The 57,671-nt window shown below is 41.5% G+C and carries 53 protein-coding genes (1 of these 53 running past the window's edge); 26 read left to right on the top strand and 27 right to left on the bottom strand.

Annotated features, from left to right (window positions below; genetic code table 11):
• Positions 1-156, top strand: partial view of a beta strand repeat-containing protein gene (locus tag V7L07_RS14750; protein ID WP_335058965.1) — the final stretch only. 1,752 nt of this gene lie to the left of the window's left edge; 156 of the gene's 1,908 nt are visible here — the last part of the coding sequence; the start codon falls outside the window, past its left edge; the stop codon is at positions 154-156.
• Between the two features lie 325 nt (positions 157-481).
• Here V7L07_RS14750 and V7L07_RS14745 read toward each other — a convergent pair whose 3' ends face one another.
• From V7L07_RS14745 to V7L07_RS14735, 3 genes are all read right to left on the bottom strand, one after another.
• Positions 482-1,447, bottom strand: coding sequence for an acetamidase/formamidase family protein (locus tag V7L07_RS14745; protein WP_335058963.1), 966 nt, complete (start codon positions 1,445-1,447; stop codon positions 482-484).
• Between the two features lie 106 nt (positions 1,448-1,553).
• Positions 1,554-4,073 (bottom strand): phosphoenolpyruvate--protein phosphotransferase, encoded by a 2,520-nt coding sequence (gene ptsP, locus V7L07_RS14740; RefSeq protein WP_335058961.1) that lies wholly within the window; start codon positions 4,071-4,073, stop codon positions 1,554-1,556.
• A 66-nt stretch (positions 4,074-4,139) separates the two neighbouring features.
• On the bottom strand, positions 4,140-5,336 hold the full coding sequence (locus tag V7L07_RS14735) for a hypothetical protein (RefSeq protein WP_335058959.1): 1,197 nt from the start codon (positions 5,334-5,336) through the stop codon (positions 4,140-4,142).
• Between the two features lie 773 nt (positions 5,337-6,109).
• Between V7L07_RS14735 and V7L07_RS14730 the strand changes: the two genes are divergently transcribed.
• The 4 genes from V7L07_RS14730 to V7L07_RS14715 all read left to right on the top strand — a co-directional run bounded on the left by V7L07_RS14730 (position 6,110) and on the right by V7L07_RS14715 (position 12,693).
• Positions 6,110-6,865, top strand: coding sequence for a PPC domain-containing protein (locus V7L07_RS14730; RefSeq protein ID WP_335058957.1), 756 nt, complete (start codon positions 6,110-6,112; stop codon positions 6,863-6,865).
• Positions 6,866-7,233: 368 nt separating this feature from the next.
• Positions 7,234-8,028 carry a peptidylprolyl isomerase gene (locus V7L07_RS14725; RefSeq protein WP_335058955.1) on the top strand — a complete coding sequence of 265 codons (795 nt, stop codon included), beginning with the start codon at positions 7,234-7,236 and terminating at the stop codon, positions 8,026-8,028.
• Positions 8,029-8,058: 30 nt separating this feature from the next.
• On the top strand, positions 8,059-10,998 hold the full coding sequence (locus V7L07_RS14720) for a peptidase domain-containing ABC transporter (RefSeq protein WP_335058953.1): 2,940 nt from the start codon (positions 8,059-8,061) through the stop codon (positions 10,996-10,998).
• Positions 10,999-11,190: 192 nt separating this feature from the next.
• The gene (locus tag V7L07_RS14715; protein ID WP_335058951.1) at positions 11,191-12,693 is read left to right on the top strand and encodes an HlyD family efflux transporter periplasmic adaptor subunit; all 1,503 of its coding nucleotides are present in this window, start codon (positions 11,191-11,193) and stop codon (positions 12,691-12,693) included.
• A gap of 279 nt (positions 12,694-12,972) precedes the next feature.
• Here the strand turns inward: V7L07_RS14715 and V7L07_RS14710 are convergent, their stop codons facing one another.
• The 3 genes from V7L07_RS14710 to V7L07_RS14700 all read right to left on the bottom strand — a co-directional run bounded on the left by V7L07_RS14710 (position 12,973) and on the right by V7L07_RS14700 (position 16,613).
• On the bottom strand, positions 12,973-14,031 hold the full coding sequence (locus V7L07_RS14710) for a 3-deoxy-7-phosphoheptulonate synthase (RefSeq protein WP_335058949.1): 1,059 nt from the start codon (positions 14,029-14,031) through the stop codon (positions 12,973-12,975).
• Positions 14,032-14,232: 201 nt separating this feature from the next.
• Positions 14,233-15,891 carry an alpha-amylase family glycosyl hydrolase gene (locus tag V7L07_RS14705; protein ID WP_335058947.1) on the bottom strand — a complete coding sequence of 553 codons (1,659 nt, stop codon included), beginning with the start codon at positions 15,889-15,891 and terminating at the stop codon, positions 14,233-14,235.
• Between the two features lie 344 nt (positions 15,892-16,235).
• Positions 16,236-16,613: a DUF1823 family protein gene (locus V7L07_RS14700; RefSeq protein ID WP_335058945.1), complete on the bottom strand. Its 378-nt coding sequence runs from the start codon at positions 16,611-16,613 to the stop codon at positions 16,236-16,238.
• Between the two features lie 195 nt (positions 16,614-16,808).
• On the opposite strand from V7L07_RS14700, the gene V7L07_RS14695 reads away from it, so the two are divergent.
• The 3 genes from V7L07_RS14695 (at position 16,809) to V7L07_RS14685 (ending at position 19,636) form a co-directional block, all read left to right on the top strand.
• Complete coding sequence (locus V7L07_RS14695; RefSeq protein ID WP_335058943.1) at positions 16,809-17,111, top strand: acylphosphatase; 303 nt, start codon at positions 16,809-16,811, stop codon at positions 17,109-17,111.
• Positions 17,112-17,220: 109 nt separating this feature from the next.
• Positions 17,221-18,264, top strand: coding sequence for an agmatinase SpeB (speB, locus tag V7L07_RS14690; protein WP_335058941.1), 1,044 nt, complete (start codon positions 17,221-17,223; stop codon positions 18,262-18,264).
• 463 nt (positions 18,265-18,727) lie between these two features.
• On the top strand, positions 18,728-19,636 hold the full coding sequence (locus V7L07_RS14685; protein ID WP_335058939.1) for a peptidoglycan-binding protein: 909 nt from the start codon (positions 18,728-18,730) through the stop codon (positions 19,634-19,636).
• 342 nt (positions 19,637-19,978) lie between these two features.
• Here the strand turns inward: V7L07_RS14685 and hemJ are convergent, their stop codons facing one another.
• The 4 genes from hemJ to psbQ form a co-directional block, all read right to left on the bottom strand.
• A complete protein-coding gene (gene hemJ / locus V7L07_RS14680; RefSeq protein ID WP_334779782.1) occupies positions 19,979-20,560 on the bottom strand; it encodes a protoporphyrinogen oxidase HemJ in 582 nt (193 codons plus the stop codon).
• 257 nt (positions 20,561-20,817) lie between these two features.
• Positions 20,818-21,669 carry an alpha/beta fold hydrolase gene (locus tag V7L07_RS14675; protein ID WP_292844947.1) on the bottom strand — a complete coding sequence of 284 codons (852 nt, stop codon included), beginning with the start codon at positions 21,667-21,669 and terminating at the stop codon, positions 20,818-20,820.
• Positions 21,670-21,857: 188 nt separating this feature from the next.
• The gene (locus tag V7L07_RS14670) at positions 21,858-22,970 is read right to left on the bottom strand and encodes an NAD(P)/FAD-dependent oxidoreductase (RefSeq protein WP_335058936.1); all 1,113 of its coding nucleotides are present in this window, start codon (positions 22,968-22,970) and stop codon (positions 21,858-21,860) included.
• Between the two features lie 101 nt (positions 22,971-23,071).
• Complete coding sequence (gene psbQ / locus V7L07_RS14665) at positions 23,072-23,533, bottom strand: photosystem II protein PsbQ (protein ID WP_335058934.1); 462 nt, start codon at positions 23,531-23,533, stop codon at positions 23,072-23,074.
• 470 nt (positions 23,534-24,003) lie between these two features.
• Between psbQ and V7L07_RS14660 the strand changes: the two genes are divergently transcribed.
• The gene (locus tag V7L07_RS14660; protein ID WP_335058932.1) at positions 24,004-24,432 is read left to right on the top strand and encodes a hypothetical protein; all 429 of its coding nucleotides are present in this window, start codon (positions 24,004-24,006) and stop codon (positions 24,430-24,432) included.
• Between the two features lie 356 nt (positions 24,433-24,788).
• Complete coding sequence (locus V7L07_RS14655; protein WP_335058930.1) at positions 24,789-26,225, top strand: carotenoid oxygenase family protein; 1,437 nt, start codon at positions 24,789-24,791, stop codon at positions 26,223-26,225.
• 159 nt (positions 26,226-26,384) lie between these two features.
• Here the strand turns inward: V7L07_RS14655 and V7L07_RS14650 are convergent, their stop codons facing one another.
• Both V7L07_RS14650 and V7L07_RS14645 read right to left on the bottom strand, forming a co-directional pair.
• The gene (locus V7L07_RS14650) at positions 26,385-26,819 is read right to left on the bottom strand and encodes a hypothetical protein (RefSeq protein ID WP_335058928.1); all 435 of its coding nucleotides are present in this window, start codon (positions 26,817-26,819) and stop codon (positions 26,385-26,387) included.
• Positions 26,816-27,517 (bottom strand): DUF433 domain-containing protein, encoded by a 702-nt coding sequence (locus V7L07_RS14645; protein WP_335058926.1) that lies wholly within the window; start codon positions 27,515-27,517, stop codon positions 26,816-26,818. Before V7L07_RS14645 ends, V7L07_RS14650 begins: the two co-directional genes overlap by 4 nt.
• Before the next feature lie 282 nt (positions 27,518-27,799).
• On the opposite strand from V7L07_RS14645, the gene V7L07_RS14640 reads away from it, so the two are divergent.
• Both V7L07_RS14640 and V7L07_RS14635 read left to right on the top strand, forming a co-directional pair.
• Positions 27,800-28,282 (top strand): hypothetical protein, encoded by a 483-nt coding sequence (locus V7L07_RS14640; protein ID WP_335058924.1) that lies wholly within the window; start codon positions 27,800-27,802, stop codon positions 28,280-28,282.
• A 156-nt stretch (positions 28,283-28,438) separates the two neighbouring features.
• Entirely contained in the window at positions 28,439-29,296 is an 858-nt protein-coding gene (locus V7L07_RS14635) for a lysophospholipid acyltransferase family protein (protein WP_335058922.1), read from the top strand.
• 41 nt (positions 29,297-29,337) lie between these two features.
• Here V7L07_RS14635 and V7L07_RS14630 read toward each other — a convergent pair whose 3' ends face one another.
• The 4 genes from V7L07_RS14630 to V7L07_RS14615 form a co-directional block, all read right to left on the bottom strand.
• Positions 29,338-29,598, bottom strand: coding sequence for a MoaD/ThiS family protein (locus V7L07_RS14630; RefSeq protein WP_229483813.1), 261 nt, complete (start codon positions 29,596-29,598; stop codon positions 29,338-29,340).
• A 215-nt stretch (positions 29,599-29,813) separates the two neighbouring features.
• Positions 29,814-30,104 (bottom strand): Asp-tRNA(Asn)/Glu-tRNA(Gln) amidotransferase subunit GatC, encoded by a 291-nt coding sequence (gene gatC / locus V7L07_RS14625; RefSeq protein ID WP_334709367.1) that lies wholly within the window; start codon positions 30,102-30,104, stop codon positions 29,814-29,816.
• A 68-nt stretch (positions 30,105-30,172) separates the two neighbouring features.
• A complete protein-coding gene (locus V7L07_RS14620) occupies positions 30,173-30,694 on the bottom strand; it encodes a photosystem I assembly protein Ycf3 (protein WP_179064807.1) in 522 nt (173 codons plus the stop codon).
• A 205-nt stretch (positions 30,695-30,899) separates the two neighbouring features.
• Positions 30,900-31,601, bottom strand: a complete 702-nt coding sequence (locus V7L07_RS14615) for an SOS response-associated peptidase (protein WP_335058920.1) — start codon at positions 31,599-31,601, stop codon at positions 30,900-30,902.
• 198 nt (positions 31,602-31,799) lie between these two features.
• On the opposite strand from V7L07_RS14615, the gene V7L07_RS14610 reads away from it, so the two are divergent.
• On the top strand, positions 31,800-32,411 hold the full coding sequence (locus V7L07_RS14610) for a glutathione S-transferase family protein (RefSeq protein ID WP_335058918.1): 612 nt from the start codon (positions 31,800-31,802) through the stop codon (positions 32,409-32,411).
• Positions 32,412-32,534: 123 nt separating this feature from the next.
• Here V7L07_RS14610 and V7L07_RS14605 read toward each other — a convergent pair whose 3' ends face one another.
• Both V7L07_RS14605 and V7L07_RS14600 read right to left on the bottom strand, forming a co-directional pair.
• Entirely contained in the window at positions 32,535-32,762 is a 228-nt protein-coding gene (locus tag V7L07_RS14605; RefSeq protein WP_335058916.1) for a DUF167 domain-containing protein, read from the bottom strand.
• Complete coding sequence (locus V7L07_RS14600; RefSeq protein WP_335058913.1) at positions 32,740-33,156, bottom strand: ribosomal maturation YjgA family protein; 417 nt, start codon at positions 33,154-33,156, stop codon at positions 32,740-32,742. The genes V7L07_RS14605 and V7L07_RS14600 overlap by 23 nt, the downstream gene beginning before the upstream one ends.
• Before the next feature lie 497 nt (positions 33,157-33,653).
• On the opposite strand from V7L07_RS14600, the gene V7L07_RS14595 reads away from it, so the two are divergent.
• Positions 33,654-34,646: an ABC transporter substrate-binding protein gene (locus V7L07_RS14595; protein WP_335058911.1), complete on the top strand. Its 993-nt coding sequence runs from the start codon at positions 33,654-33,656 to the stop codon at positions 34,644-34,646.
• 4 nt (positions 34,647-34,650) lie between these two features.
• Positions 34,651-35,454 carry an ABC transporter ATP-binding protein gene (locus V7L07_RS14590; RefSeq protein WP_335058909.1) on the top strand — a complete coding sequence of 268 codons (804 nt, stop codon included), beginning with the start codon at positions 34,651-34,653 and terminating at the stop codon, positions 35,452-35,454.
• A gap of 144 nt (positions 35,455-35,598) precedes the next feature.
• Here the strand turns inward: V7L07_RS14590 and V7L07_RS14585 are convergent, their stop codons facing one another.
• On the bottom strand, positions 35,599-35,883 hold the full coding sequence (locus V7L07_RS14585) for an ArsR/SmtB family transcription factor (RefSeq protein WP_335058907.1): 285 nt from the start codon (positions 35,881-35,883) through the stop codon (positions 35,599-35,601).
• A 336-nt stretch (positions 35,884-36,219) separates the two neighbouring features.
• Between V7L07_RS14585 and V7L07_RS14580 the strand changes: the two genes are divergently transcribed.
• Together V7L07_RS14580 and V7L07_RS14575 are read left to right on the top strand one after the other, a co-directional pair.
• Positions 36,220-37,068, top strand: coding sequence for a CmcJ/NvfI family oxidoreductase (locus V7L07_RS14580; RefSeq protein WP_335058905.1), 849 nt, complete (start codon positions 36,220-36,222; stop codon positions 37,066-37,068).
• Positions 37,069-37,488: 420 nt separating this feature from the next.
• The gene (locus V7L07_RS14575) at positions 37,489-38,451 is read left to right on the top strand and encodes a TauD/TfdA dioxygenase family protein (protein WP_334698950.1); all 963 of its coding nucleotides are present in this window, start codon (positions 37,489-37,491) and stop codon (positions 38,449-38,451) included.
• A gap of 154 nt (positions 38,452-38,605) precedes the next feature.
• On the opposite strand, the gene V7L07_RS14570 is transcribed toward V7L07_RS14575, so the two are convergent.
• Entirely contained in the window at positions 38,606-39,157 is a 552-nt protein-coding gene (locus V7L07_RS14570; RefSeq protein WP_335058903.1) for a DUF2231 domain-containing protein, read from the bottom strand.
• Between the two features lie 585 nt (positions 39,158-39,742).
• Between V7L07_RS14570 and V7L07_RS14565 the strand changes: the two genes are divergently transcribed.
• The 4 genes from V7L07_RS14565 to V7L07_RS14550 all read left to right on the top strand — a co-directional run bounded on the left by V7L07_RS14565 (position 39,743) and on the right by V7L07_RS14550 (position 42,882).
• Positions 39,743-40,309 (top strand): HD domain-containing protein, encoded by a 567-nt coding sequence (locus tag V7L07_RS14565; RefSeq protein ID WP_335058901.1) that lies wholly within the window; start codon positions 39,743-39,745, stop codon positions 40,307-40,309.
• Positions 40,310-40,507: 198 nt separating this feature from the next.
• A complete protein-coding gene (locus V7L07_RS14560) occupies positions 40,508-41,032 on the top strand; it encodes a hypothetical protein (protein WP_335058899.1) in 525 nt (174 codons plus the stop codon).
• Between the two features lie 21 nt (positions 41,033-41,053).
• On the top strand, positions 41,054-41,890 hold the full coding sequence (locus V7L07_RS14555; RefSeq protein ID WP_335059102.1) for a CheR family methyltransferase: 837 nt from the start codon (positions 41,054-41,056) through the stop codon (positions 41,888-41,890).
• 212 nt (positions 41,891-42,102) lie between these two features.
• On the top strand, positions 42,103-42,882 hold the full coding sequence (locus V7L07_RS14550) for a hypothetical protein (RefSeq protein WP_335058897.1): 780 nt from the start codon (positions 42,103-42,105) through the stop codon (positions 42,880-42,882).
• Positions 42,883-43,051: 169 nt separating this feature from the next.
• Here V7L07_RS14550 and truB read toward each other — a convergent pair whose 3' ends face one another.
• A complete protein-coding gene (gene truB, locus V7L07_RS14545; RefSeq protein WP_335058895.1) occupies positions 43,052-43,936 on the bottom strand; it encodes a tRNA pseudouridine(55) synthase TruB in 885 nt (294 codons plus the stop codon).
• Positions 43,937-44,346: 410 nt separating this feature from the next.
• Between truB and V7L07_RS14540 the strand changes: the two genes are divergently transcribed.
• Complete coding sequence (locus V7L07_RS14540; RefSeq protein WP_335058894.1) at positions 44,347-44,862, top strand: hypothetical protein; 516 nt, start codon at positions 44,347-44,349, stop codon at positions 44,860-44,862.
• A gap of 29 nt (positions 44,863-44,891) precedes the next feature.
• Here V7L07_RS14540 and V7L07_RS14535 read toward each other — a convergent pair whose 3' ends face one another.
• The 3 genes from V7L07_RS14535 to V7L07_RS14525 all read right to left on the bottom strand — a co-directional run bounded on the left by V7L07_RS14535 (position 44,892) and on the right by V7L07_RS14525 (position 49,773).
• Complete coding sequence (locus V7L07_RS14535) at positions 44,892-46,640, bottom strand: ATP-binding protein (protein WP_335058892.1); 1,749 nt, start codon at positions 46,638-46,640, stop codon at positions 44,892-44,894.
• Positions 46,641-46,922: 282 nt separating this feature from the next.
• Positions 46,923-47,396, bottom strand: coding sequence for a response regulator (locus tag V7L07_RS14530; protein WP_335058890.1), 474 nt, complete (start codon positions 47,394-47,396; stop codon positions 46,923-46,925).
• A gap of 52 nt (positions 47,397-47,448) precedes the next feature.
• The gene (locus V7L07_RS14525) at positions 47,449-49,773 is read right to left on the bottom strand and encodes an ATP-binding protein (protein ID WP_335058888.1); all 2,325 of its coding nucleotides are present in this window, start codon (positions 49,771-49,773) and stop codon (positions 47,449-47,451) included.
• A gap of 219 nt (positions 49,774-49,992) precedes the next feature.
• Here V7L07_RS14525 and V7L07_RS14520 point away from each other — a divergent pair, with 219 nt between their 5' ends.
• A complete protein-coding gene (locus V7L07_RS14520) occupies positions 49,993-50,577 on the top strand; it encodes an Npun_F5749 family FMN-dependent PPOX-type flavoprotein (protein WP_335058886.1) in 585 nt (194 codons plus the stop codon).
• Between the two features lie 196 nt (positions 50,578-50,773).
• On the opposite strand, the gene cysE is transcribed toward V7L07_RS14520, so the two are convergent.
• The 3 genes from cysE to V7L07_RS14505 all read right to left on the bottom strand — a co-directional run bounded on the left by cysE (position 50,774) and on the right by V7L07_RS14505 (position 54,192).
• Positions 50,774-51,538: a serine O-acetyltransferase gene (cysE, locus tag V7L07_RS14515; protein WP_335058884.1), complete on the bottom strand. Its 765-nt coding sequence runs from the start codon at positions 51,536-51,538 to the stop codon at positions 50,774-50,776.
• Positions 51,539-51,700: 162 nt separating this feature from the next.
• Positions 51,701-52,192 carry a hypothetical protein gene (locus V7L07_RS14510; RefSeq protein WP_335058882.1) on the bottom strand — a complete coding sequence of 164 codons (492 nt, stop codon included), beginning with the start codon at positions 52,190-52,192 and terminating at the stop codon, positions 51,701-51,703.
• Positions 52,193-52,494: 302 nt separating this feature from the next.
• Positions 52,495-54,192: a DUF3352 domain-containing protein gene (locus tag V7L07_RS14505; protein WP_335058880.1), complete on the bottom strand. Its 1,698-nt coding sequence runs from the start codon at positions 54,190-54,192 to the stop codon at positions 52,495-52,497.
• Positions 54,193-54,350: 158 nt separating this feature from the next.
• Between V7L07_RS14505 and V7L07_RS14500 the strand changes: the two genes are divergently transcribed.
• The 3 genes from V7L07_RS14500 to V7L07_RS14490 all read left to right on the top strand — a co-directional run bounded on the left by V7L07_RS14500 (position 54,351) and on the right by V7L07_RS14490 (position 57,172).
• Complete coding sequence (locus V7L07_RS14500) at positions 54,351-54,683, top strand: rhodanese-like domain-containing protein (RefSeq protein WP_334696673.1); 333 nt, start codon at positions 54,351-54,353, stop codon at positions 54,681-54,683.
• A 454-nt stretch (positions 54,684-55,137) separates the two neighbouring features.
• A complete protein-coding gene (gene hrcA, locus V7L07_RS14495) occupies positions 55,138-56,268 on the top strand; it encodes a heat-inducible transcriptional repressor HrcA (RefSeq protein ID WP_335058878.1) in 1,131 nt (376 codons plus the stop codon).
• Positions 56,269-56,497: 229 nt separating this feature from the next.
• Complete coding sequence (locus tag V7L07_RS14490) at positions 56,498-57,172, top strand: DUF2834 domain-containing protein (RefSeq protein WP_335058876.1); 675 nt, start codon at positions 56,498-56,500, stop codon at positions 57,170-57,172.
• Positions 57,173-57,671: the final 499 nt, after the last annotated feature.

Below are 57,671 nucleotides of genomic sequence, written 5' to 3'. Positions count from 1 at the left end.
GGCGGGATTTACAACACTAGTTATGGCTCTGCCACAATAGACTACAGCACCATCGCTTGTAACTTTGACACACCCGAAGAGGATTCAAATAAGTTTATTAAGCTTGATAATCTCGTAGGTAAATTCATCACCAAAGGTTCATTAGTGAGAATTTAGAACAAACAATATTATGTTTGTCAAATAGTAATTTCGTAATTATCTATGAAAGCTTAAAATAGTCCATTAGACGTAGGTTTTGGAATTTCTTGGTTGAGGCAAGCTTTCTTAAGCAGGGGGAGAAATGGAGGCTGGCGTTGAGTTTTGCCTCCCCTGCTTATCCGAGCAGTATTGAAATTTGGTGGGAGAGGAACACAGCTCTGGTACTGGGTACTGGGGACTGGGAAAAAGTTTTTTAAAATTTGGGGGGCTTTTATCCACCACCAAATTTTAAGGGTTTGCCACCCAATCCCTAATCCCCAGTCCCCAGTCCCTTTTACTTGATTTAGATAAAGTTTAGCTTAGAAAAAATTGATTTGGGTAGCATTCCATGTACACCTTTTTGGGGACTGTTTACAACTTGAGTAATGTGAAAATTCACAGCTAAACTACATAATATATAAGCATCTTCTGGCGGCAAATTTACGAAGCGTTCCAGAAAATCAATCATGTTTTTTAAAGCCAGTTCTAAGGCTTCATCTAAGGTTTGAGCAAAGCCCATTGTGATGATATGAGTTGGAGTTTCGGCAATTGGTGTTGTTAGTTGTAAATCCTTGCGAAGTTTCAGTGTGATTCTACCATTCATGGAAGTTTCAATGGCGGTGACATTTACTTCGCCGTCTCCTTGTGCCGAGTGTCCATCACCAATGGAAAATAATGCACCTGGTACAAAAACTGGCAAAAATAAACGAGAACCAGCTTGCAGTTCTCGATTGTCGATATTACCACCGTAAGAACCTGGTGGGATAGAAGTTCGAGAGGTTTCTGGAGTAGCGACACCAAGAATTCCAAAAAACGGTTTGAGGGGAATTTTTATGCCAGCACCTAATGGAAATTCAGCGATATTGTTTACCAAATCTAGAGGGATGAATCTCAAAGCAGGCTGAGGAAACTGATGTGGTAAAGCTCCCCAACCTGTACGAATGGCATTGAAGCCGACAGGTAAACGAGGTGCGATCGCATCTAATTGTACTTCTAAAACATCCCCTGGTTCGGCATCGCGCACATAAATCGGCCCTGTGAGTAAATGCGGCCCTCCAGCAATTTTTCGTTCCGGGAGAAGATTTTGGCAGATGTCGAGAAATTCTGGTGTGAGAAACTCAGGTGGTGCTTTGTCGTAAACATAGTAGCCAGTATAAGTTTCTACGTCAACTGTATCGCCAGAGTCAATAATGAGTGCTGGTTTTAGCAGATTAGAAAAACCACCTAAATGCACAGTTTCTTTTGAGGCTTTTAAAATGTAATGAGTCACGTCGCTTCGCTCCGAATTCAAAATTCAAAATTAAAAATTAATGATTCCCATAAATAAATTTAGTTGCTCTGTAAACGGACTTCGTATTTATGAAAAAAGTGAAGGTTTAAATGCGATTCTGGCCGATTTCCGTTGAGATTAGCTCTCTGACATGAGTTGCAGAATCTTGCTGTAATGCTGATGCCACGATCGCTTCACTTGCAACTATACTTAATCGAGCGATCGCCTGCTTCACTCCAGGTATACTTTGGGGATTGACGCTCAACTCATCCAGCCCTAAACCTAATAAAATTGGTGTTGCGAAAGTATCTGCTGCCAATTCTCCACATAATCCGACTGAAATCCCCGCTGTATGAGCAGCTTGAACAGTTTGCTGCACCATTCGTAATACTGCTGGATGTAGCGCATCAACTAAATTTGCCACGCGGGGATTAGTGCGATCGCTAGCCATGACGTACTGGCTCAGGTCGTTAGTACCTATACTAAAGAAGTCTACTTCCTTGGCTAACTGATCTGCGATCGCCACTGCCGAAGGTACTTCGATCATAATTCCTACTTTCATCGCGGCATCAAAGGCAATACCAGCTTGATTTAGTTCAGCCTGCACTTCAGCCAAAATTACCTTAGCTGCACGTACCTCCGTCACCGTCGCAATCATCGGCAACATGATTTTAATTTGGTGTCCGATGCTGGCTCTCAAAATTGCCCGTAACTGAGTTTTGAACAAATCTAGATGATCTAAACAGAAACGAATTCCCCGCCAGCCCAAAAAAGGATTAGCTTCTGGAAACCCGACTCTGAGATAGGGAAGTGGCTTATCACCACCGACATCGAGGGTACGAATAATTAGCGGACGATTATCTAAAACTTGAGCGATCGCCTGATATACTGCTAATTGTTCTTCTTCAGTCGGAGCGCTTGTCCGGTCTAAATAGAGAAACTCAGTGCGGAGTAGTCCCACACCTTCTGCACCGCTAGCTACAGCAACTTGGACATCATTTATACTACCAATATTGGCGAAGATGCTAATTTGCTTACCATCACGAGTAATTGCTGGTTGATGAGCTGTAGCTTGTGCTTCCTGTTGAGCAGCTTGCCAAGCTGACTGCTTTGCTGCCAGTAAATCTAGGATGTGTGATTCTGGTTCTACCCAAGCTCTGCCACTTTCGCCATCAAGGGCCATAAGTGTACCATCTGCTAAGTGCAACACCTGGGCATCTACTCCCAGAACTGCGGGAATACCCAATGTCCGGGCGATAATTGCACTGTGGGAAGTGGCGCTACCAGAAGTAGTACAAATACCCAATACCTTTGTCGGATCTAATCCAGCGGTATCTGAGGGAGTTAAATCAGTCGCCACTAAAATCGCTGGTTCCTGAAGATTCAGATTAGCGGGGGCATTACCAGATAGTAATCGCAGTACCCTTTGTCCCACATCTACAACATCGTCAACTCGCTCTTGCAGATAAGAATCCTCAAGTATGTGGTAAGAAGCTATTACTTCATCTACTACAGCTTGCCAAACGGCTTCAGCATTTATATGGTGTTCTAAAATGCGTTCTTTAGCCGCTTCCAACAACACTGGATCTTCTAAAAATAATAGTTGGGCGTCAAAAATGGCGGCTTCAGTATCACCAATTTGCAGAGATGCTTGTGAGAAAACTGCTTGAATTTCTTGTTGGGCGGTGTGGATTGCTGTTTGTAATCTTTGCCACTCTGCTTCCACATCTTCAACGTGGTGTTGCATAACAATAATATGAGTGGGTTGATAATGAACAACAGGTGCGATCGCTACTCCTGGAGAAGCTGCAATCCCCGAAAGTTCGCCGTGAGTGGTTGGGGTAACTTCATACTGAAATGCTGGTGGAGAATTCAAAGCAACACGATCTTCTCCAAAATTATTTGCGAATAATGCCTGTAATGCCTCCAGTGCCACATCTGCATCTGAGCCAGTGGCAGTAATCAGCAGTTCGTGTCCTTGACGCACTCCTAAAGTTGTAACTTGGTTGATACTGTCACCCCTAACTAGCTGAGTATTTCTCGTTAAATTTCCTACTAGAATTTGGGATTTAAACCGAGCTGCGGTTGCCACAAACTGCGCTGCGGGACGGGAGTGTAATCCTAAGCGATTGCTTACAATCAGCTGGATTTCTCGCGTTGGTGATTCTATATTGGTTGTTATTGGGGTGATAGCAGACAACGGACTACTAACTAAACCCAACTGAGTTGCTTTTGCTAAGAGTGCGCCGCGTGCTTCCGCCATAACTTGGTGAATATCTCCACCAGCCGCCGCCGCTACCACAGCAGCGATCGCACCTTCTACTAGCGGGGCTTCACACAAATACACTTTTTGCTGTTGTGCTTCTGGTAGAAACTCAATTGCCATTTCTGCACTTAGCAAAGCACTACCCAAATCCATTAATACCAAAACACCATCATCAGAAAATACAGAAGCGATCGCCTCATAAACCTGGATGGGATCTGTACCCAATGGATTTTCAGAATCTTCAATCCCTGCTGCAACAGCAATGGAAACTTGGCCCTGAACCATCTGCGCGGCGAGTTCCCGCACACCCAGAGCCAGTTGTTTACTGTGAGAAACGATAACAATTGTGATCGCGGCCACACCGTCAACCTTGTTGAGAGGTTTGCGTTTAGCTAGTTATCCCTTGCATTTTTCCGTACCGCTAAATTACAATTGCAACTGCCCGAAAATATTCCGGTCTTTCCAGCTAGAAATGCGAACAAAATAGCCTTCTTTTAGATCAATACCTGGTATCCACTCATAAACTCCATCGCTAGCAGTACGGGAAGAAATGTTTTGGATAAGTTTGTTCCCATCGTACAACTTAATCGAGACATCGCCATCAAAATTATCCCGCCACAATATTAAATAAGGCTGATCTTTCTTTGGAAGTACTTTCTTCACTGGCTGAGTAATCAAAATCTTTGGCGCGACCTGATTTTTGCTTTTCTTACGGAATCCCAGATAATGAGGTAGATGCCGGAAAGTAGGATTTTCTTGCAGATTAGACAATTGGGGAACAATAATGTTTCCCTGTTGGGAATTGAATAGATAAGTTGATCTGCCGCCATCAACGGTAATGATATCGCCTTTAACTCCTAATTTACGTAATAAATCAGCTGCTTCGTCCAGAGTTGCCTGGTTCACCGTCATAATCGCCAACAACTCGTCACCCTTAACACCATCTTTGTTGAGAGTACCGATGAGTTGATATTTATTCACTTGGTTTTGGGCTAATACTTTCGCCGGATGATCGCTGTATTGGTAAGTAACAATCGCATTCTTTACTGCTTTTTGGTTCAGAGGCGCACCACTAACCGGATTGTAATCGGTAATGTATGCATGCTGATTATCCCATACTAAGATTTTGAGGCGAATATTACTATAATATTTATCTTTTGGTTCCTTGATTGGGCCATAAGGGCTAGTGCCACCAGTGATGACAACACCATTGAGTTTGATCGGAAAGGATAATTGGGTACTAGATTGGTATTGCTCAAAAAAAGAACAATTAATCATGGAAAAAACGTTGTTTGCGTAAAGTTTCTTATATTCGTCTGTTACTTCAGAAAACAACTTATTTTGGAAAAAAGGGCTGTAATGTCCACCTTCCCCTTTATAATATTTGCCCTCATTTAGACCCATATCATCTACCTCTCCGGTAATTTGGTCTATGTGCATTTTGCGGAGATCGATAACTTGTAAATATGCTTCGTTACCATTGGTTAATTGTTTTTTATATAACGCAGCCCCATCTATAATCTGGAGAGGCTGATAAGAAGATAGAGGGTTGAAAGTTTGAGTAATCCAAAGGCTACTCAGAATCGGCAGCAAAAAAAGTAATAAATTGATTACAGCATTCATCGTCTCTTGACCGCAATTCCACAATAATTTGTCGTTACTACTTTAAGGCTAATGAGTTACGTAGACATAGCCCGTCGTAGACATCGTATCCACAAGACTTTAAGCAAAAAAAATGTAGGTTGGGGAGCCACTGCGTTGCGCGGGTTAAGAGCGTTGTAGCAAGTGGTGTTGGAGGCTTTGCCAAAGCCAACATCCTGATATATGTTGGGTTGCGCTCCGCTCCACCCAACCTACGTCTAGATACTTGCGGCAAGAATTTCCAGAATTAATAGACATCTCCAGAAATTAAATATGCGTCACCCATAACCCTTGTAGAGATGTAGCAGTGCTACGTCAAAACAATTCTTTTTCGGAGATGTCTATTGTTCTTTCGTTTCCATGCAGAGCATGAGAATAGCTAACTAGGGGCTAATGTTTCCAGTCAGACATTGAGTCAGCAGCCTACTAAATAATACTTTTTATGACTAAATCATACAAAGCCCTGAGAATTTTATTTCAAACACCTAACTATTGAAGTCTTTTTCATGCTGTGTTTCTTGAAACAACAGCTTATTTTATATCTATGGTTAAACAACAGGTGATGAACGCGGCAAGTACAAAAGGAAACAGCTAAGGCTTGAATGCAAAGAATAAAATTTTATTCTCTTGTTTGCATAAAACCCTCAGCCACTCCAGTTAAGTAAATGTCAGTTCAAATCTAAAGGTTTACACCTTTAAAGACCCCAAGATACCTGAATTTGACCAAAACACAATCAATATCTTAAGGACAAATAATGAGTACTCAATTTCTTGGTTCATTAGGTAGTTCTGTTCGTTCCTTCAATGGCTTCAATGTCAATGCAGGAGATCCCACAGATGTCTTTAGGTTCTCACTTGGCAGCACCAGAAACATCAACTTGTCTCTCAACAACATTACCGCTGGCGATGATGCTGATTTGACACTTTTTCGCGATGTTAACGGTAACGGTATACTAGATGCTACTGACCGAGCATTTGGATTTGTTGCTAATTCTCGTAAGGGAAGTAACGTTGATGACTCCATTAACCTTAGAGCTAACGCAGGTACTTATTTTGCCGAAGTACAGCGCTATGCTCCAGGTAGTAACGGTGCTGTTTTTTACGATTTAGACTTGTCTGCAACTACACCCACTTCGACATCTGATTACAGCAATCTTCTGCCGAAGGAATTTGTAGTTGGTAATCTGACAAGTGATGTTACCCGTTTTGGTAACATCAATAACAATAACACCGCAGATGTTTACAGCTTCTCTTTAGGACTTTTTAAAGGTGTAAATATTAGCTTGACTGGACTTAGCGCCGATGCTGATATCCGACTGATTCGGGACTCTAACAATAATCAGATTGTCGATCCTGGAGAAGAAGTTGCACGCTCTATTAGGGGTGGTAATACATCAGAATTGATTTCAAACATTACCCTATCTGGTAACTATTACTTGCAGGTCAATCAATACATTGGTAGTACTAACTACGCTGTGACTTTCGATCAGTTCAACACCCCCTTTGCTTAAGTTTAGGTATTGGCAGTGGTGATTAGAACTTGAAAGTATTGTACGGCAATGCTTTCAAGGGTATGCAAATGGTGCAAGCGGCAGAGAATCATACCTGAACTTTGCCGCTTTTATTCCACATTCTAGTTGAAGAAGAATTCAGAAGTCAGAATAAAGACGCGACGCTCGAATGTTTTTACTACTTCACCACCTCTTTTGCTTAAGTTTAAGCATCCGAAGTGGCGAGTAGTACTTGAAAGTATTGTACGGCAATGCTTTCAAGGATATGCAAATGATGCAAACGGTAGATAGTTAAAACTAAACTTACCGCTTCATGGCGAATATTATAGCTGCACTTGTCAAATATTTCAACACAATAGTATTCAATTATGACGACAGCTTTAAAAATAGGCGATGTTTACGAAGGGCAAAGTTGCAGCACCCCTTTGCCTACAGAAATTATTCCCTTTTTGGCTAGTTACAACCTGATTCCGCAATTGTTGTCTCAGAGTATTATCGAATCTGCGATCGCACCCATCATCTGCACAAGGGCAGAAATATCTCATGCACTAGAGCAATTTTATCAGCATTGGGATTTGACAACCCAGCAAAAAATCCAAGATTGGTGCTTACGTTACGGTTTTAATCAAGAACAATTAGAACTTTTTGCAACTCGCAAGCTCAGAGTAGAAAAGTTCAAACAAGCAACTTGGGGACATCAACTAGAATCTTATTTTCTCAAATACAAAAGACATTTTGATAAAGTTATTTATTCTTTGATTCGCACTGAACATCGAGGAACGGCTAACGAATTATTCTTCCGCATTAACGAAGGAGAACAGTCATTTCCTGAACTGGCACGTGAATATTCGCAAGGGCCAGAAGCTAATACAAATGGCATCGTCGGCCCAGTGGAACTTGGGGCTATCAACCCCAATTTCGCTCAGTTACTTTCCACAAGTCAAGAGGGTGTAGTCCAAGCACCTGTAGCTTTTGGTGACTCTTGGATAATTGTACGTGTGGAAAAGTTTATCGCTGCTCAGTTGGACGATTTTATGCGCCAACGATTGCTGCAAGAAAATTTTGAAAAGTGGTTTCAACAGCAACTTAGTCAACTCTCACCAGAAGAAAAAATCTGGATGGGAATCAATAGCAAACCATCACAAGTGGAAGAAGCTGCATAGAGTCAAGAGCGAATAAAACAGAGAAATTAAATGACAAATACAACGGTTGATATTCAAGATTTTCTTGCTGATTTATTTCCTTTTAGTTATCTGCCACCAAATGTTTTAGAAAATTTGCTCAACAATGTGCAATTCTTCCGCTATCGCATCGGTCAGGTAATAGTAGCACGGGAAGCTATGCCTGATAAAATTAGTATTATTTACCAAGGACAAGCACGTTTATTAAGTTATAATTCCCAAACGCCAAATCCGGCGACACTGAAGTTACTCTCATCAGGAGAGGTTTTGGGTTGGGTCAGTCATGTACGGGGTATTGCGTGTGAAACTGCGATCGCTTCTACTGAAGTTATCACCCTCAATCTACCCATTGCTAGTTTTCTGGCGTTACTCAAGCAGGAAGAGAGTTTTGTCCAAGCGTTGCAAAATAAAATTACCCTTTTAGAAGTCTACGAATTACTCACCGAAGAACTCAGCCGTCGCGCGGATGGGAGCAAGAATTTAATTAAGCTTGCCCAGACTGCAACTGAAGCTGCTATCATTCAAACAATCCCTGCACACAAAGCTTTTCAACAGCAGTTAGACTCAGAGTTTTTGTGGTTAGTCAGCAGTAATTTTGATTCTGAGTTCCCGGTAGGGAGTCGCTTAGATTTAGATGATATTAATCCCAAACTGAAATTTAATACAAATATGCGTCTGGTGGGATTACCCAAGTCAATATTTGCAGATAATCTCGCCCCCACACCAAAAACATTTTTACCTGCTGAGATTCCCTACGCCTCAGAAATTATTGTCACAGAAGAACCAGTAACTAAAGGTAAACAAAAGAAGTATCCTTATATCCGGGGTAGAGGGCCGCTAGATGCTTCCCTCGCTTGCTTCCAAATGTTGAGCCAATACTTTAATATTCCCTTGCGCCGAGATACACTGCAACGGGTGTTGACAAAGCAGCAGGAACTTAAGGGCGTTATATCTCTGCAATTTTGCGCCGCCGCTGCCGAGTTGATGGGTTTGACAACACAGCTGGTAAAAGTTCCCGCCACCGCAGTTGGCCACTTGCAACTACCAGTAATGATTGCTTGGCAAGATAGTTTTGCCATCATTTATAAAAATAGCAATCAAGAGTTACTAATTGCTGTTCCAGAGATGGGACTATTGCGCTACAAATTAAGAGACTTTGCAGAAAACTGGGGGGCTGAAGGAGAAGTCCTACTGTTACAAACCACTAAAAACACTCCCCAGGCAAGGTTTAGTTTAAATTGGTTTATACCCTCACTACGACGCTACCGCAAAGTATTAATTGAAGTCCTAATTGCTTCTATTGTTATTCAACTATTTGGGCTGGTAAATCCTCTTGCCACACAGGTAATTATTGACAAAGTATTGGTTGGCAACAGTCCTGATACTTTGGAAGTTTTCGGCATCTTTTTGGTGGTAGTCGCAATCATTGAAGCAGTACTAACCACTGTCCGCACTCATTTGTTTACAGATACTACTAACCGAATTGACCTCGCCCTTGGTTCTGAGGTGATTAATCACCTGTTGCGTCTGCCTTTATCTTATTTTGAACGCCGTCCTGTAGGGGAATTGGCGACACGAATTCACGAATTAGAAAACATCCGTTCTTTCTTGACTGGTACAGCTCTCACTGTGGTGATGGATGCGGTATTTTCTGTAGTCTACATTGTGGTGATGGCGATTTATAGCCCAGTGTTGACATTAGTTGCTTTGGCAACAGTACCACTGTTTGGCTTGCTTAACTTGATGGTATCCCCTTTGATGCGCCGACAATTGCAAGAGAAAGCAGAATGTAATGCCGAGACGCAATCTTATCTCGTGGAAGTGATGGGGGGAATCCAGACAGTCAAGGCGCAAAATTTAGAAATGCGATCGCGCTGGCAATGGCAAGAACGCTATGCTCGTTATATTAGCGCTGGTTTCAAAACAGTCTCTACTCAAACTACCGCTAGTTCTATTAGCAATTTTCTCAACAAATTTTCCAGTATGTTAGTGCTGTGGGTGGGAGCTTTTCTCGTCCTCAATCAGCAACTTACTTTAGGACAACTTATCGCTTTCCGCATCCTTGCTGGTTATGTCACCAGTCCCTTATTGCGCCTGATGCAACTTTGGCAGAACTTCCAAGAAACTGCTCTATCTCTGCAACGCCTGGCTGATATTTTAGACGCTCCCCAAGAAACAGAAATCGGCAACTCTCAAAATATCCTCATGCCCAGTATTCAAGGTCATGTCCGCTTTGAAAATCTCAGTTTCAGTTTCCGCGAAAATGGGCCGATGCAACTATGTAATATTAATTTAGATTTTCCTGCTGGCTGCTTTATCGGAATTGTTGGTCAAAGTGGTTCTGGTAAGAGTACACTACTAAAATTATTACCCCGACTTTACGAACCCAAGTCCGGCAAAATCTTGATTGATAGCTACGACATCAATAAAGTTGAACTCTATTCCTTACGCCGTCAAATTGGTATGGTATTACAAGATACTCTCCTCTTTGATGGAACAGTCCGCGAAAATATTGCCTTAGGGTATCCTGATGCTACCGATGAGGAAATTATTGCAGCTGCCAAAATAGCTTATGCCCACGACTTTATTATGTCTTTACCCAGTGGCTATAACACTCGTGTGGGTGAGCGAGGTTCAGGATTGTCTGGGGGACAACGCCAACGAGTAGCGATCGCTCGTACAGTCCTGCAAAATCCGCAATTACTGATCCTTGATGAAGCTACTAGTGCCCTAGATTACAATGCTGAAGGTCAAGTCTGCCGCAACTTGGCGACAGCTTTTCAAGGTAAAACAGTATTTTTCATTACCCACCGCCTCAGCACAATTCGTCATGCTGATGTCATTTTGATGATGGATCAAGGTGCTGTAGTAGAACAGGGTACTCATGAAGAATTGATGGCGCTCAAAGGTTATTACTACTGTCTATATCAGCAACAAGAAACACAAATTTAATGCTCAGTGCTGAATCAAGAGTGCTGAGTTCCGAGTGCTGAGTAAAACATATCACTTATTTACCCAGAACTGTTTTGCCCAACGCCCTTCAGGAGTGCTGGGTGCTGAGTAAAGAAGTGAGATTCCCCACTCAGCACTCGGAACTCGGAACTCGGAACTGTTTTGCCCAATGCCCAATTCCCCACTTAAATTATGAATATTCAATACAAATTCGATCAACCAGTACTTTTACAACAGACTCCTGGTTGGTCACGAGCGATCGCCTGGACTATTGTTGGAGTTAGCACCTTTACAGTAATTTGGGCCTCTGTGTTCCAAATTGAAGAATCAATTCATGCTACTGGCAAGTTAGAACCGCAGGGTGCGGTGAAAGAAGTTCAGGCTCCGGTTAATGGTGTTGTCAAGGAGCTTCTAATCAAAGATGGCCAGCAAGTCAAAAAAGGTGAAACACTTATTAGTCTCGAAAAAAGTACTTCTGAGGCAGAGGTAATTTCATTAAAGCAAAGTCGGGCTGCTCAGTTGCTTTCCAAAAAGGCGCTAGAACAAGAAAATGACTTCTATCGCCGTCAGCTTCAAGGGCAAATATCATTACAAGAAGTAGCACAGCAAGCGGCTCTGTTGAAAATTAAACCAGAACTAGCCTTGTTGACCAAAAGTCGAGCTGCCATTGTTGCCGAAAACCAATTGTACCGGACACAGTTAAATGGTGCGACTCCTGGAAGTACTCTCACAACAGAGCAACAGTTACGCTTGCAAAATCGCCAAATAGAATTAAAATCGCGTTTAGCCACAGCTAGTTTAGAAACGGGACAGACGCAACAGCAATTTTTTCAGACTCAAGCGCAGTTAGCTAGTGCAAAAGAGTTACTGGAAATTAATCAAAAAATCCTCCACAAGTTTGAACCTCTAGCGCAGCAGGGGGCTATCTCCGAGGTACAATACTTAAAACAACAGCAAGATGTCAGCAGTAAACAAGCTGAAGTGATTCGGTTGAATCGGGAACAGCAGCGATTACAATTAGCGATCGCTCAGTCAAATGAAAAGCTTCGCAATACTGCGGCAGTGTCTCAAGAAGAATTACTAGGCAAAATTACAGATAACGACAAAAACATTGCTGGAATTGACAGCCAATTAACCAAGGTAATTGTAGATAATCAAAAACGCATCTATGAAATTAATAGTCAGATTGGAGAGTTTGATAGTAAGTTGGTTCAAGCACAACAAACCCTGAGATATCAGAAAATTATTGCACCCGTAGATGGAACTGTCTTTGAACTCAAAGCCAAAACAGCAGGATTTGTAGTTAATGCCAGCGAACCGCTCTTAAAACTCGTTCCTAGTGATAACTTAGTTGCAAAAGTATACATCACCAACCGCGACATCGGCTTTGTCAAAGAAGGGCAAAAAGTAGATGTGAGAATTGATTCCTTTCCCTTCCAAGAGTATGGTGATATCAAAGGCGAACTAATTGAGATTGGCTCTGATGCCCTACCTCCAGACCAAGTTTATAATTTCTGGCGTTTTTCAGCAAAAGTCCGCCTAAATGGGCAGAAGTTACTGATTAATCAGCGTCAAATTCCATTACAATCAGGAATGTCTATTAATGCTAATGTGAAATTACGTAAGCGCACCATTATGAGTATCTTCACTGATTTCTTAGTGGAGAAAACTGAAAGCTTAAAGTCCCTCCGCTAAACAAAGGGTGTTAAGGTTGCGACCAGAGAGAGCAGGAGTTTACAGCTATTTTCAGGTAAATAAACCACGCGGTAGGGGCATAGTAATGCTCATTGGTGTCAACTTAAGGCGAAATGGGCGGTTAGAAACCGCGTCTACACAAACAAAAGCTACCGATCCTGGGTTTCAAAACTTTGATTTGACCTTAGTCCGCGGAGGCGGACTTTGCCTGTGTAGCCGCGAATTCCATTCGCTAAGGCTTAAGTTGACTGAGAAATCTCCCCCTATCCCCTACCTCCTTCAATTAAGTTTTTCGTGAGCAGCTAAAATAATTTCTTCGGTTTCTTCCCAGCCAATACATTTGTCAGTTACAGAAACACCATATTTTAATTCTTCTTGTTTACCGGTAATTGGTTGGCCGCCTTCATACAAATGTGATTCCAACATCATGCCAACAATTGATGTATTCCCATCCACTATTTGCTGAATAATATTTTCTAACACAGCACCTTGTAATTTATAGTCTTTATTGCTATTGCCGTGGCTACAGTCGATCACAATTCTTGGTGGTAAATTCGCCTGTTTTAATTTCTCTTCTACTAGTTTGACATTTGCTGGATCAAAATTGGGTTGACTACCACCCCTTAAAATTACATGGCCGTAGCTATTACCTTTAGTTTGAAAGACACTAACCTGTCCGTTTTGATTAATTCCCAGAAAATTATGCGGATTTCCAGCTGATTGTAGGGCATTCAAAGCTACTTGAATATTACCGTCAGTACCGTTTTTAAACCCTACAGGCATCGAAAGCCCACTTGCCATTTCGCGGTGGGTTTGTGATTCGGTCGTCCGCGCTCCAATGGCAGACCATGTAATCAGTTCACTAATATATTGAGGTATAATTGGATCTAGTGCTTCTGTGCCAGTAGGTAATCCCAACTCTGTAATTTTTAATAATAGATCCCGTGCAATTAATAAACCATTCTCTACATGAAAAGAATCATCCATATCTGGATCGTTAATTAATCCTTTCCAGCCTACGGTTGTTCTTGGTTTCTCAAAGTAAACTCGCATAATTAATAGCAGTTTATCTTGAACCCGCTCGGATAATATTTTCAACCTCTCGGAATATTCAAGCGCTGCTTTCGGGTCGTGGATAGAGCATGGGCCAACTACTATAAATTTTCGGCGATCTTGAAAATCCAGAATATCTTTTATTTCCTGCCTATATCCTAAAACTCTTTGTTCGGCTAATTGTGTTAAAGGTAATTTTGATTTAATTTCATTGGGAGTTAATAAAATGCGATCGTTCTCAATGTTAGCGTTATCGATATTGCTATTAAATAACTTGTTGTGCATGGGTATGCTCTGGCCATTCTATATACGCACTTCAACTCAAAAGTGTAACACAAACCTCTGAAATTTTAAAACAGCTTATTTTTAACTTGACAAATTTGTAATTAGACTGTAGGCAAATTAAAATAATAACTAAAAAAGGGGAAATATCTTTCCCCCTTTTATTTTGCTATTAGACTACTGACCCAGTGGTAGTGTATATCATTACTGCCATACAAACACTTTAGCTTCGTATGGGCCTAAGTCTATGATGATACCATCATCACCAGCTTCGACATCATAATTACCTGTCCACTCGTGCCATGTACCAGCACTTGGAAAGTTAGGAACATGATAGCCAGCTAGGAAGTTTTCTGAGAAATTTGCTATGACGACTACACGAGAACCTTCATCATTCCAACGAGTATAAGCTAATACTTTTGCCTCGGCATTTTCGTGGATAAAATCAATATTTTCTGTGTAAAGAGCGTGATTACTTTTACGCAGGTTGGTTAGACCTTTGTATGATTCAAATAAACTCCGATTTAAATCATTCCCTAACAGTGTCCAATCGATTTTCGATGATTCGGGTTGTTTAGGTTTATACTCACCAAATTCCTCTCCCATCCAAATCAGAGGTACGCCCACAGCAGTCATTAGGATGGCTACTCCTAATTTAGCCCGTCTAAAGGCTTCTTCGTCAAAAATCTCACGGTTCCCTAATTCAACCATGATATGGTTATGGTCGTGGTTGGTGAGGTAATTTACTACATTAGTAGCACCCAAGAAGCCTTGGCGCTTGCAGTCAATGACATCTTTTAGACGCTCTAAATCAAATGTATCACCGCAGATATGTTCTAGAATGCAATGATAAAAACTATCATGCCAGCAACCATCCATTGGCCCATCGACATTGGTAATGCTGGTAGTTTCAGGAATGTATTCAGCAACATTATAAAAAGGCTTCGCGCCAGCAGTTTTTTTGGCCTCCTGAACAATCCAGTGCATGAAATCGTAGTTAGCAATTTGCCGCGCCGCATCATAGCGAATACCATCCAGGTGATACTCTTTAATCCAAAAACGGATTGTCTCACCAATAAATTTCCAGGCTGGCTTAATATCTAATTTTTCATCATAATGTTCGTAATTAAACTCAGGCCCCCAATTATTATCAGGGTCACGAGGTTCGTGATGATACCAATAATCGTGGTCAATTTGTGTTAATGGTGCAGATGCTTCTGAGTGGTTATAAATTCCGTCAAGAATTACACGAATACCTTTAGCATGACACTCATCAATCAAATTTTTCAACTCAGCAGTCGAACCATAACTTGATTCTGTTGCGAAAAAGTGACGTGGGTTATAACCCCAACTATAATCACCAGGATATTCTTTAAGTGGCATCAACTCAAGAGCGTTGATTCCTAGTTCACACAAATAATCTAACTTTTCAACGACATGTTTATACTTACCTCGTGCATAAGGATCATCCTCACCACCAGAAAAATCACCAACGTGTAATTCATAAATTACTAATTCGTGGTCAGCAGGTAAAGGCTTATCATCATGTTGCCAAATGTATGTATCGGTAATCCTTTCGCCATCTTTGATGTGGATAACACCATCATCTTTTCCACTTAGTTCATCTATATCAGTTGCACAGGGATCAGTGACATCAACCCATTGTTCTGGTTCAAAAAACCATGAATTTGACTGAACACGGAATTTATATTTATAAACGCCATCTTCTAGTTCAACACTTGTGCGGAAATAGCCATCATCACCTCTTTCCATTGGAATTTCTTGCCAATCAGAAAAAGAACCAATTAATGCGGCTCCTTTGTTATAAGGTGCAAATAAATTAAATTCAATTGGCTTTGCCATAGAAGTATTTGTAATATCAAGAGTTGATATAAATATTCTCTGACGATCAATTGACTTTGCAAATCGCTCTAGAGAAATAATTAGATCGCGAGCGCTTCTATCTTCAGGAAGAATTACCAAATGCTTTATAAAAGTTAATTATATTTCTTTTGTTTTTGGCTTTTTTAGCATTTATTAATTGACTAATAGACAGATTTACTATATTGTAAATTTTGCCTATACAACTAATATTTTCAAATACTATTAAATACAACCGCAATAAAGCAATAGCTTTTTATTAAATTCTAATTCAGCAAATATTCAGTAAAATTAGAATATTTTTTGCCAAATATCTCCCGGTCCAATTACTCTATTTTGCCGTGAGTTTTTTGCAGATAACTTAATAACCAATTCGCTGCTGTTGCTCTGCGAGTTTGCCGAGGCCCAAATTCACCAATTTTGTAACCTTTGAAACCCAATTTTTGTTTGAGTATTTGTTTGTTTTCAGTAGGAATGGAACGAGTCAATTTAACTGTTGCAGGGCGAGATTCAATGAAATCTGGTGGTTGTGGATACTCATTCTGCCATTCTGGTGCAACTTGGCTAGTGTCCCATTGTGCAATTGAAGAATCAAAGCGATAGCCTAAATAATGCCATAGCAATTCGTTAACTGTTGCATCATCAAGTTTCTCGTCAAGAATTGCCCAAATTGTTTCTGTATTGAGTGGTGGCAGGTTAGACATAAGCAACTAAAAATTCTAAATTGAAAAACAAACTACTGATTAAATTACAGCAATTTTATGGACAACTGTTAGTAATCTTGTCGTAATCACCTGACAGATTTTCTACAGTTTAGCGATCGCACACGTAACAGGGACATTTATATATTGTGTATACACAAACTAAGTAGACTGGAAATGTAAAGATTAGACCAGTCTATGCAGAATTCCACAGCACTGCCAAAGATCATCCGCGCTCATGTATTCATTACTGGACGAGTCCAAGGTGTGGGCTATCGCTACGCCACTGTGGATACAGCTAGCCAGTTGGGATTAACTGGTTGGGTGCGAAATCTCACTGATAATCGAGTAGAGGCCGTTTTTGAAGGGGCGCGAGAGGTTGTAGATGATATGATTCGCTGGTGTCACTCTGGCCCACCTGCTGCTGTAGTCAAAGATGTTGTGGTTGAGTATGAAGTACCGGAAGGGTTGCGGGGATTTGAAGTTAAGCGAGTTAGGTGAACTGAGTTAACAGCTAACCATAGTTTACCGCCTGTGGAAAATTTTGATTAAAATGCAGATGTCCACTTGGCGGCGTGCTGTCTATCTACATAAATCCAGAAGATATCCAATGAGTAATCAATTAAAAGACTACAATCCCAGCGGCGTAGGTGAAATAAATGGCAACCTCTTAGGTTTACCCTGCGATTATGAGTCTGCAAACTTGATTGTCTTTGGTGTGCCTTGGGAAGTCACTGTTTCATACGGTGCTGGTACTGCTAATGGCCCACAGCGAATTCTAGATGCTTCGACTCAACTGGATTTGTTCGATTTTGATAACCCTGATGGTTGGAAGCAAGGAATTTTCATGGTGGAAATTCCCCAGGATATTTTAGAGAAGAATACATACTACCGCACCTTGGCAGCAAAAATTATTGAGCGATTAGCCCAAGGGAAGTCACTCTCTGATACGCCAGATTTAATACCTGTCTTGACAGAAATTAATCAGGCTGGCCAACAGGTTAATCAATGGCTGTTTGAAAATTGTCAAGAAGCAATTAGTAATGGTAAGCAAGTTGCAGTCATTGGTGGAGATCATAGTTCGCCTTTAGGTTATTTCCAAGCATTAGCCGCTAACTACGCCAACTATGGCATTTTACATATTGATGCCCACGCAGATTTACGCGATGCTTATGAGGGATTTGAGTTTTCTCATGCATCTATTATGTTTAATGCGATGAAAATACCGCAAATTTCCAAGCTGGTGCAGGTGGGTTTGCGTGATATTAGTCATGATGAAGTGCAAATGATTGACCAATCTAGCGATCGCATTATCGCTTATTACGACCCAGCTATCAAGCAAAAGCTTTACTCTGGAAAAACTTGGATTGATTTATGCCGAGAAATTATCAGTCATTTACCTGAGTATGTTTACATTAGCTTTGATGTCGATGGTTTAGATCCAAAACTCTGCCCAAGTACAGGTACTCCGGTTCCAGGTGGATTAGAATTAGAGCAAACTTTTTGTCTGTTCCGGGAATTGGTCAATAGTGGGAGAAAAATTATTGGCTTTGATATCTGCGAAGTCGGTGATGCGGAGTGGGATGGTAATGTTGGAGCGCGGATAGTTTACAAGCTGGCAAATTTGATGGATTTATCTCAGCGGAAGATTTGAAGAAGAATTCTGTTCGATCATCAAATTAAACCTAACTCTTGTAGGGTGGGCATCTTGCCCGCCCAATTGATGCAATTTCAATATGGAATAGCTTAGAGTTTTAAGGTAATAATGTTTGAATTTGTTTTCGCCCACAATTGGGTTTGGTTTTAAACCAATATTCATGATCAAATTTATTTTACAGCTATTTTCAGGTAAATAGACCACACGGTAGGGGCACAGCATTGCTCATTGGTGTCAACTTAAACCTGGCGAATAGAATTTGCGACACACTGCGTATAGCTTGCTTCTCCGCAGGAGTACGCGGCTACACTGGCATTGTCCGCCTCCGCGGACTAATGTTAAATCATAAAGTAATATAAAAATTTTAGCAGAGAATTTTGGTCAAGAGTATAATTTCAGACATCATTAATGATTGTCGTGATGTTTATACTTACCCATAAGTAGATCAAACAGGTGCAATATGAAACTACAAGATTTTTTGGGAAAAGATGATAAATGGGGATTCGAGGCGATCGCTGAAGATGCAGACTTATCTCGTCAGATTCAGCTATTGTTAATCGGTTTAGGTTTGCTAGAACCTCCAGCCGATGGGAAGTTTGGCCCTGTTTCTGTGATAGCTATCAAAAAGTTTCAAGAATTAACAAAGACTGGAGAGAGTGGCTTTTTAGGAGCAGTCACAGCCAAAGAACTGATTGAAACTAAACTAGACGATCTTCCTAAACCCCCCTTAAAACTTGGTAATGACATTGCCAGCAGGATTGTAAAATACTTGCAATCTAAAGGTTATCAGGTATTCACCAATCCCAAAGAATACAACATTGTTTATGTAGAGGGTATAAATGGAGACTGGACTCTCAACAATGATGCACCCAATGAATTTAACGACCGGCGGATTGTCATTGAAGTCGTAAATGGTGTTCCCAAAATCGTAGATCACTGGGAAGCCACTACAGAACCAGGTAAGTACTACACTGATAATCCGATGAATCCTAAAGGAGCAGCTAGGATTCAGTTTGGGCAATACAAAGCTTGGGCTGTTGGTACTCACGGCACAGCAGAGCCTCACGAAGCATTAGTGCAAGTTGGAGATATCACTGTCTGTAGAGATTTGAACAAGGATTTTAAACGGACTGGCGACAAGCTTGATATAGGTGATAATTTTTACGTAAATCAACACTACGGCTTTGATTTTCCCCGGAGTGATATTCGTCGTGCGAGTGCGGGTTGTTTAGTCGGACGTACTCGTGAGGGACATAGAGAGTTTATGGCGATTATTAAACAAGACCGTCGTTATGTCGCTAATGGCAAATATACTTTCTACACTAGCGTGATTCCTGGGGATGATTTACTGAAAACGTTTCCAGGATAGAAATAATGGGTAATTGGTAGCGGTTTTTGTTGTGATGCAATTTGTGTTCTGGGTACACAACTGTCATAGGTGTCAACTTAAGCTAAAACCCTTTTCAAATCTCGTTTCTAGCCTCTGGCTGGAAATGCAACTCAAAAGCGGCTCTGCCGCCAGTAAGAGAGGCGGAGCCTCAACGACGAGCATTCCCAGTCGGAGACTGGGAACGAGGCAAAATCAAATTAAGGATTTGAAACCCAGAATCGGTAGCTTTTGTTTGTATAGACGCGGTTTATAACCGCCCGTTTCCCGTTAAGTTGACACGTATGCACAACTGTGCACCTCTACTGTGAGAAGTAATTTTGTCTAACCTTGTTCTTGTGGTTGCCCTATTTGTGCCGTCAGTTTCTCTTTATCTTGCCTGCGTTTTTTGGCGTAAAGTTGAATAGTGACTGCCATCAAAATAATCATGGCGAAAATAGCCCAGGCAGCGATATCTGTAGGGAGATTATTTTTAAACACTGCCAGCAGGACGATCGCTACTAACATAACTGTAGGTGCTTCATTTAAAGCACGTAATTGCTGACCACTCCAACGACATTCATTTACTGCCAATTTCCTCATCAGCCGAGCGCAGTAATGATGATAGCCAATTAAAATAGCCACAAACAGCAGTTTGATGTGCAACCAACCCTCTTTTAAAACATCTGGTTCAGTGCTTACTAAACCGATAGCCATTGCGATCGTCACATACATTCCTGGGTTAGTGATGATATAGTAAAGGCGCTTTTCCATAATTTGATACTGATTTTTCAGTATCGTTTGTGCTGGTTCTGGTTCAAGGTTCGCTTCAACGTGATATATAAAAAGACGTACTAAGTAAAACAAACCAGCAAACCAAACTACAAATCCGACAATATGAAATGCTTTAAACCAGGAATAAGCCATGAATCATAATCTCCTTTACTTGCGGTTGCAATCCATTTTTAATGGTAATAAAAAGTAGTCAGGAGCCAAAATTCAGAATATTCCACGCGTTAAAGGATGGAATTTTAACAAGAAATAACATTTTAATTCTGCTATTTAACCTTTTATTTAGTGGACTAAAGTGATAATTTTGCATCCTCCACTAATTGATTCTGAATTCTGACTCCTGAATTCTGACATTCATTTTTATAATATCGATTTTTGCCAAAGCTATATTCTCAATGAGCATCTTTACGACGCACAAAGGGTAAAAGGTCTTCCAAAATCGCCTCGTGGTAGTGTTCTTGAGGATAATGTCCGACGTTATTAAGTTTTATTAATTCGGTATTTGGTACGGAATTGGCAAAGTTTTCGGCAATATCTACAGGTAGCCAAGGGTCAATCATACCCCATTGAATCAGAATTGGCTGTTGCCATTCTTTAAAGCCAGATTGTATTTCTGTCATGGCGGAATCAAGCTGTAAGTTGCGAATACTTGACAAGAGACTTCGACCAGATGAAGAACTTTTTAAAAATGGTTTTCGATAAACATCTAAATCTTTATCTCCTATGCGATAACGGCTTCCACCTTCTAGGGTTCGGTCAACTAATAGAGGGTCTTGGGTCATGACCTCACCAGCCAAAGGTAAACCCATTTGTTTAATTTTCCAGGGTAATTTAGCAGCAGTTGAAATTGGTGTATTTAAAATAGCTAAATTAGCAATTTGTTCTGGATGACGCAAGGCATATTGTAGCCCTACAGAACCTAAAAAACCTTGGACAACTAAAGAAAAATGTTCAAGTTCTAAAGCTTTAATAAATCCTTCTAAAGCTGTGATAAAAGCATCGGGAGTGTAAGCAAAATCTCGTTTTTCTGGTTTGGCAGAAAAGCCGTAACCAATCCAATCTGGGGCGATCGCTCTTGTCCCCTGATTCGCCAAAGCAGGTATAATATGACGCCAACTGTAACTTTGTGAAACTAGGCCATGTAACAGCAACACAGGCGCTAAGTCACTTCTGCCGATTGGTAAAGATTCCCGATAAAACCATTCCAGTGAATCTACATTGATTTTATGTTCTTTTATTGACACGTTATTTTCCTATATTAGGGATTGGGTACTGGGGACTGGGGATTGGGTACTGGGTATTGATAAGAAGAATTCAGTCCCTAGTCCTTAGTCCCAGTCCCTAGTCCCCAGTCTCTAGTCCCCAGTCCCTAGTCCCCAGTCCCTAGTCCCTAGTCCCTAGTCCCCAGTCCCCAGTCCCCAGTCCCTAGTCCCTAGTCCCCAATCCCCAACCCCTGAGAAATAATCATCTCACGAATCGCATAAGCTGTAGCGGGTGCTAGTAAAACGCCGTTGCGATAGTGTCCAGTAGCTAGGAGGACGTTACTAAACCCTGGCAACTTACCAATAACTGGGGCTGGTCTTCCTTCAGGACGAGGACGTAAGCCTGACCAGGTGCGGAGAATAGTTGCTGTGGCTAATTCTGGACAAAATGCGATCGCTTGTTCTCTAACAGATTCCAGCAGTTCTTGATTTGGCGGTATATCATCGCCATTGCTGGGAAATTCCACTGTTGCGCCTATCCAATAATCTCCACCGCCCACAGGAACAATATGGACATCGTTACCCGTTATCGCTGGCTGGAAGTCGGGATTACCTAATGGATGACCTACACGTACTTGCAACGCTTGTCCAAGTACGGGGCGGATATCAATTATCTGATTTAATTTTGCTGTCAGTGGTGTTGAACCTAACCCTGCTGCAATTACAAACCAATCAGCAACTATTTTTCCTTCTGTAGTTTCAAAGCAATCGCAAAGTTCAGGTATTGAGATTGGGGCATCCAAAACAGTTACGCCAAATTTGAAAGTTACACCATTTTGCTGGGCAGCCTCAACTAAAGCTAATGTCAGGGCAGTTGGATCGATCTGACGATCTTGAGGAGAATAGACAGCACCAGTAATTTTTGCGTTATTAATTTGAGGACAGATATTCTGGAGTTTAGCCGTGTCCCAAATTTCTAAATTCCAGCCTTGAGAATGGCGAATTTCTACTAGTTTTTCCCATACTGACATCTCCTCTAGGGAGGAATCAGACAAAAGCATGAGAATTCCCTGACGATTAAAAGGAATTTTGCGACCTATTAAAGCTTCTAGTTCAGGAATCAAGGTTTCATAGCGTTGGATGCTAGTTTGGCGCATCTGCCAAGCCTTACCCTTGATTTTTTGGCTGATTGCGCCCATTAAAACGCCAAGTGCAGCGCCCGTGGAAGCTTGTGCTGGTGGTTGGCGATCGCAAACTGTGATTTTCAGTCCTTTTACTAGACTCAATTCGTAAGCGATCGCAGCCCCGACTACACCACAACCGATAATAACTATATGACTCATTACTGTTTGGAAGCGGAGATGGGAGAGATGCGGGATATGAGGGAACAGGGGAGCAATTTTACTCGCACTCCCTCATCCCCTTAGATCATCTTACATTGCGCTTAACTTGCCTCTGTGCTGGTCTTAGGAAGCAGGTCGAGGAATTTGTCAATGTCTGTGAAAGCAGCCTGGGATTGGTTCAAGGCAACTAGAGGATTGCCAGCACTAGTAGCTTTATCGAGTTTAACCAGGTCTTTAAAAAAATCTCGCGTTATTTGACGTGCTGTGGGTTGGTCTTTGGGTAGAAGGTTGGGAGTGACATAAGTCAGATTCAGCTTTGCTTCTGTTATGGGCCCATGTATAAAGTTACGCACATTGATCCAATCACCTTGTTTTATTAGAGTTTTCAACTCTTCTGAGCGATCGCGCACAGCCTTAATTTCAGGAACATAGGCCTGAATTTTTTCCAGTTGTACTGCTGTGTAAGTCGGAGGTGCGATCGCAACACCAGGACTACCACAACTAATCAGAAATGTGGCTAATAATACTAGAAAAAACGAAAAAATCGAGCGTTGACGCACCATATATTCAACTTAATTGCTTTTGGTTTACCGATTCACAGTGTCATTTTAGATCGCTAGCGCAATAATTTATCGTTCTCGTCAGCCAAGGATTTTGCACAAAATCTTGATATTTTCTCTAAAGGGCAGAGTTCCAATACTGCTTGCTTCGTGGATTTTTAACTCGGAATTGGGTTTAGGGTAAAGGTTAAAGGTTTTTTCTTTCCCTTTTCCCCTTCCCCGACAAGTATTGGGCAAAGTTCCATCTGCTTTTGAAGAATTTTTAAGTACAATTACTTAATAGGTGTTAGCCAGCCCCAACCAGAAGCAATTTTTGGCTTCTGTTAGTAACGAAAATTGTTAGGAAAATATGATTTAGAGTTGCTAAATCTCAAAGCTATTGATAAGCTGAAACACCAATCATATAAGCCTTCTGGCGGTTTTTCTGTCTTCACATCCTTGAAGATGCCGACGCAATATAGGAGTGTTTTTTAGTGAACGCAGCTGAACAGGCAACGAACCTTGAACTCGCCAGCAACATAGCTACGGTAGTTAATTTGTTCAAATTCGAGTTTCCTGATGCCAAATCCGATCTCAAACCCTGGAAAAATGACCCAGAAACTAGGGAGTTAGTCGATCCAGATTCTATAGATATTGGCTTTCACTTTCCTGGTATTAGCAAATCTTGGCGAAGTCGTAGTATTTTAATTCAAATCCGATTTTATCAAGATCCGATCAACAATTCCCGCCGTGCGATCGGCGTAGAGGTAGCTGGATTTGATCATCGCGGTGAAGCGTGGCGACTTTCTACGGTAGAAAACTGGAATGTTGTTGGCGTATCTTCGCCTTCTGGTGAAATTGCGGATAAGCTCAAACAAATTTGCCGACAGATTTTAGAAGTTTTTAATAAACCAAGTGAATGAATTGGGCAATGTTGCATCTGGGTATAAAATTGCTCAGAAAGCTCTCAATCACTTCACCCGGATTTCTCACCACATCTCAATAATTAAATAAGTAATGAGTAATGAATCTTACTTTTTACTTCTTACTTCGCCTGTGAGGGGAGCAGGAGAGAGTTCAATCTGCCAAGTTCAATCCCTTCTCTCATGCGTGAGAAATGCGGGTTCAGTTTAGTTGTTTGGGGGGATTGCCAACGGTATCCGTATCCCGGCTCAATATCTAGTACTAGCTGAAACCGCTACTTTTGAAATCGAAGACAAAAGTTTGTGCGTCAGAATAAAACTATGTACATCCATAATGTATCTAGCAATATTTTAAGATGCAGACTATTACCAAAAAGTCAACAAATAAATCTTGGGCTGGTGCGATCGCAGAACCAGCAAAAGAATTTCCCCTTACCCAACTATCAATTATTTCTGGCAAAATCCCAGATGGCTTACGTGGGACACTTTACCGCAATGGCCCCGGACGGCTAGAACGTGGTGGCGATCGCGTGGGACACTGGTTTGATGGAGATGGAGCAATTCTTGGCGTTCATTTCACAGATGCAGGAGTCACTGGAGTCTATCGCTATGTGCAAACAGCAGAATATCAGGCTGAAACTCAAGCGCATAGGTTTCTTTATGGTGTCTATGGGATGCATCCGCCAGGACCCATCTGGAAGCGCTGGGGTCAACATATCAAGAATGCAGCAAATACCTCAGTGTTGGCTTTACCTGATAAATTGTTAGCTTTATGGGAAGAAACCAATCCATACAGCCTTGATTTGCAAACTTTAGAAACCAAAGGATTGGATGATTTAGGTGCTTTGGACAACGGATTACCTTATTCGGCTCATTACAAGCGTGATTCCCAAACAGGTGAAATTTTTAATTTTGGAATCAGTATCGGCAGTTCTGTACAACTGAACCTCTACAAAAGTGATGCCACAGGCAAAATTATCCAAAAAACTGCTTTTAAGCTAGATCGCTACTCGATAATACATGATTTTGTTTTGACTCAAAGGTATCTGGTGTTTTTCATGCCACCGATGCGGATGAAAACACTGTCAGTTCTCCTTGGTTTGACTACCTTCAGTGAATCTCTGTTGTGGGAACCTCAGTTAGGAACCCAGGTGTTAATCTTCGACCGAGAAAACTTATCCTTAGTGAGTCGTAGTGAAACTGATCCTTGGTTTAATTGGCATTTTGGCAATGGCTATGAAGATGAAGACGGTTCTATAATTCTGGATCTGGTGAGATATGCAGATTTTCACCAAACTAATGAATATCTCAGAGAATTTGCCAGTGGTGAGACGCACACAGTAACTAAAGGAACATTATGGCAAGTGCGCCTCAATCCTCAAACAGGTAAAGTTACAGCAATGCAGGAAGTTGTCAACCGCAAGTGTGAATTTCCCGCAGTGCAGCGATCGCAAGTTGGACAACCTTGGCGCTATACTTATGTATCATTAATGCCCCAAAGAGGGGATACAGACAAAGAATCCTTTGGTGCGATCGCTCGCTTCGACTACAAAACCGAAACCCTCACCGAAGCAGACTTAGGAGAAAACCGCTATCCTTCAGAACCCATCCACGCCCAAGATGCCCACAACCCTGAGCAAGGCTGGGTACTAACAGTTGTATACGATGGTAATACTCATAGTAGTGAAGTTTGGGTATTTGATAGCGATCGCCTGAATGCAGAACCCGTTTGCAAACTAGGATTACCTAGCGTTATTCCCCACAGTTTCCACGGCACTTGGAACCCAGCTTGACAATTCAAAATTCACAAAAAGCCAAAAAGCCCACGAAAAACCTAACCCCCTTCCTGACGCTTTAAGCTACGGTTATGGGATACTCATCTATAGCTAGCGATCAACACTAGCTATAGCAGAAATGGGGGACGGAGGGTAAGAGCAATCGCAACGATAATTTTATAAAAATCTCTTCAATTCTTCTATTAGTATCTGGTCATTTTTCCACATAGAAACCTTTCTATCTCGATAGATTTTGGCGATGAAGGGAGCAGGATGCTTGCGAATAAATCTTTGCATCGATCCGATCGCTTTTAAAAAAATCTCTGCCATCTCTTCCCCTGTAAGGTTTTGAGAGGCAAACGTAAATAACTTGATTTGAGCGCTTGCAACAGCAATTCTTTCTAAACAGTTATTAATGATTGCGCTATCTTTGGTCAGAACAACCCAGTCTCTTTTGCCAACTTCTGGCAACCAAGCTACATCTTGAGCATTATCGTCAAAGTGGTCATGATGAACTTCAATAGTAAGTCCTGCACCCTTAAGTGTTGAAATAATGACTCTACAACATAGGCATCGATCTATAAAAAAAGTGATGGACTGGGGTTGTCTCATGCAGCAACGAACTTCTCGCAACGAATAGCTTCTTCAACTGCGAGGCGATCGCAGTTGTAATCATGGGCAAGATAATCAATTGAGTCACCTGCTTGATAACGTTCTGCTAACACGCGGGTAGCAATTCCTGTCCCAGCAATAACAAGGCGACCAAAAGCGATTCGGGAGTCCATGACGACGAATCGAGGGTTATCTTCTTCTGATGAGCGAGTAAAGGGATAAAGTTTAATTGCAAGCCCAGTATCATCAGGTTCAATTCTCTGAAGATGGGCATTCAAAGCGTCTTTCATTTCTGTTTGCCCACGTTTAGAGGCATTAACGAGAGAACCATATCGCTCGATGAATAGGTCAACACCATCAGTACGAAAGCGTTCACCTGCTAAGGGGTGAGATACTTGAAACTGCTCCTCGATAAAATCAAGAGCATCTCGCACCTTGCCCAGGTCAATTTCGTGATGTTTGCGAATCGCTCTTAATACGTGAACTTCAATTAGGTTGGTAAATGAGAGAAGTCGCGGTTTGAGGTTACGAATTGGGATAAGGGGTTTGAAGAAGTTGGAACCTTTTGTGATCGGATAGTGCCGCCCAGCTGTCCAAGAGCGAATTGTGCCTGCTGGAATGTGTAAGTAACGAGCGGCATCACTAATGGAGTAGGTCGGAATACCTCTAGGGTCAATTCCTCCGTAAAGCTCGGTCATAAGCGTGCCTGCCAGAGATGTCTATTTTTATTATCGCAAATACCAATATATATCGATATTAGCAAGGCTTAACTTATTGAGAAATTCTTTTTCTTAGTGAAGCGATAGCTCTTGACTCTCCCTAATCTATTGGATAACTAGATGGGGTAAATTGATCTTTAGATTTTTACTCTCACGTCAAAACAAGCTGAGGTTTTTCATATTCCGTGAAAAGTTAGGATAATTGCTAAGTGTAAAAACGTAGTATCCTACATATTGCTATCTAAAAATAAGTCCAAAATCATGAGGAGAAACCCCATAGCATTACTACTTAGCGGAGTGATTGTCAGTTTTGGACTGTCATCATTGTTAGCTCAAGCACAACAACAGGTTTCTGATGCCCAAGTTGCGGCGATGGTAGAGGCGTTGCGACTAGCTGCACCAAAGACCGGCACTTCAAATGATGGACTTTATAGTGAATGGCAAGTTAAACCAGAAACTCTTAAAGGCTGGTCGAAATCTTGTCTCAAAAAAGAACTAACACCAACGCAGTTTGAAAACAGCCCTGTGACGGCACGCCAAGTTGTATCTTGCATCACGCGCCGGGAGTTAAACAAGCAATTTATCGCTACCAATAATAATGAAACTGCTGCTGTGCGCGGCGTTGGCTGTTGGTGGATGACTGGCAACTACACAGGTTGCAATAGCGGATTTACTGCTACATATCTTCAAAAAGTTGTGGGTTTTTACCAGCAGCAGCGCTCAAAACCAGCAACTACTCCATAGACATCACTAAATTAATTGCCCCGCGTAATTAAGGAAAACCAACTTCTACGCATCTACGTTGACTTTAATAACAGAGTTTTAGCCTTAACCCAAGGGGATTGAGTTATATCTCACAAAGGATTGTTTGAACTTTGCCAATGCTGTTAGAATGCATCGATGTCAAAAAAGCAACATTTCTTAAACAAAAAGCCCGGCTGGTCTTTGGATGAGCGAGATCCAAAGTTCATAGAATCTCTGATGCCCGTGTTTGGCTTTTTCTATCACCACTATTTTCGAGTTCAAACTAGTGGCTGGGATAATATTCCCCCCCAAGAAAAAGTTCTATTTGTCGGTTCGCACAATGGGGGACTTGCAGCACCCGACATGGCAATGGTGATGTATGACTGGTTCCGACGATTTGGTGTAGAGCAACCTGTTTATGGTTTGATGCATCCCAAGGCTTGGCAGGTTAGCACACCACTAGCGCAACTGGCCGCCAAGGCTGGAGCAATCATCGCCCATCCGAAAATGGCTTATACTGCCTTACACTCTGGAGCTAGTGTACTAGTTTATCCCGGTGGAGCCGAAGATGTCTTCCGACCGTATTATTTACGTAACAAAATCTATTTTGCAGGACGGCAAGGATTTATCAAGTTAGCATTACGGGAAAATGTGCCGATTGTGCCTGTGATTTCCTGGGGCGCTCACGATACACTGATTGTAATCGCTGACTGCTACAAAGTTATGCGGCAACTCCACGAGTGGGGGATGCCTTGGCTGTTGGGGATTGACCCAGAAGTTTTTCCGATCTATCTTGGACTACCTTGGGGATTAGCAATTGGCCCGCTGCCCAATATTCCCTTACCAGTGCCCATGTACACACAGGTTTGTCCGCCAATTGTATTTAAACGTTACGGTCGAGAGGCAGCTAGCGATCGCTATTATGTCAATGAATGTTATGAATTAGTTGTTAGTCAGATGCAGCAAGAGTTAGACCGCCTAGTGGAGCTAACTGCTAATGCCAATTCTCTTTGAGTAGTTATCAGTTAGAGAACTCATAACTCATAACTGTTTTCCTAACCACCGCTAACTGGTGGAATCAGCACAACTTCATCCCCATCTTGTAGTAGTGTATCTGGTTCGACAAATATCAGATTAATCCCAAACCGAGTTATATCGCGCCATTGGGAGAGTTCAGGGTGTTCAGCTATGAGGCGATCGCATACTGCTTTAACTGGCATACTATTAGGAAATTCCAGCACTAACTCTGAAACCCTAAAGGCTTCTTGATAAGCAGCAAACAACTTGACGGTAACGGTGATTGCAGATTTAGACATAGAACATACTTTGGCAGTACGAGCAAGTTTTTCAATACTCGACAAGCACCCTGAACTCTTGAGGTTAATTATACATTACTAACTGCATGATTTTATTTTTGAATTGTTAAATCATGTCCAGTTCAGTCCTGCTTGAGCCAAAATTAACCCACGCATAACGGCGTGGGATTGAAGCAAGACCGATAATTAATTGTTCCCCTTTTCCTCTTCCATGACTATTCAGCATTGAGGATTTTTGGTACTTTGAAAAATTCGCCTTCCTGTTCAGGCGCACCATTGAGAATACTTTGTCTGTCAGGATAAGGTTGCAATTCATCCTCTCGTGTGATGTTACTGACATCAATTGCCCTTGTTGTTGGGGCCACATCAGTGACATCAAGTTCATTCAGTTGTTCAATATAGTCCAGAATACTTCCCAACTGAGTAGTGAATTGTTCTTCTTCTTGTGGAGTCAATTCTAAACGAGCAAGATTAGCTACCTTGTGAACTTGTTCTTGGTCAATCATATTTTTTAGTGGGGAGTAGGGAGTGGAGAGTTAGGAGTGGATGATTTATAATTCCTAACTCATCACTTTTAGAAGAATACGTCAATTTGCGATCGCCCGGTGGTTTTCAGCCAGTTTTGGGCTTCGATGTAGTTATTGGGAGCCATGCGAATAGCGCGAATCCAATAGTCTGCGGCTTGGTCAAAAAGTGCTTCGCCAGCCTCGTTATCTCCAGCTTCTTTTTCTTTTTCGCCTTGGTAGTGATAAATCACGGCGATGTTATTCAAAGCTTGGGGTAGGCGTGGGTTTAATTCAATTGCCTTGTGATATAGTTCTAAAGCCTTTTCGTGGTCGCCATTGCTGGCATAGATTAGCCCCATATTGTAGAAAATATAGCCGCGATCGTTGGTATCTTCCTCTAGTGTTAGAGCTTCTTCATAGTATTCCAATGCCTCAGCATATTCCCCTTCCGCCTGGGCCGACATACCATCTCGATAATAAACAAACGCTTCTTTAGCTTTTTTGTTAGTTGGCAGGATCTTCAAAATGATATCCGCCATCACTGTAAAGGATTTGTCAACAAAATTATCGTTTTTTTGTGTTCTTGGCATATTTGTCTCTGGGTATTGCGTATTGGGGATTAGGGACTGGGTATTGGGGACTTGGGGATTAGGGATTTGAGAAGAAAGATTATTACTTCAACCTCAGAACTTCAGCCTCAGAACTCGTGAACTTCAGCTTCAGAACATAAAGTGTCAAGCCTAAAACTTCCCAATCCCCAGTCCCCAGTCCCCAATTCCATAGTTCACTCAATAGCTAATTTAACTGATTTGCGGGGGCATTCTCCTGACTGAGAGGTACGATACATTCTGAACTATTATGCCGAGAGTTGTTTACCAAGGTGCTAACTGGATATGCAGTCATTACTGGCGCTGGATAGGGACGCAATAGCTGCTGTAGGGTTTGGGGCGTTTGCACTTGGGAATCTAGCCATAAATCGTAATCTTGTGGCTCCAGAATCACTGGCATCCGCTCATGAATGGGTTGGAGTAATTCGTTAGCTGCCGTTGTCAAAATTGTACAAGAGATTATTTCTTCGTTAGCAGGGGTTTTCCATCTCTCCCACAAACCGGCAAAGCCGAAGGGTTGCCCATCTTGGAGACGAAAATAAAATGGCTGCTTCTTACCTGGTTGGCGTTGCCACTCATAAAAGCCATCAGCTAGCACTAAACAGCGTCTATGCTTAAAAGCCGAGCGAAAAGCGGGTTTTTCGGCAACAGTTTCAGCCCTCGCGTTAATCAGCTTTGCCCCCATTCCCGCATCTTTCGCCCATGACGGAATTAACCCCCAATGCAACTGCTTAAATTCCCGCTTTTCGCTTTCGGGATTTTGTAACACTGTTGCCACCATTTTCGTAGGTGCGATGTTATATTCGGCTGCTAAATCTGGAACTGACTCCACATGGAAAACTTGAGATAATCCTGCTGCCGACTGGTTTAGCGTAAATCTTCCACACATACTTTTATTCTCGACCACTGACTAAATTAAACATCTCAATCTAGAAATAAATAATACTTTTTTTATTTTCTCAAATAATTTTATGTAGTACGTTCAGATGCTAAATACAAAAAAAATATCCGGTTTTGGGAAAATCTTTTGGTAAGATATTGTATTTTGAACCTTCACTTATCAGCATTTTCCTAACTGTATTTTAACATGGAACTACTGCGTCTGTACGATTTTTTACCTTCTGGCAATGCTTACAAGATACGTCTTTTATTGACACAACTAGGTATGCCTTTTGAGAGGATAGAGCTTAATATCTTGAAAGGTGATACTCGCACACCAGAATTTTTAAGTAAAAATCCCAATGGGAAGATACCTGTTTTAGAAATCGAGCCAGGGAAATATTTGGCAGAATCAAATGCCATATTGGTGTATCTGAGTGAAGGCACAGAATTTTTACCTTATGACCGCTTTTTACGAGCGCAAGTGCTGCAATGGTTATGTTTTGAACAATATAGTCATGAGCCTTTTATTGCTACATCAAGATTTTGGATTTCTATTTTAGGTAAAACTGAAGAATATAGTGAAGCTATCAAGCAAAAACGTAAACCAGGTTATACAGCACTTAACTTGATGGACAAACACTTAAGTTCTCACACTTTTTTTGTAGGAGAGCGCTACACAATTGCTGATATTGCCTTATTCGCTTACACTCATGTAGCTGATGAAGGCGGGTTTGATTTGACACAATTTCCTGCTATCCAAGCTTGGATAGAAAGAGTCAAAGCTCAACCAAGACATATCAGTATTACACAAGCATAAAAATTCGGTTTTGCGAGTTTCTGTCTCTCGTTTCTTGGCCCTAGTAGAGGATTTACTAGGTGAGATGTAGCCTCACATTTAGGAGGAGGTAAAGTCTTCCAAAAATGTGTTATTAAGCAGCAGTTAAGTATCTGTATCAATTTCTATCAGCTTTTGCCGAGAAGACAAACCTGACTTAATTCTGATATGAGATTTAGGTATATCAAATTTATCTGCTAGTAGTTTAATTAACTCTTCATTAGCCTTACCATCGACTGGGGGCGATTTTAAATACACAGTTAGACTACCATCAGGTTGTTCTTCAATCTTTTGCTGTTTTGAATTAGGCTTAACCTTGATTCTTTTTTGCATAACCTATTTTGTATAATTGTCGCAGCCACAACCAACCTAAAACAGAACCAAGTAAATAATGAGGAAAATCCCACCAAACAAAGGTTGTACCAAGTAACAATTTACCTATCAAGGTGGCGCGAATTTCCTCTAATAGTGGCGGATGCCAAAGTTGCAAGAATTCTAGTATACAGGTGATGACAAAAACCCATATAGGAATTTGGATTACAGCCGCTCGATTTCTGAAAAACCAAAACGCGAACAGACACCAAAATATTTCGTAAAAGACAGCCGCTCCGTAGTCGTTAAACCAGTGATGAGCAGCCCCATTATAGTACTTAAACAAAAAGCCCATCGGTACAACGATGAGTACAGAAATAATAATAAATATTGTTTGGTTACGATGTCGAAGCATTTTCTATAGGCTAGAGACTAAGCAAAATTTTAACAGCCCGAACAACTAGAAGTCTCGACGACACAAACTTAGGTATACCTTTACTCTTAAGCAACGCTTAGGTGGATGTAAATTTTAGTCTATAATTCCTCTTTGTCTGTTTTCTCTGTGCCTATTATCTCTAAAAGTAATTTATTTAACCGCAGAGGTACAGAGAAGGCTGAGAAAAAACCAAATATTTTACGAACTTCTTAACACACCTTGTTTTTTGCTTCTGACTGTGTGATACTTTCGTTTAAATTCACAAAATACTGTATCCCTATTAACTTACAGTATTTATAAAAATATTATGCAGTTGGAAATAATTATAAATTGCGTATACTAGGCGCTCATGTTGCCCACCCCGCAAGAGTTATGTTTAATTAAATTATGCAAATTAGATGTTTTTTAGCTGATTACTCAGGAATGTTAAATGCAAGAACGAAGTTTATTAAAGCAGCTACAAGAGGCATAAAATAATGAAATTCAAGCAATTTCAGTCTTGGAGTTTATTAGTTGGATTAGCACTGCTAACCTTTGTATTTGTGGCTTGCACTTCTGGGAATCAAATAGCTTCAAAAGTTCCAAAAAAAGTAACAATTGCCTATCAACCAGGAATTAACTATGCAAATTTACTAATTGTCAAACAGCAACAAATTTTAGAACAGCAATTTCCACAGACAAAGTTTGAATGGAAAGAATTATCGAATGGTGCAGCGATTCGGGATGGAATTCTTGCAAATCAACTACAAGTTGGTGCAGGTGGCGTTGGGCCATTTCTTGTTGGTTGGGATAAAGGTGTAGGATGGAAAATTTTAGCTTCACTTAATCATAGTGAGTTTTGGTTAGTCGTCAAGAACTCGAACATAAAAAGTTTAAAAGATTTTAAGCCAGGAATGAAAATTGGCTTACCATCTCCTGATTCTCTTCAAGCAATTGTACTACGTCGGGCAGCGCAAAAAGAATTAGGTAATGCTACAGCCCTAGATCAGAATATACAATCTATCGCTCACCCGTTAGGGTTGCAATCTCTATTGAATGGTCAAATTGATGCACACTTTACAACGCCACCTTTCCAATTTCAAGAAGTTGAAAAAGGTGGTAGAGTGATTCTCAAGAGTTCTGATGTTTTTGGTAAGATTAGTGCTGCCAGCATCTTTACTACGGAGAAATTCTACAATCAATATCCTGAATTTGGGAAAGCTTTGTACACTGCGATCGCAGATGCTACTAAACTCTTGAATGACAAACCTGATGAAGCGGCAAAAATTCTCTCACAGATAGATGGTGCTAAAATCTCAGCAGAGCAATATAAAAAGTGGATTACCGATCAGGCTGTAGAATACGGTCTTGAGCCAAGAGCCTTCCTAAAATATGGAGAATTTATGCATGAAATAGGTATGCTAAATCAGCAGCCTAAATCAATTGATGAATTAATTTTACCGACGCTTAAAGGCGTTGGAGGAGATTGAATTCATGGCGAGATTAGAACCGTTAATTACAGCAAACAGTGTTCAAATTATCTATAAGGAAGGTAGGCATCGGTTTACAGCTGTAGAAGATGTTAGCTTTGCTGTGAAACCAAAAGAAAAGTTTGTAATTATTGGCCCATCGGGTTGTGGAAAGAGTAGCCTGCTAAAAGCGATCGCAGGTTTTCAGCCCATCAGCAGCGGCGAATTGTTGATGAGAGGCAAAAAAATCACTTCTCCAGGGCCAGATAGGATGGTTGTTTTTCAAGATTTTGAGCAACTCTTGCCTTGGCAAACTGTACGGCAAAACATCGTTTACGCCCTTAACATTACAGGTAAAGCAGCTAGCAAAGCCGCTAATGAAGAGGCTTTATACTATCTCAATTTAGTTGGAGTCTCAGCAGCCGTAGATAAATATCCTCATCAGCTATCGGGAGGGATGAAACAACGGGTAGCGATCGCCCGTGCTTTGGCTGTGAAACCGCAAATTCTGCTCATGGATGAGCCTTTTGCTGCCCTAGATGCCCTGACACGTACTCAACTCCAATACGAAGTCAACGCTATTTGGCAAAACACAGGCGTTACGATTATTTTAATTACCCATTCCATACAAGAAGCTGTGTACTTGGGACATCAAGTTTTAGTGATGACGCCGGTACCTGGAACTGTGAAAGAAATTGTCGATACAACGCAGATTGACGATATTAACAGCAAAGAGTTTGCCAATATGGCCGCCCATCTGCGTAGTTTACTGGGTGCTGATTCCCGTAGTGATACCAAATCGGCAAAGGAAGTATTGTTTCAGGAGTAATAGACTGGGGACTGGGGACTGGGTATTGGGGATTGGGTATTGGGTATTGAGTGGGGGTGTGGGAGGTGTTGGAGGAGAGGGAAGCAAAATTCTCATCTCCCCACACTCCCTCATCTCCCCAGTCCCTAATCCCCAGTCCCTTCTTCAACTAATAAAACTGTTTAAACTCTCTAAAGTACTATTGAGAACAGCACGATCGATTGAGTAGTATCTTGTTTGCCCTTTTTTATAGTTCTTCGCCAAACCTGCTTCCGTCAAAACTTTCAAGTGGTGACAAGAAAGAGACAAGCTAATATCCAACTGCTCGGCAATTTCTGAACAGCTAATTTCGTCAGTACTCAAGAGTAAATCTACTAATCGCAGGCGTGTTGGATCTGAAAGAGCCGTGAAGATTTTCGCACGGTTTTCGTAATTTATTTTCTCAATCATCCCCATATCATAGCAAGCTCCGGCATTTTACTCAAATACTCAAATAATCATTTGACCATTTTGCAAAAATTCTGTTATGCTGAATACTATAATGGTTAAATAAGTATTTAACTATAGTTATCTAGTACTGAAAATTCCTGACGAGATCGACGTTAACAAATATCAACTGCTAATTTGAGTCCGACTCTGACACAACATAGCTGAGGTATGTTGTAAGTTTGCTGACGCCGTTAGATGTAATTGCGATCAATTGCTGAGTATTGAGCGTTAATTACACTCCAACTCAACTCTAGGGGATTTGAATCTGTCTGAACTTCTTGAACAAGGATGTAAGCAATGAGTAGAGACAATCGTTTTTTCTCTGACCTGAAACAGGTTGAGGCAGAACTGAACTACCTCACCCCAATGGCAGAAAAGCTTGTCAACTATGCCTACGAACCCCCAGCAGGGGTTCCCCGCTCCAACGGAAAGTATGAGACACACAAAGTTCCAATCCGTAATGCACGGGAAATTTCAGATAAAGTATCCTTAGAGCGCCAAGGCTTCGACTTTACCGCACATAAAAGTAAAGTCAGTGATTTCTATGATGAAGATGAGATCCGCAGCGTTTATTATCCTGAAGCCAAGCAATTATTGAAAGAGGTGATAGGTGCAACGGAAGTACTGATATTCGATCACACTCTTCGTAACGCTGAAATTTCGCAGCCAGGCGAGAACGAAATTAGGGAACCAGTCAAGCGCGTGCATAATGACTTTACAGCCAAATCTGGCTATACTCGCGCCCGCAAGGTATTGACAGAGCAGGGAATAGATAACATCGATCAAGCGCTGCAAAAAAGGTTTGCACTGATTAACATTTGGCGACCGATCGCACCAGTCCAAGAGTCACCATTGGCAGTTTGCGACGCTCTGAGTATCGCACCTACAGACTTGGTGGCGGGTGATCTCTTATATCCCAATTACGCTGGCGAAACTTACTCAATCACCTATAACCCATCACATCAATGGTTTTATTTCCCGCAGATGCAGCAAGACGAAGCGCTATTTATTAAGTGCTTTGACTCCGCAGAAGATGGACGGGCTAGGTTTGCCGGTCATACTGGCTTTGATGATCCCACTAGCCCATCGGATGCTCCACCTCGTCAGAGTATTGAGTTAAGGACGGTAGTTTTCTACCCTGAATAGATTCAATGACTAAGAGGCAGGGGAGCAGGGAGCGGGAGGCAGGGGAGAAAGATTCTGGAATTCCCCTGCCATCCGGGTTTCAAGACCCTAAATTTATTTATGGGGTTCTCCCCCTGCTCCCTGCCCCCTTTCCTCTTCGTTGACGCCAACGGTCAATATTTTTACTGCGCTTAAGTCTTTATCCTCGCTGTTACTGCACACAGGATAGACATAAGCGCAATTTTTTGGGCACTTCTGAGCCTCTGGTTGTTCGGACTGTGTAAAGTACAGTAAATACTACGGTAAATCTATCGAGATAGTGTATGATGTTTTCAGTTGCGATCGCTCCCTGTGGAATTTTGCTATCAAGTGCAAGAAAAATTCCACAGGAAACGGACAAATGCGAACACCACTCTACGAATCAAACCCTGGAGAATCTATATGGGCTACAAACATATTGAAGTCAAACAAGTAGCTGGTTTCATCGGTGCTGAAATCGGTAACGTAGACCTTTCCCGTCCTTTGAATGATGATCAAGTCAAAGAAATTCGTAAAGCACTATTAAAGTGGAAAGTCGTATTCTTTCGGGGACAGAACATCGATCATGCTGCCCAAGTTGAATTCACATCTCGTTTCGGCGAAGTGACTTTCGCGCATCCACTCGGAGAGCCTGAACCAGTTCCAGGATTTCCGCAGCTCAAACCTGTAGACCGTAAGCTGTATGAGAAGCAGTATGGTTTTCGCACTGGAGGCCCTTGGCATACAGACGTAACAGCGGCAATCAACCCGCCAGCAGCGTCAATTTTACGCGCGGTTAATGTTCCTAGTTTTGGTGGTGATACCCAGTGGAGTAATTTGGTTGCAGCTTATGAGGGTTTGTCAGCACCTCTACGGGCGCTAGCAGACACATTGAAAGCTGAACATCGCTTCAATGGGGGCGGGTATCAGCCCAGTAACAACAAGTTCTCTGAGCGTATCGCTGTCAATCCACTAGTTTCCATCCACCCAGTAGTCAGGGTTCATCCCGAAACTGGTGAGCGGGCGTTGTTCGTTAACCCTGGTTTCGTCTCCCACATTGTTGACGTGTCACCACAAGAAAGCAAGCTGCTGCTTGAGTTGTTCTTCAACCAAGTTACCAAGCCTGCTTACACCACCCGCTTCCGTTGGAACAATGGTGATATTGCCTTCTGGGACAACCGCGCCACCGTGCATTTAGCTCCTCAAGATTTGGATCATTTGGATGTTGAGCGTTTGTTATATCGCACCACCATTACTGGTGATGTTCCAGTTGGGGTTGATGGTTTCCGCTCAGAAGTGGTTCAAGGTGAAGCGTTCAGTTCCGAAGTACCAACCGTCTTCAAGCAAAAAGCCCAGAATCTAGAAGCACAACCAGTACTTTCCTAAGCTACAAAATACTAAATTGGGCTGCCTACATTTGAAGCAGCCCGGTATTAGGGACTTCCAATAAAAAAATAATCAAGCTTTATTCCAGAACCTTTGTAGAGACGTAGCACTGCTACGTCTCTACATTCTTTTTCACAGATTTTTTCACAGATGTTTATGGATATCTTCTGCTACCTGCACCCACTACACCGATTTTGTGGCGATAAGAGAGTTCAGCACCGAACCAACCAGAAATACTAGTCAGCGTACCGACAACAAGCGAGAGTAACAGTCCCCAAGGTAGTATTCGGGATTCAGCATCACCCAAGCGTATGAGAAAGTTGACGAGTGATAAAACTAGTAAAGAAACATTAAGTATCAAATGTGCCCAGCCGGCGGTGCGCTTGCGGACTCGTTCAATTTTCAAAAAGTCGCTAAGACCGATCGCAGCAGCGAGTAAACCTCCAGCTAATCCGAGTCCGATTAACCATAGCGAAGCCCTAGCCCAGAAGAAATCACCAGTTAACCAATAACCTATGTCACTTCCCAAGGCGGCGGCTAAAAAGGCTATGGGAAAGATCACACTCAGGGGATGTAAGGGATGTCCAGCGATCGCAACTGTGCTAGGTACACCGCTATCACGATACTCACTATCATTACTTTCAATAACTGGTGGAATATTTGGGAAAGGTGTTGAATTTGTTGGCGTTGTTTCTGTAGTTTCCATTATTAGTATCCTAAATTTACTAGATCAGAAGGAATCCAACACTGTTCGGTTAAGGTAAGAGACGCGATGAATCGCCGTCAAGACAAAAAACTGATTATTGTAGAGACGGCGATTTATCGCGTCTTTGTGTTTCATCAAAAAACCTTAACCAAACCGGATTGAGAAAGAATTTATTCAACATCAGCTTCAGGTTGCAAGCTTAGTTTACCTACTTCTTCTATATTTTGTATTTTGTTTTTCTGCCCTTTTATTCAGTACTATCTGAACATTATTAATTTAATAAAATATCATCAGATTTTTATCTATCTAGCGATGTAATACAGATTTAAATTTTGTCTATCTATGAGATCAATTTATTTTAATTGCTAGAAAGTACGTATATAGACAGCCGTAGACATTGCTTTTACAATCATTTTTTCAAAGCCAACATAAACCCAGGTACAAAATCTTCACGGCTTAATATTGCTGTAGCTGGAACAGTTTGTTATAAAATTGACACAAACCCTTTAATTGGTGTAGTTACCCTGAATTCTGGAGGCGGAGCGTCTTTGCCTCTGTTGCTTGATATTTAACTCCTGTTATACAATGCTTTCAGAACGTTTTACCGCAGCCCTCATCTACGCAACTGAACTGCACGCCAACCAAGTTCGTAAAGGTTCAGGTGTACCCTACGTTGCCCATTTATTAGGTGTCGCTAGTATTGCCTTAGAATACGGAGCAAATGAAGATGAAGCGATCGCATCTCTCTTACACGATGCGATCGAAGATCAGGGTGGCGACGCAACACGAGAAGAAATTCGCCGTCGCTTTGGTGACAATGTAACAGCAATTGTAGATGGTTGTACTGATGCTGATACAACTCCCAAACCCCCTTGGCGACAGCGCAAGGAAGCATACATCGCTCATATTTCTACTGCTTCCCCATCAGTTCTACTCGTGTCATCAGCAGATAAACTTTACAACGCCCAATCCATTCTCAAAGATTATCGTGTTTTGGGCGATTCGCTCTGGGAACGTTTTCAGGGGCGGAAAGAAGGGACTCTTTGGTATTATCGGGCGCTTGTGGATGCCTTCAGAAAGACTGGAATCACGCTAATTATTGAGGAATTAGAACGGGTAGTTGCACAAGTTGAACTATTAGCATCTCAATAAAAAAATTTATTTCCCCAGAATTAGATAAAAGATTCGTAATGAACTAGACAAATATCCTTTTTACAGACACGATATAGTCATGTCTCTTACAAACAAATTTTGGAACGAATTTTGGCTTTTAGGTTCTCTCTCTAGATAAAAAATCTTTCTCTCGGTAGATAGGTGTACTGATATTATTATGACTGCTATGTTACCAATATGACAATAGTAAGACAAAATACCTTAAATCGAACCGTAAGTCCTCCAGAAAACTTGACAGAAAAGTATATGGAAGCAGAGCGTATGCATGATGTTCTGCTTTTACTGCAAAACTTGATTAACAGTGAAGAAGCCACTGTAAAGCTAATTCTGGATTGTCTTTATGATGTTGGTTCAGTGAATCTGATCAATCAAAAGCTTCGCTTAAAACCCTTAAACAGGGTGATGAAATTAATTGCTCGAATGTCAAAACCAGTTTTTAAAGTCATAGCTTTTAATTGGTTCAAAAAGAACTGTCCCCAATTGATTACTAATTGGCTACAGAAGCAGGTTGCTTTTGAAAAGCCCCAAAATACACCTGAACAAGTAGCGATCGAAGTTGTGCAACTAGAACCTTATGCTATACCACAGACAGAAAATCTCAGCCAAGAGATTCAAAATCTGCGCTATCAGATTAGATGGCTAGCTGGGATTTCAATCACAGCGATCGCTATTTTAGTAGTAACAGCCATTCGGTTAAACTGAAACCTATGAATTATGAATATAATGCCTCTGCCCAAACCGATCTTGGAGGACATAGAAATACATCTGCTTTTGGAAGGGGTATATCAGTACTATGGTTATGACTTTCGTAATTATGCTCTTTCCTCACTCAAGCGCCGCATTCAGAGCTTCATGCAATTAGAGGGGTTAGCAAATGTTTCTGCATTGCAAGAACGATTACTCCACAACCGTGTTTATTTGGAACGATTTTTGCTTGCTCTGACGGTGAATGTAACATCAATGTTTCGCGATCCCAGCTTTTATAACACCTTCAGAAATCAAGTTATCCCCTTCTTACAAACCTATCCATTTATTCGCATCTGGCACGCTGGATGCTCAACCGGTGAAGAAGTATACTCAATGGCAATTTTACTGCAAGAAGAAGGACTTTACCACCGTTGCCGCATATATGCCACTGATACAAATGAGAAGGTATTACAAAATGCTAAAAGTGGGATTTTCTCGCTGAAACTGATGCAAGAATACACTCACCTTTATCTGAAAGCAGGTGGCAAGAAGTCTTTTTCAGAATATTATACCGCAGCTTATGATAATGCGATTTTTCGAGCATCCCTAAGAGAAAACATTGTTTTTGCCCAGCATAATTTAGCAACTGACAGTTCTTTTAATGAGTTTAATGTCATCCTTTGTCGTAACGTCCTCATCTATTTTAATCAAATACTTCAAAAACGAGTACATGAACTGTTTTATAATAGCCTTTCCACCTTTGGGATCTTGGGGTTAGGAAGACAAGAATCTATCAGATTTACCTCTTATGAGCAGTACTATCAAGAGATAATCAAGGGTGAAAAAATATATAAAAAAATAGCAGGTGCTTGAAGATAATTATCTGGATAGGAAACTGAATTATGAATTACGAATTATCGTAAAATAATTAATCCCCCATGCCCAAAGCACCAAAAAAATATTATGAATAGAATTACGCTACTTGTCAAAAGACAGTCTGTCAAACATTTTTTATTGTGTTCAGAAGATAGATTTAGCGATCGCTTAAGGTAAATTACACATTAAAGTCTTAAAGGAGATTGTCGATGCAGCTTCTCGAATGTCCTCCTGTTGCAGTCATTGCTGGAGAAAATGCGGTTCACGTTTCTCAACTGCCTTCTATATGGCAAGACATCGCTAGAGGAACCACGAGTGTCGGACTTTCCCAACCCCAAAGCTATGTTGAGATGGCACAATTGTTCCTATATAAATTAGAACATGGTGATGTAGACTTATTTAGCGATCGCCCCCAACTAGCTCACTTAATACCGTCATTCTCCCAGCTATTTGCACAACTAGCATGGGAAACCCTAGAATTTTTTGGGCAAGACTTTCTCAAACACAGCTATCCGAACTTTGCAGAAATTCTCCACGATTTGGAGTCAAAAGGGACAGAGTATGCTGATGAAGTAAAAGTAGCTCGCATTGGCATAGATTTGTTCAATGAGTTTGGTTATGAACTACCTGCCAGCTTCTATCATGTGCATTTAGCACCAATTTACCGCGATCATGTTTTTGAAGAACGTGCCTTACGATTTGATCAACGCGATATCGAACACAAACGCGCTTGGGATGCCATACTCCATGCAGGTAAGGTATTTGCGATCCAAATGAAGGTACAAAGTATTGCTTCTAAATACGGTTTTACTTATCAACACGGTTGCGGTTGCAACTCTCACCTATCTTCTATTGATGTATCTCGTGGGGCGTTTGAATATGAATTGAGTCCTGAAAAGCGTCAGCGATGGATTCGCAGTTTCATTTGGACTGCTTGGTATGAGTATGCTTTCTTTGCGATCGTACCAAATACAAGTTATTTGGTTTAGGGACTTCCAAATCAAAAAATATTCAATTAACTCTTGTGGGGTGGGCATCTTGCCCGCCCAGTTGATATGGTTCTCGTGTCGCCTACCCCACAATATTGGATGATTTATTTCTTGGAGTTCCCTTAACAAGAAAGAATTCAGAATTCAATTCTGACTTCTGAATTCTTCTTCAAGAAATTGGTTCAAAAACCATTTGAGGAATTAACACCTCATCTTGTAATTGTCCAACACCTAAAAAGCGAGTCTCTTCTTCATAAACTCGCACTATCCCAGTAATATCAGAATTTAGAGAAACTCGCTGACCTTGACACCATTTTTGAGCAGATGTTGTTGGTAAAGTCACAGACAACAAATGTTGTAAAGCTGCATCAGAGGCAAGAGGTTGGAATGTCCCGCCTTGCAGTTTAGTTTCTAAGTCAGTCAAAGTGAGACTATCTATTAAATCGAAACCACTACTTTGGGTGCGAATCAAAGCTGCAAGAGTGCCACCAGTTTTTAAGATTGCACCTAAGTCACGAGCGATCGCTCTAATATATGTACCAGATCCACAGGCGATCGCCACATCCAATTCGGGAAAATCTCCTTCTCTCCAATCCAAAATTTCTATGTGAAAAATTTCCACAGTCCGCACTGGAACTTCCACTATTTCACCTTTACGTGCTAAATCGTAGAGACGTTTACCATCCACTTGAATTGCACTGTAATTCGGTGGTATTTGCTCAATCTTGCCTTCAAATTGCGCTAGTACAGTTTTTACCTCTGCCAAACTTAATTCAGGACAAGCTTGAGAACTAATGATTTCACCTTCTAAATCATCGGTTGTAGTCCGCACACCCAGGCGAATCGTAGCCTTGTAAGCTTTGTTTTCTGGGAGATATTGCAATAGTCGTGTGGCTTTACCAAGTGCAATCGGTAAAACCCCTGTCGCTGCTGGATCTAAGGTTCCCGCATGTCCTACACGCTTGAGGCGCAATAATTTTCGCACCCGCGCCACGCAGTCGTGGGAAGTCCAGCCAAATGGTTTGTTTAAGTTGAGAAAACCTTGAAATAACACAAAATCAATACTTACAGCTTCTAAACTCTATTAAATACTCATTTAATGCTCAAAGCATTAATATTTAGTAATCAAGGCTTATTTCGGCATTATTTTATACGAATTTACCAGCATTAAGACATTCCCTAAGCAGAGACGCGATGAATCGCCGTCTTTACAATAATCAGTCTTTTGTAGAGACGGCGATTTATCGGATCTTCGCGATCTATAATTTTCATCAAAAAACCTTAACCGAACCGTATTGAGATAACGCCGAGTATTTTCCGCAAATATCACGATGTCAATTATAAATTCCAAGATATAAAACTGTAATAATCAACAAATATCACAGAAAACTTAATGAAAATTTTAATTGTAAATCAAATAATTTACCCATAGCGCTTTTAACAAAACAACATCGATAGATTTTTATGAACATAAATGAAATGAAAAAACCAATCTTTACGACTACATTGTTTTTTTGTTCTATGTTGATTATGAGTTGTAGTAACTCTGCCAATAGTGCTTCTCAAGAGAATAAAGTTAATCAAGTAAACACTGCAACAGCTATCCAAATTAATTCTGAATCTATTTCTGTAAATGAAGTAAAACTAGATAACAGCAAAAATAGCAAAAAGCCGATTAATTCAGCATTTCTTAAAGATAATCAATCCAAAGAGGTTAAAAACGATAATCCAATTTTTGGTACTATCAAAGACATGCAAAATGGTGACTTAAAATGCTACGTTACTGTTGTCGATAAAAACGGTAAACTATATGAAGGTGTAGGTGCAGTCTTTGAAGTTTGCGAACCAGATAAATACGTCAATAAAAAAGTAAAAATGTCTTATTCTCTAGAGAACGTCAGTGATTGCCAAAGTTCTGAGCCTTGTGGGAAAACAATCGAAGAATGGTTGATTAGCAAGATAGAAATTCAAGATGAATAATTACAAGATAAATTTTAAAATTACACATATCAAGTAGATAATGGGGATAGTTGAGGAATTGGGCATATCTTCGGTAAGCTAACTGTAACTTGAGTTCCTTTCCCGACTTCACTCCACAAGGCAATATTTCCACCGTGCAACTCGACACAACCTTTAGCGATCGCAAGTCCTAAACCTGTACCAGGAATTGTGTCGACATTACTTCCACGACTGAAAGGTTGAAACAAATTCTCTTGATCTGTCACTGGGATACCAATTCCCCGATCTTTGATGTAAAAGATTACTTCTGATTGTTTGCCAATCAGATGAAATTCTACAGTACCTCCATTTGGAGAGTACTTAATTGCATTGGACATTAAGTTAATAAAAATTTGCTGCAAAAGTCCGCGATCGCCCCAAAATTCCTGATGATTACCAGTAATTTGAAAAATTAATTCGTGGCGATCGCCTGCTGTTTCTCGCTCTTGTTCAATCAGATCAGAAAAAAATTGTAGTAAATCTAATGGGATTGGTTTAAACTTGGGTTTTTCCAGTTCAAATTGGTTAACCAGAAGCATATTATCCACGAGTTTGGACATATACCTGGCTTTCTGTTCAATGATTCCCAAGAACCGCTCTTGTTTAGACTCATCTAGCTGCTGGCTATGTTTTACCAAAGTTGATGCAGCAGCCAGAATTGAAGTTAGGGGCGTTCGATACTCATGGGAAACCGTTGCAATGATTTGGGATTTAAATACATTGAGTTGCTTTTCTTTGGCAAGGGCCGCTTGAGTTTGGGCTAACAATTCCGCCTGTTGAATAGCGATCGCTAATTGTACCGAAACTTCATTGAGCATTTCTGCATCATCAGTTTGCCACTGGCGTTCCCCAGAATTATGGTGAGCAATCAATAAGCCCCAAAGCTTAGGGGTTGGGTTCCCATTGTTACTCAGATTAATGGGAACCACCAGATTTGCCTTAGTATTAAATTGCTCTTTTAGGTTGACACAATTACACAAGCCAAGCTCATAAATGTAAGGGATTGGGGATTGGGTATTGGGTATTGGGGATTGGGAAAACTCTTCCCTAGTTATCAATACTCTGTCTCCTTGTCTCTTCGTCCCCTTGTCTTCAGTCCCCAGTCCCCAGTCCCTAGTCCCTATTCCCCAATCCCCAACGCGATCGCACAATGCTACAGTGCGGTATGACTCAACTGATGAGGCGACTATTTTACCATCTGTATCGGGGGCGAACTGATACACCATGACGCGATCGCACTTCAGAAGTTCTTGTACCTCGGCTACAGCTGTATTCAAAATTTGCTCTAAGTTAAGAGACTGACGAATTCGTAAAGCAGTAGTCGCAATTAGGCGCTGTCTCTCCTGAGTTTTCTGGAGTTGGGCTTGCAAGCACGATTGCTTGATGGCATTGCGGACTGCTAGTTGCAGCACATCCTGTGTCAGGTGTTGCTTGACTAAATAATCCAAAGCACCCCGTTTCATCACTTGTACAGCAACCTCTTCATCGCCGCGCCCTGTCAACATAATTACGGGGACAGAAGTCTTAAATAGGGTTTGCTGCATCTGATCGAAAAGTTCTAACCCGCTCATATCAGGTAGGCAAAAATCCAGCAGAATCACATCGCAGCGTACTTTTCGGCACAAAGCAAGTCCTTCCTCTGCACAGTCTGCCTCTAAAATCTGATACGAATGGTGCGGATCTTTCAAAAGATACCGACGATAGATTTTTCGATCTGCTGCACAATCATCAATGATGAGTAGCGTCCGTATGTCCAACATAAGGTTATGAGGATCAGGGAGCTATGTAGATCCCTTTTATCCAGCTTGTGTTTTTATTGCATAATTCTAAAAATAATATAAAATAAATATAAATAAAATCTAAATTCTTTAGGAATTCTAAAGCAATTAAACAAGGCAGGAAAAACAGGAAGATGGGGAAAACGCATCTACCAGAGACAAGCAGACACAGTGACTCAAAGAGGAAAATGTCGCTGTGCCCTCTGAGCCGTCTCTTTAGTTATCCTTTAGTTCCTACTGTTTCATCGGCAGAAAATAAACAAATTAATCCAACACTGGCGGCGTATTGGCTTCAAGCCAGTAATCCACAAATGCCTGAATTGTCTTTTTTAGTTCCTGAGTATCCATCGGCTTTACCAGATATCCATTTGCGCCCTTTTGGTAGCACAATTCAATATCCTTGGGGTTAGATGATGTGGTAAAAACAACGATGGGGATTCCCTTGAAACTCTTGTCTTGCTTAAGCCGATCTAAAATGTCACGCCCATCAATACCTGGCAAATTGAGATCGAGCAAGATCACAGAGGGTCGTAATGGTACTTTAGGGTTGGGTGGACTTTCACCTTTAGCGTAGGTATCCTTCCCCAGTTGATAGAGGAACTCTAAAACCTCATCCCCATTAGTACAACGGTGTATGGGGTTCTGGACGGACATACGCTGCATCAGACGTTGCAGCATCCGAAAATCTTCATTGCTGTCCTCAACAACGAGCAGCGGTTCATGAAGTTTTTTTGTCATTCGTGGTCTTAAAAGAGCTTAACAAAAATACATATTTAGTCATTATCTTAAACTATTCCAGCGTAAAGTAGAATATTGAGCCAACGCCAACGCTAGATTCAACCCAAATTTTACCGTTATGAAGCTCAACAATCTTCTTAACAATAGCTAGCCCAGCACCGGCTCCTCCACCGTATTTTTCCTGGGAATGGAGCCGCTTAAATAATCTAAAGATAGTTTCGAGATGATGCTGTGGAATTCCAATGCCATTATCGCGGATATAAAAAGTGATTGGGGATTGGGGATTGGGGATTGAGGATTGGGGATTGGGGATTGGGTTAAGAAAACTCTTCCCTAGTCGCCAGTCCCCAGTCGCTAGTCCCTCATCTAAGTAGCCAATCTCAACCCATTGGTCTGCTTTATCGTTGTATTTGAAAGCATTACCAAGGAGATTACTAAAGACTTCATTAACGAGAACTCGATCGCATAAAATAGTTGGTAAAGGGCGAGGAATGCGAATATCCACAAGCCCAGAATCTTGACGACTAGCGCGAAAGACTTCAATCACTTGGTTGAGTAATTCGTTGAGGTTAGTTGCTTGCAAGCGTAGTTGCGCTTGTCCTAACTGCGATAACCGCAGTAGAGCATTAATCAGAGTTTCCATGCGTACAGACAAGGATATTACTGTTTGCAAGCACTCGATTCCGTCATCATCTAATACTTGACTATAGTCTTCTAGCAACACCGTCGAGAAGTTATAAATGCCCCGCAAAGGTTCTTTCAGATCGTGGGAAGCGGCGTAGGCAAAGGATGCTAGTTCTTGGTTGCTGCGCTCTAACTCCAGGTTGATTTTAGCTAATTCATCCGCCTTCGAGAGTACAATACCAACGATCGCATTTCTCAGAGCGATCGCACTGTCAAGTTCACAAGCTTTCCAAGGTAGAGAAGTTAATTTAACCGTTTCTTGCCATTGTTCAAAGGATTTTCGTGGAGATAGGCTAAGGCTACCATCTACTTGAGCTTGAATAGATTCCTGTGGATTTCCTGCCCAGTATACCGTTTGGATAACTTCGGGGCGAAACCAAAGAATATAATAGCGCCGGACTTTAGAAATCCGCAGTAGCAACAGCCCACTGGCAGTATCTTTAAATTTCAGCGCCTCTGGGTAAAGCTTGGGTAGAGAATCAGTAGAAAACAGGTTGTCACTAACTTGGGTATCCGCCCATTCAATTAACGTCCGAACTTCATCAATATTCGGTGTTGCTTCCACAAGGGTAATTTCATTATCCAGACAAACTGCTGCTCCTGAAGCACTAACAAGATCGAGCAAGCGGATTTCAGGTTTAATTAGAGCATCGATAAAATTGTCTGCTTGGGAAATAGACTCAAGGAACTCAGACTGTAGCGATTTGAGTTTTACCTTATAATCCCATTCCGAATGACTAATTTTGTGTGTTAATTCTGAAGACGCAATCTGTCCCAAAAATTCGCACATCTTGCGGATTTCGTAAGAAATATACTTTGGTGTTTGATGGTGGCAAGATATTAATCCCCAAAGCTTCTGCTCTTGAATCAGTGAAATCACCAAAAGAGCCTTCACACCCATATTTTGATGATATTCTGCACAACACCAATCAAAACTTCGTAGCACAGAGTAGCTTAAGTCTAGATGCTGATGTGTTGTCGGATTTTCTGTTGGAACTAATTTAATCGGTTCGGCAGTCAAATCGGGGAGAAATCGGAGAAAGCAGCGCGTGTATAACTCCCTAGCTTGCGCCGGAATATCTGTAGCGGGATAGTGGAGTCCTAAATACGGTGATAAATCTTCCCGTTTGATTTCTGCAACCACAGAACCCGCTTCCGACTCGTCAAACTGATAGACCATCACCCGATCAAAACCGATGATTTTTTGGACTTCTTCAGCCACTAAATGCAAAAATTCTACCAGATTAGATGTGCTTTGCATTTTAGCTATCGCTTCACCTGCCAAACTATAAAAGCCCAAGAAACTCAACTCAGATTCGGAATTGGTCGGTTCTAACTCCAGAATCACAGCTTCTTCTAGACGATGAACAATAGCGTCAAAGTATTTTTCGCCATTCAAGGTATTTATTAATACTTTAAAAGCATTAGAATTGCCAATTTTTTTCCCCAAGCACTGCTTGACAATTTCCACTTGCAAAGGGTCAAGTAAATAGCTCAAAGGTTGACCAAGCAAATTTTCTGGCTCTTTGCCCAAATATGCTTGGGTATTGTTGCTAACTTGCAATATCTCTAGCTGAGTACTGAGTGCCAGTAGTACGCCATGAGGTTGAATAGAGCCAGGTATCTGAATAGGTTTGCGATCGTGGTTAGTCAGGGCTGTTGCTTGGGCTGTAGTATATTCAGGCTGGCTCATAACTGAACTTATGTAAAGCTGACTTTTACAATAGCGCAATTAAATGTGACATTTCTTTAAAGTATATGCCCAGAAGGATGAATGCGATCGCATATCAATCTTGCTAGTTATGGTTTTTAAGTACTATGACTGACAAAAACTCCCTAAAATAAGGCAACAGACGCAAACCTGGAAACCCAGATTTAATCTGACTTTCTTAATTACCAATTACAAATTAGTATGTCTCTTGCTCCTTGGCGAAGCGCGATCGCTCATGCACTCCATCGCAACCGCAGCCTTGTTTATGCCCGTTACCTCCAACTAGCAACGGTACAGGCAAATGGTCGCCCTGCTAATCGTACCCTAGTCTTTCGCGGCTTTCTGGAAGATACAAACCAGCTAAAATTTATCACTGATGTCCGTAGCGCTAAAACTGACCAGATACATCAACAACCTTGGGCAGAAGTATGTTGGTACTTCCCCAATACACGAGAACAATTCCGCATCACTGGTTGTTTGACCCTAGTAAGTGGTGATGATTGCGATCGGGATTTACAGCCAGCGCGGATTGCAATGTGGCAAGAATTGAGTGATGCGGCGCGTTTACAGTTTGCTTGGCCTCATCCTGGTAAACCTAGAGTCGAAACCCCAGAAGCTTTTGCACCGCAAGCGCCCGAACCTATACAGCCAGTACCTAATTTTTGTCTCCTGCTACTCGAACCGGTAGAGGTAGACCACTTAGAATTACGCGGCGAACCACAAAATCGATGGCTTTACCGCCGTGACGACCAGCAAGATTGGTCTAGTCAAACGATTAATCCTTAGAATATTCTCAATACAGTTCAGATAAGCCAAAAACAATTGTAGAGACGGCGATTTATCGCGTCTGTCTCGAAAACCCAAAATTGTTACCAGTAGCCCTTAACCCAAGCGTATTGAATTAAGAGTAGGAGTTTGAAGGTGCAAACCTGACATTTATGATTTTTATTCCTCACTCCTCACTCTTAAACTTCTCACTTTTTTAAATGCCAGCACCATCTAGAAATTGCTGGATGGTCTTATCCTTGAGATTGCACCAGCGAGTATCGTGGGTTAACTCATCTTCTTGAGTGACTAAACAACCCACTAAAACAGGAGTTTTTTCAGAAGACTGTGTGCGCTGAAGAGTTTGTATTTGTTCTTCCAGCGCCTCAATCCGGTCTACTAAAGCACGAATTACTTCAGCTTCGGAATCTGGTAAGTTATTGTGTTCCAGAGGTGCAACCCGAACTCCAGAACGATATATAATTCGCCCAGGCACGCCCACTACGGTGCAGTCTGAGGGTACATCCCTGAGAACAACAGATCCAGCACCAATACGGACGTTATTGCCAATTTGGATATTGCCCAGTACCTTCGCTCCAGCTCCAACTACAACATTTTCGCCCACAGTGGGATGGCGCTTGCCACATTCTTTACCAGTTCCCCCCAGGGTGACACCTTGGTAAATTAGGGCATAGTCTCCGACAATCGCAGTTTCACCAATCACTACACCCATACCGTGGTCAATAAACACACTTTGCCCAATTGCTGCACCAGGGTGGATTTCAATTCCAGTCAAAAACCGAGCCAGGTGAGAAATCAAGCGCGGAATCAAGGGAAGACCAATAGTATACAGCCAGTGAGCCAGCCTATGGAATAGTAGGGCTTGCAAACCAGGGTAACAAAATAAAACTTCCAACCAGTTACGAGCAGCTGGGTCACGTTCAAATATGATACGAAAGTCAGCACGCAGTATAGATAGCACGAGATAGCACCCTCGGAAAGCACAACAAGCTACTATCCATATTATCCTCTCAGGTGTTACACGTAAAAATTGGGAATTGGGCATTGGGCATTGAAAAGAGTCAGAGGGGCGGGGTGCGGAGGGGAAAACTCTTCTCCCTTGCTCCCTGCTTCCCACTCACCATTACTGCTGCTCTACTTTCAGAGTGTAATCGCGCTTGACTCCAGGATTGAATGTACCTACCCAAATCCGATAAGTGCCACTTTTCCAGCTGCGATCGCTAACGCTAGCATCTTTACTCTTGCCAGTATCATCGCCGCAACGAATTGTTGCTTGATCTGGGCCTTGAATCAGTAAAGTAGTGTCTGTGTTGTTGCTATCCACTTGGATTGTCAGCTGAGAAAAGTCCTTTTCCAAAACCATAATGTGATCTGGATTGGGATCGGCAAAGCCAATACAGGCTTTTTGATCGCGATCGCGATTACTTATAGCAGACAATGAGTAAGAACCACCTGTAAACCCCTGCACTGTTCCTTGTGCTGGATTAAAATTTGCTGATAAGTTGAAAGTACCAAAGTTTGCTGTCTCTGCTATTGCAGGGGTAGCTGTGATGGCGGTAAGTATAGCTACCAACCATCCACCGCGAAACTGAAGTCGGGGGCGACAGTATTTCATAGTAGCCCTCCAACAGGCTTTTAAAGTAGTAATGATATATACATATTCTAATGAAGAAATTCCAGTGAAATTTCAGTTGGATGTGCCACATTCAAATGTGCCACAGTTAATAACTTTGAAAGCAGGTAGATAATTGCTAGGTTGTATATTGATTTGAACAGCAGTTACACTTCTCCAAGTATTTTCTTTTTCCAAGAAAACCCTCTACGGACGATTTTAGTAATTGTTTGGTCTATTAAGGACAAGAAAATGCAGAAGGTAAAAATGATTTTACCTTCTGCATTTTAAACTTCGTGAAAATCTCACGAATTATTGAGTTTGAAGAAAACGCCACCTTTGAGCGATCGCGTGTCAGTTCCATAACTACTAACTGTGAGCGATCGCAGATTATTAAAAAACGGTTTACCTAAGACTTCCGCTAGTTTGAGAATCGGTACTTGACGCTCTAATAAATTCTGGCTCTTTGTCCAGTCAAGATATATATAGCCTTGGTTTGGTAAGGGAATCGCAGCGATACTATCTTTGAAGTTGAGATTATCAATTATGGAATTATTCTTGATTGTGAGAATTTTATCCATCGTCTCTAAGTCAGAGGTAAAAATTTCGTAATTTCCTAAGTTTGTATGCAGTCCCCGCACTTTTGTTTCAATGCTAAAAGATTCTCCTTCTTTAACATCACTTTTTTTAGTAGCCGTAGTTAACTCTGTCCAAGCAGAGATTTTTTGCTGATCTATAGTTAACGGACTGATACTGAGTCCGTTGGATGAGGCGATCGCATCTAAACGAGTAACGCCTTTTTCCACACTCTCTGATTTTTCCACCACAAAAATCCAATGTGGGGTTGTTTGCTCTTTCTCAGGTAACAATGCTATAGCATATTCTCCTTGTACCCAACTGAAAATATCCTCTGGTAAGTTTATACCCCAGCGTTTTTGAACATCCGCCAAAGGTTTTGCTAACCGAGAAACCACATCTTCCCCAGAACCATATATAGTTGCTGTTGCTTGTCTCCAGAGTTTAGTTAAATCACTGTCACCCAAATTACTCAAATTTGAGCCGGAAATCGCCAAACCTGCGGACGCTGGAATATATTGCAATGCTCCTACAGGTTTAGATAATGGTGCAGATGGTGGGACAATTTCTGATGAGGTTAAAAAAGTGGTTTCCGCCAGCAACCCTTTAGGATTCAACGCCAAGGATATGATCTGGCTATTATAAAGTTGTTCTGATAACTCTAACCCTTGCCATTTTGCCACGATGGGAAGATTTAAGAAAGCTACAGCCAAACCCCCTTTGGGCAGTTCTTTGGTAGCTTTTTGGTATTCAGGAGAGCTAGTCAAATTCAGATCGGGCGCTTGGACGTTATTTATAGCATCTCGCAACACTTTCGGATCGTTGGCAAATAACACAAAACCTTGGCCAACAACAGCACCAGCTAGATAATTTTGGATTTTGGATTTTGGATTTTGGATTTTGGATTTTGTGATTTCTTCTTGATTGTCAGAAATCAGCTTTACACCTTTGTATTGTTCAACAGTTAGGTTTGCTCCAGCTAACGCCCGTTTAGAAAAAAACAATTCGACAAATTCGCGGCTTTTCTCTGGTTGCTTGGTTGCTAGTGCTAATAGATACCCTGGCTGCTGTCCGTTTTCTAAGTCCCGATCAATATCTAAAGTGGTGATCGCTAATGTAATTTCGTTCCCTAACCAGGGTTGAATGTCTTCTTTGTAATCTATGCCACTCTTGGCGAATAAACTGATTTTGAGTTTAGATAGTTCCTCTTCACGATCCAACGCCTGCAAACGATCGGGATTTGCCAGTAATGAAACCATTGCAGGGGAAAGTTTTGACACGAATATGGCTGCACCAGGCTGGGAGGTGGAAGCAATGAGGTTAGCCGGACTTTTGGCGAAAAACCAGTAAAAGCTGGCGATCGCAATTACTAGCAGTGCGATCGCCCCAGCGACGATAAAACCAATAACTGAACGTTGCCTATTCACATTCAACCTATTAAAAAAGACGGTTTACAGCCATTTAAGCAGAAAGACTAGCAGAATCAATCAACCCTCCTGAGAATGGATACTCATGCAAAGGTAGAGATTTTCTGTCAACATAAATAGGATTAGGACTGTTTATAGGGAATTCTTTTAGTCAACCCATGAACCAAATTAGTGTAGAAGAACTGGCACAACGTCTTTCTTCTAATGATACAAGTATTCAGCTAGTAGATGTGCGTGAACCCCAAGAATTGGCGATCGCTAGCATTGAGGGCTTTGTCAACCTACCTTTAAGTCAATTTGCCGAATGGGGAGATCAAGTACCTACCCTCTTCAATCCCCAAGCTGAAACCCTTGTACTATGCCACCACGGCATCCGCTCTGCCCAGATGTGTCAGTGGTTAATTGCTCAAGGTTTTACAAATGTGCAAAATATTTCGGGTGGTATTGATGCCTATTCCCTATTAGTAGATCCTTCAATTCCCCAATATTAGCTTTTGCTCAGGTGGAACTCACTCTTCCATCTGGCTTTTGCTATGCTGAAAACAGCAGTACATTACTTTAGACACCTGCTAGAAAACTTAGAATTGGGATATCAAGCACATCTGCACAAAAATTTTCTGGGTCAAATCACAGTTGAATATTAGACTCTGCCAAAAAATACGTATCTAATAATACTTTTGCAATTGTAATTTTGTGCAAAAATACGGTTATAAATGAGTATGGTGAGGGTAAATTATAACTAGCAGCTTTTACTAAAAAAATTGAGCTACTATTTAAACCTTACTCTTAGAAAATGCCGTATCTGTATGAACCTTAAAAATACTTATCATAATATAGTTGTATAATCTAATATCTTAATAAATTATTAATATTCTCTGTTTTCGATTAAATCCACAAATCTGTTCAAAGTTTGATTAAAATTTGCCTTCAGCAAAACATACCACAATGGAAGTCCAGTTAACAAATCGACAACAGCATATACTTTGGGCAACGGTACGTCACTATATTGCTACGGCAGAGCCAGTTGGTTCAAAGGCTTTGGTCGAGGAGTACGACCTGGGTGTAAGCTCGGCGACAATTCGCAATGTGATGGGCGTTTTAGAAAAGTCTGGATTACTCTATCAACCACACGCTTCTGCTGGACGTGTACCTTCAGATTCAGGCTATCGCATTTATGTTGACCAGCTAATTACACCTTCTCTGCGATCGCGCAGCGTGTCCCAGACAGACGCTATGCGGACAGAAACTTTAGGGCGAGAAGTAGAGGTGGCACTGCAAAAACAGCTACAGTGGCAAGATCGGAGTTTAGAAACCCTACTACAAGGAGCCGCGCAAATTTTAGCAACCTTGAGTGGTTGCATTAGCTTGATCACTATGCCGCAAACAACTACAGCACTATTGCGACATCTGCAATTAGTGCAAATTGAAGCCGGGCGGATCATGCTAATTGTGGTGACAGATGGTTACGAGACACATTCTAAATTGATGGATTTGTCACCAACACCAGAAGAGACACAAAGGGATTCAGAGGTAATCGATCGCGAATTGCAGATTGTTTCTAACTTTTTGAATAGTCATTTGCGGGGGCGAAGTCTGTTGGAATTACCCTACCTCAACTGGAGCGAACTAGATCAGGAGTTCCAACGCTACGGAGAATTCTTGAAAAATTCAGTTGCCGAATTGACTCGTCGAACTCTTGCACCCACTGCAACCCAAATTATGGTTCGGGGTGTGTCAGAAGTTTTGCGACAGCCAGAATTTGCTCAGTTACAGCAGGTACAAACGATTATCCATCTGTTGGAAGAAGAACAAGACCAACTGTGGCGATTAATATTTGAGGAAGCAGAACCAGAGGAAGGTAGTAAACCAAAGGTAACAGTTCGTATTGGCGCAGAAAACCCATTAGAACCGATACGCACCTGCACCTTAATTTCTTCCAACTATCGCCGGGGTTCGATACCCGTAGGAAGTGTGGGAGTTTTGGGACCAACACGCCTAGATTATGAAAGTGCGATCGCAGTAGTAGCATCTGCTGCTGATTATCTCTCAGAAGCTTTTAGTTATTTCAATCCTTGAATGCTAAGTAGTCATGCACAATTAAAAATAACTTGTCATTGCAAGTGTAGCGTAGCGAAACGTAGCAATCGCAAGAGTTTGGGATTGCTACGTTTCATTCACAATGTCATAAATACTTTTGATATTTAGGGACAAGCCGCGAAGGGTCTAGGCAATCACCAATATAATAGCAAGCAGATAGCCTAATTTTTAGTTGCAAAATCAATAATTAATACTACCTAAATCTTTCATGGTGAGAAAAATTGCCTTTGGCTTGCTGTGGCTGGGATTCGTTATCTATGGTTTTTTCCTAGCGCCTCCCGATCAACCCGATACATTTGAGTTAATTAAAAACCTTTCTCTTGGCCACTGGCAAGGCATTAACCCGTTAGTCATAGCACTATTCAACCTCATGGGCATCTGGCCTCTTATTTACAGTGCAGTAGTTTTTATTGATGGTAGAGGACAAAAAATACCTGCTTGGCTGTTTGCTACTGCTTCTTTTGCAGTTGGTGCTTTTGCCTTGTTGCCTTACTTAGCCCTACGAGAACCAAATAATCAATTTCTCGGTAAAAAGAATACCTTAATTAAGGTGCTAGATTCTCGTGTAACTGGTTTTGTATTAACGGTAGCCACAGTTATTCTAGTTGCCTACGGTTTAAGAGGAGGAGATTGGGGGAGTTTTGTGCAAGAGTGGCAAACTAACCGCTTTATCCATGTGATGAGCATAGACTTCTGTCTACTTTCCCTATTATTTCCTGTATTACTAAGGGATGATATGGCGTGTCGCGGCTGGAAAAATCCGCAGTTTTTCTGGTTAATAACCTTGATACCACTATTCGGCCCATTGATTTATTTATCTGTGCGTCCACCTTTGCCAGAAGTGGGTATAGAGTCCATATCCAAGCAGCCAGCAACGAATTGAACTAGGGATTGGGGATTGGGGATTAGGGATTGGGGATTAGGGACTGGGGATTAGGGATTAGGGATTAGGGATTGGGGATTAGGGACTGGGGATTAGGGACTGGGGATTAGGGACTGGGGATTAGGGACTGGGGATTAGGGAGATTTAGATGGAGATTCAGACCCCTAACCAAATTTTACTCATAAATTTTAATTCTACTTTTCTTGCCCAGTCCCCAGTCCCCAATCCCCAATCCCCAGTCCCCATTTTTCAGAATCCAAAATCCAAAATCTAAAATTCTCTGTGGGTGCGTAAATCCCAAGAGAAAGTTTTTTGTGAAAGTACTTTACAAAACGCAATAAATTATTTAAGATGTGTAACAGGTAGTCAAACCTACCTAAATTCATCTGCAAATAATCGCATTTATAAAACAATGACAACAACCTTACAACGTCGCGAAAGCGCCAACGTATGGGATCGATTCTGCGAATGGATCACCAGCACCAACAACCGGATTTAC

The organism is Nostoc sp., from assembly GCF_036916985.1.
Classification (GTDB): Bacteria; Cyanobacteriota; Cyanobacteriia; order Cyanobacteriales; family Nostocaceae; genus Nostoc.
Note: the sequence above shows the minus strand (reverse complement) of the source record. Positions and strands in the feature narration are given on the sequence as shown.

Coding starts and splice junctions, on each gene's coding strand:
- V7L07_RS14735 (WP_335058959.1), bottom strand. CDS start 5,336: ATGAATGCTGTAATCAATTTATTACTTTTTTTGCTGCCGATTCTGAGT.
- V7L07_RS14730 (WP_335058957.1), top strand. CDS start 6,110: ATGAGTACTCAATTTCTTGGTTCATTAGGTAGTTCTGTTCGTTCCTTC.
- V7L07_RS14725 (WP_335058955.1), top strand. CDS start 7,234: ATGACGACAGCTTTAAAAATAGGCGATGTTTACGAAGGGCAAAGTTGC.
- V7L07_RS14720 (WP_335058953.1), top strand. CDS start 8,059: ATGACAAATACAACGGTTGATATTCAAGATTTTCTTGCTGATTTATTT.
- V7L07_RS14715 (WP_335058951.1), top strand. CDS start 11,191: ATGAATATTCAATACAAATTCGATCAACCAGTACTTTTACAACAGACT.
- V7L07_RS14710 (WP_335058949.1), bottom strand. CDS start 14,031: ATGCACAACAAGTTATTTAATAGCAATATCGATAACGCTAACATTGAG.
- V7L07_RS14705 (WP_335058947.1), bottom strand. CDS start 15,891: ATGGCAAAGCCAATTGAATTTAATTTATTTGCACCTTATAACAAAGGA.
- V7L07_RS14700 (WP_335058945.1), bottom strand. CDS start 16,613: ATGTCTAACCTGCCACCACTCAATACAGAAACAATTTGGGCAATTCTT.
- V7L07_RS14695 (WP_335058943.1), top strand. CDS start 16,809: ATGCAGAATTCCACAGCACTGCCAAAGATCATCCGCGCTCATGTATTC.
- speB (WP_335058941.1), top strand. CDS start 17,221: ATGAGTAATCAATTAAAAGACTACAATCCCAGCGGCGTAGGTGAAATA.
- V7L07_RS14685 (WP_335058939.1), top strand. CDS start 18,728: ATGAAACTACAAGATTTTTTGGGAAAAGATGATAAATGGGGATTCGAG.
- hemJ (WP_334779782.1), bottom strand. CDS start 20,560: ATGGCTTATTCCTGGTTTAAAGCATTTCATATTGTCGGATTTGTAGTT.
- V7L07_RS14670 (WP_335058936.1), bottom strand. CDS start 22,970: ATGAGTCATATAGTTATTATCGGTTGTGGTGTAGTCGGGGCTGCGATC.
- psbQ (WP_335058934.1), bottom strand. CDS start 23,533: ATGGTGCGTCAACGCTCGATTTTTTCGTTTTTTCTAGTATTATTAGCC.
- V7L07_RS14655 (WP_335058930.1), top strand. CDS start 24,789: ATGCAGACTATTACCAAAAAGTCAACAAATAAATCTTGGGCTGGTGCG.
- V7L07_RS14650 (WP_335058928.1), bottom strand. CDS start 26,819: ATGAGACAACCCCAGTCCATCACTTTTTTTATAGATCGATGCCTATGT.
- V7L07_RS14645 (WP_335058926.1), bottom strand. CDS start 27,517: ATGACCGAGCTTTACGGAGGAATTGACCCTAGAGGTATTCCGACCTAC.
- V7L07_RS14640 (WP_335058924.1), top strand. CDS start 27,800: ATGAGGAGAAACCCCATAGCATTACTACTTAGCGGAGTGATTGTCAGT.
- V7L07_RS14635 (WP_335058922.1), top strand. CDS start 28,439: ATGTCAAAAAAGCAACATTTCTTAAACAAAAAGCCCGGCTGGTCTTTG.
- V7L07_RS14630 (WP_229483813.1), bottom strand. CDS start 29,598: ATGTCTAAATCTGCAATCACCGTTACCGTCAAGTTGTTTGCTGCTTAT.
- gatC (WP_334709367.1), bottom strand. CDS start 30,104: ATGATTGACCAAGAACAAGTTCACAAGGTAGCTAATCTTGCTCGTTTA.
- V7L07_RS14620 (WP_179064807.1), bottom strand. CDS start 30,694: ATGCCAAGAACACAAAAAAACGATAATTTTGTTGACAAATCCTTTACA.
- V7L07_RS14615 (WP_335058920.1), bottom strand. CDS start 31,601: ATGTGTGGAAGATTTACGCTAAACCAGTCGGCAGCAGGATTATCTCAA.
- V7L07_RS14610 (WP_335058918.1), top strand. CDS start 31,800: ATGGAACTACTGCGTCTGTACGATTTTTTACCTTCTGGCAATGCTTAC.
- V7L07_RS14605 (WP_335058916.1), bottom strand. CDS start 32,762: ATGCAAAAAAGAATCAAGGTTAAGCCTAATTCAAAACAGCAAAAGATT.
- V7L07_RS14600 (WP_335058913.1), bottom strand. CDS start 33,156: ATGCTTCGACATCGTAACCAAACAATATTTATTATTATTTCTGTACTC.
- V7L07_RS14595 (WP_335058911.1), top strand. CDS start 33,654: ATGAAATTCAAGCAATTTCAGTCTTGGAGTTTATTAGTTGGATTAGCA.
- V7L07_RS14590 (WP_335058909.1), top strand. CDS start 34,651: ATGGCGAGATTAGAACCGTTAATTACAGCAAACAGTGTTCAAATTATC.
- V7L07_RS14585 (WP_335058907.1), bottom strand. CDS start 35,883: ATGATTGAGAAAATAAATTACGAAAACCGTGCGAAAATCTTCACGGCT.
- V7L07_RS14580 (WP_335058905.1), top strand. CDS start 36,220: ATGAGTAGAGACAATCGTTTTTTCTCTGACCTGAAACAGGTTGAGGCA.
- V7L07_RS14575 (WP_334698950.1), top strand. CDS start 37,489: ATGGGCTACAAACATATTGAAGTCAAACAAGTAGCTGGTTTCATCGGT.
- V7L07_RS14570 (WP_335058903.1), bottom strand. CDS start 39,157: ATGGAAACTACAGAAACAACGCCAACAAATTCAACACCTTTCCCAAAT.
- V7L07_RS14565 (WP_335058901.1), top strand. CDS start 39,743: ATGCTTTCAGAACGTTTTACCGCAGCCCTCATCTACGCAACTGAACTG.
- V7L07_RS14560 (WP_335058899.1), top strand. CDS start 40,508: ATGACAATAGTAAGACAAAATACCTTAAATCGAACCGTAAGTCCTCCA.
- V7L07_RS14555 (WP_335059102.1), top strand. CDS start 41,054: ATGCCTCTGCCCAAACCGATCTTGGAGGACATAGAAATACATCTGCTT.
- V7L07_RS14550 (WP_335058897.1), top strand. CDS start 42,103: ATGCAGCTTCTCGAATGTCCTCCTGTTGCAGTCATTGCTGGAGAAAAT.
- V7L07_RS14540 (WP_335058894.1), top strand. CDS start 44,347: ATGAACATAAATGAAATGAAAAAACCAATCTTTACGACTACATTGTTT.
- V7L07_RS14535 (WP_335058892.1), bottom strand. CDS start 46,640: ATGTTGGACATACGGACGCTACTCATCATTGATGATTGTGCAGCAGAT.
- V7L07_RS14530 (WP_335058890.1), bottom strand. CDS start 47,396: ATGACAAAAAAACTTCATGAACCGCTGCTCGTTGTTGAGGACAGCAAT.
- V7L07_RS14525 (WP_335058888.1), bottom strand. CDS start 49,773: ATGAGCCAGCCTGAATATACTACAGCCCAAGCAACAGCCCTGACTAAC.
- V7L07_RS14520 (WP_335058886.1), top strand. CDS start 49,993: ATGTCTCTTGCTCCTTGGCGAAGCGCGATCGCTCATGCACTCCATCGC.
- V7L07_RS14510 (WP_335058882.1), bottom strand. CDS start 52,192: ATGAAATACTGTCGCCCCCGACTTCAGTTTCGCGGTGGATGGTTGGTA.
- V7L07_RS14500 (WP_334696673.1), top strand. CDS start 54,351: ATGAACCAAATTAGTGTAGAAGAACTGGCACAACGTCTTTCTTCTAAT.
- hrcA (WP_335058878.1), top strand. CDS start 55,138: ATGGAAGTCCAGTTAACAAATCGACAACAGCATATACTTTGGGCAACG.
- V7L07_RS14490 (WP_335058876.1), top strand. CDS start 56,498: ATGGTGAGAAAAATTGCCTTTGGCTTGCTGTGGCTGGGATTCGTTATC.